Source organism: Bradyrhizobium sp. B039 (genome assembly GCF_038965675.1).
In the GTDB taxonomy this organism is placed as follows: Bacteria; Pseudomonadota; Alphaproteobacteria; order Rhizobiales; family Xanthobacteraceae; genus Bradyrhizobium; species Bradyrhizobium diazoefficiens.
In genome coordinates this window covers 1,813,192-1,868,380 of sequence record NZ_CP152416.1, presented here as the reverse complement: position 1 = coordinate 1,868,380, position 55,189 = coordinate 1,813,192, and the positions used below count along the sequence as shown (strand labels likewise).

Below are 55,189 nucleotides of genomic sequence, written 5' to 3'. Positions count from 1 at the left end.
CCGTCCCGGGCCGCCGAGGATGCGGTCGTGATCCCCGCCCCGACCATGGACGCGGCGCCGGCGAGCGGCATCCAGACCGCCGTGATCGCCGGCGGCTGCTTCTGGGGCGTGCAGGGCGTGTTCCAGCACACTGCGGGCGTCGTCAACGCGGTCTCCGGCTATGCCGGCGGCACCAAGGCGACCGCCGACTACCAGACCGTCTCGAGCGGCCGGACCGGCCACGCGGAATCGGTCGAGATCAAGTACGACCCGAAGAAGATCAGTTACGGAAAGATCCTCCAGATCTACTTCTCGGTGGCGCACGACCCGACCCAGCTCAACCGCCAGGGACCGGACACCGGCACGCAATATCGCTCGGCGATCTTCACCACCTCCGACGAGCAGAAGAAGGTGGCCGAGGCCTATATCGCCCAGCTCAACGGCGCCAAGGTGTTCAGCAAGCCGATCGTGACCAAGGTCGGCGCGCTGGAGGCGTTCTATCCGGCGGAAGCCTATCATCAGGACTATCTGACGCTGCATCCGAACCAGCCCTACATCGCCTATAACGACCTGCCCAAGGTCGAGAACCTGAAAAAGCTGTTCGCGGATAACTACATTGAGAAGCCGACGCTGGTGAATGCCAGCAAGGCCACCAACTGATCGCGAGACCACCAAGAAACGGGAGACCCATGCCCGACGCCAAGACGAAGACCACGGACGACAAAGTCATCAAGAGCGAAGAGCAGTGGCGGCGCGAACTGTCGCCGATGCAGTACGCGGTGCTGCGCGAGAAGGCGACCGAGCGTCCCTTCTCCGGCGAATATGAGCACGACCACCGTGCCGGCACCTATGTCTGCGCCGGCTGCGGCAACGTGCTGTTCGAGTCCGACGCCAAGTTCGATTCCGGCTGCGGCTGGCCGAGCTTCACCCAGCCCGCCGTCGAGAGCCATGTCGACGAGGAAAGGGACGTGAGCCACGGCATGATCCGCACCGAAGTGCTCTGCGCCAAGTGCAGCGGCCATCTCGGCCATGTCTTCCCCGACGGCCCCGGGCCGACGGGCCTGCGCTACTGCATCAACTCGGCGGCGCTGAAGCTCGAGCCGAAATAAACGTTGCGCGCCGTTGGGTTCCGTCATGGAACCCGGCGGCGCGATGTGCTTTTCTTCTCTGGCGGTGCGGCCGATCATCGCGATTTGGCGGCCGCCAGGGAGGATGCCATGTCGCTCGGGACCATCCTGATCATCCTGGTGATCATCTACCTGCTCGGCGGCCTGTCCGGCCGCGTCGGCGGTTACGGCTACGGCATGGGCCATTCCGGCATGGGGATCGGTGGCGTCGTGCTCGTGGTGCTGGTCGTGCTGTTGCTTCTTGGCAAACTATAAACCATCCAACTAATTGAAATTACTTGATTTATAGCCCTTGCGGGGCTGCCATGCGCGGATTCATCATCTCCCATCGCAGGGGTCGCAATTTTGTCAAAACGGCCTATATTAGAGGGCGAAAATGACATGTGCGGCGGGCCCACGCGATTGGCCTCCGCCCTCCCAAACCCCACGCGCTTAAAGCCCCAGAGAAGATCACGAGGTCTTTGACCATGCGTCCACTGCGTCCGTTCAACTTCAACACCTCCGCCGAGCTCTTCCCCGCCGCGATCCGCAAGAAGAAGCGTGCCGGCTTCACCTATCGCCGGTTCGGCACCGCGGCCGAAGCCGTGCAGTTCGCGATGGAGCAGTTGCCGACGGATTCGCTGAACGGCGCCTATCTCCAGGTCGAGGAAGCGCGCTTCGACCAGAATGGCATCCGCTCGCTCTATGAGAGCGAAGCCTTCCCGCTGCCCCGTCGCCGCAAGCCCGAACCGGCTGCCGAGGCCGACGCCGACGCGGCGTAAGTTTTTTCGCCAAGCCCGATCTGCGCAGAAGGCGCGATGGCCGAAAGGCTATCGCGCTTTTTGCGTTTTGGAAGCGCAGAGCGTGGATTCAGATCCGCGGCTGCTTGTCGAGCCAGCGGCGGAGCAGGCGCATGTTGCGCATGTTGGCGCGGAACATGACGTCGAAGGCGTCGCCCGCAAGCGGCACCATGCCGACCACGCCGTCGACCGCGACATTGCCGAGCATGCGCGCCGTGAGGTACCAGGGCGCGCCCAGCGCGCGCGCCTCGCGCACCAGCCACAGCGAGATCGCGGTGGTGATGATGTCGCCGACGACGGGGATCAGTCCGATCAGGCCGTCGATGCCGTAGCGGATGTTGGTGCCGGGCAGGATGAAGGCGACGTCGAGCAGCCTGGCGATCGCCTCGAGCCGCGCGATGCGCTGCTCGCGCGTCAGGTTGCCGAACGGATTGCCTCCCAAGGGATTGTTTTGGCCGAACTCAAAACGAAACTCGCGAAATCCCTGCTCCAGCGTCTCGGGCCGGATCTCGCGGCCGTCCTGGTCGATGATCGGCCCGCGTGGTTCCGTGCCTGAGAAGGTGGCGCGCGAACGGCTCCCGGAACGGGATTTGCGCGGAGCAAGAATATCGTCGTCGGACATGGTCATGGCCCAGGGGAAACTCGCGAGCGCGGCCGAGGTTGCTGCACCGCGCCCGAACGTCGCGCGGGTTAGGTCGGCGCCGCCGCCGCTTGCGGCTCCTCGACATATCTATGCACGAGCCAGGAGGAAAGCACCGACGGCACGAAGCCGACCAAGCCGTACAGGATGAACTGAACCGCGCCCGAATCCGGCCCGCGCGAGCTGTAGGTCAGCGAGGCCAGGACGAAGGCGAACAGGCCGACCAGCAGCATCCGCAGCACCGGGCCGACCCGGCGGATGTGGAGCAGGATGTCATCGACCGCGCCGATCATCAGCGACGGCAGGAAACCGAACAGATAGCTGTATTGCAGGGTCTTGAAGAATACTGCGAACAGCTTGCCGACCTCGCCAAGATTGGTCTGGGTCCAGTAACCGGACTGGTAGGTCGTCGTCAGCAGCAGCAGGAACCCGCCGACAAACGGCCCGACCAGCGCAAACACCAGATAGCGTTTCATCAAAGACCCTCACACTTTGGCCCTGTTATAGCAGCGCCTCGGGAACCTTGAATAGCGGGCGCCGACTCCTCCCCGGGGGAACAAGTGGCAAGGCGACGAGTTCAGACAGGACCTGAATGACCCCTCTCGGACCGGAGCCGCCGATGTCCCGCAAATTTCTTCTGGCGACGATCACGCTTGCAACCCTCGGTGGCCTGTCGAGCGCGCCGGCTCTCGCGCAAGGCCACATGGGCACACCGCAGGAGCAGAACGCCTGCTCGCGCGATGCCTCGCGGCTGTGCCGCAAGGACCTCGGCAATGACGGCGCGGTGCAGAGCTGCCTGCAGGCCAACCGGGCCAAGCTGTCGAAATCGTGCAGCAAGGTGTTCGCCAGTCACGGCATGTGAAGATCGGAAACAGTCCCTTTGAACGGAGAGGTGAAGCCATGCTGCGCGACGAACAGCTCTCGATCCTCAGGGACATCAGTCAATCCATTGCCTTTGCCGACGACCGGCAAGGCAAGATGGGACAGTTGATCGCCGACGGCTACGTGATGAAGGACGGCGATCTGTTCGAGCTCACGGCGAAGGGCGTCACCGCCGTCGAGGAACACGCCGCCGCACTTGGCGAGAGCGACGCCACAAGCACGCCATCCTATCGCCTCATCTGACGCAACGCGTCGCTTTCTGCGTGACGTGCGCGCAACAATTGCGAATTCGTTCGCGCGGACCATTGCGGCCATACGACAATGGCGCATACTTGGCTCGGGCGGCGCAGCACTTTTCGATTCGAACATCACGAGAGATCGAGCAACCACATGCGGGATGAGGTTCCCGGCGTGATGGCTGAGACATGCGGCAGGTCAAGCCGCGTGAGGCGCCCCAAAACCAAGCGGCTCAAGCCCACGGAACTCGGGGACACATTCAGCATGACACGCAACCGGACCATCGCAACTCTCTTCGCCCTCGCCACCACCGCCGTCGCATTCCAGACATCGCCCGGCTTCGCCTTCTCGTCCGAAGCGCAGCAGATGTGCTCGGGCGATGCGATGCGGCTGTGCTCCAGTGAAATTCCCGACATCCCGCGGATCACCGCGTGCATGGTGCGGAACAAGGCGCAGGTCAGTCCCGGCTGCCGCGCCGTGATGGACCGCGAGCACGCCGCCGCCGCGGCATCGCGCAAGCGGGAAGCGGCCGCGCAGTAGTCATCCATCCAGGATGTCATTCCGGTTCGGTGCGCAGCACCAGTGGTCTAATCGCCCCACTGCGCGAACGCGTCGTTGAAGGCGCGCTCGCCGGGGGCGCCCTTCTCGATCGCGATGATGGCGCGGCGCTGGTTGGCGTAGACCAGGGGCACGTCGAACCAGGAACGCTCCTTCAGGAGCTGGACGTTGCGGGCGCGGTCGGCGTCGACGTTGGACAGGCCGACCAGGAAGAAGCCGTCGGTGACCTTGACCGCGAGCCCTGCGAGCGGCGTGCCGCGCGCCTGCTCGTTCGACTTCATCAGAATGCCCGGCACGTTGGAGACGCTGCCGCCCGGGAAATCCTGCGGCAGGATGAAGGTCAATTCCGCGGTGTGGCTCGCCGGCAGCGAGGAGTCAGTGTTGCGGCGGAACGACATCGTCATCTTGAACTTGCGGTCGGGAATCTCAATGTCGGCGCGCACGGCGACGTCGGCCTTCTGGTTGCCCGACGCCTTGATCGGCTCGAGCCGCCACACCACCGAGCCGACATATTGCTTGCCCTTCGGATCGGACGGATCCTCGTCATAGAGCACGACCTTCTGCGCCACCGGCGCGACCGGCTGGTCGCTGGCCGAGGGCTGGCCGACGCGATCGGGGATCTTCGGCTTGCTCTGCGGCTGGGACGCATCCTTCGGCGCCTCCACCACCTGGGTCGGCGAGGACTTGAACAGGCCGCTCACGGTCTGGAGCAGCGGCTTGCCCCAGAGAATGCCGGCGCCGACCAGGATCAACACGATGCCGATGGCGATCGCACTCTTGAACGGGAAGACTGAGCGCGCGCGCTTGGGCTTCTTGGCGTCGCGGTCGAGGACGGGGATGTGCGGGCGCCCCGACGGCTGCCGCGGCGCATAGCGCTCGGCCTCCTCGACCGACTCGTCATAGGAATAGGGCGCATCGCCCTCGCCTGCGCGGTTCTCCAGGCTCGGCTCCAGCCGGTCGAATTCCGGCGAGGGCGAGGGCACGTTGGCGTAGGTGCGGCGCGCGGCGCGATTGGCCTGCGCGGCGGCGCCGCCGAGATCGTTGACGTCGGCGGTGATGTCGCGGAAGCCGCGCACGCCAGGTGCGGGCGGCAGCGGCGGCGGAGGTCCGATGTCCGGCGGACGGCGCCCACCCGCGCGCTCGCGTCCGGCAGGCGGCGGGACCGGCGGCTCGGGCGGCGGCGGCGCCGGCGGACCGGGCTGGCGCGGCGCATCGAAACGGGGCGCGCGCGGCGGACGCTGGGCCTCGCCCTGGTCATCGACGTTGAAGGACGGGCGGTCGGCGCGCGGCGGCGGCGGTGCCGGACGGGCGCGCGGCGGAGCAGCCGGTGGGGCTGCGGCCGGGTTGCCTTCGGTGGCACGGGTGCTGGCGCGGCGGAAGGCATCGCCGCTGCCGCTGCTGCGGGTGCCGCCACCACCGGGGCGCGAGGCCTCGCGGGCACGCTGGGCGGCCTCCGATTCGACCTTGCGGACAGCCTCTTCCAGCGACAGCCGTTCGCGGGTGATCTCGGATTCGGAGAGCGGCGGCTGCACGCTGCGCAGCTGTGCGATCAGCGCCGTGCGCGCCCGCTCATAGAGCGCGCGACGGCTTTCGCCGGGAGCGTTGGGATCCAGGGCGGCAATAGCGCGGGCGATCAGCGGATAGTAATCAGCCATTTCTACTCAACTATACGCGCGTCCCGGTAAGAGATCGTTAAGCCTCAAACGGATTTTGCACCAGGATAGTATCTTCGCGTTCGGGGCTGGTGGAAAGCAGCGCGACCGGGCACCCCACCAATTCCTCGATCCGGCGGACATATTTGATGGCCTGGGCCGGCAGATCGGCCCAGGACCGTGCACTGGCGGTCGGCTCCTTCCAGCCCTCGATGGTCTCGTAGATCGGCTCGACCCGGGCCTGGGCGCCCTCGCCGGCCGGGAAGTGGTCGATCTCCTTGCCGTCAAGCTTGTAGCCGGTGCAGACCTCGATCGAGTCGAAGCCGTCGAGGATGTCGAGCTTGGTCAGCGCGAGGCCATTGATGCCGCAGGTGCGGACCGCCTGGCGGACCAGCACGGCGTCGAACCAGCCGCAGCGGCGGGGCCGCCCGGTATTGGTTCCGAACTCACGGCCGCGCTCGCCGATCTTGCGGCCGATCTCGTTGTCCTGCTCGGTCGGGAACGGGCCCTGGCCGACGCGGGTCGTATAGGCCTTGCACAGGCCGAGCACGTAGCCGACCGCGCCGGGGCCGAGGCCCGAGCCGGTCGCAGCCTGCGCCGCCACCGTGTTGGACGAGGTGACGTAGGGGTAGGTGCCGTGGTCGACGTCGAGCAGCGCGCCTTGCGCACCCTCGAACAGCATGCGCTTGCCTTCGCGGCGCTTGATGTCGAGCAGCCGCCACACCGTCTCGGCATATGGCAGCAGCTGCGGCGCCAGCGCGGTCAATTCCTTCAGGATATCCTTGCCGTCGAACTCCGGCAGATTGAGGCCGCGGCGCAAGGCGTTGTGGTGAGCCAGCAGCCGGTCGATCTTGTGCGGCAGCGTGTCGAGGTCGGCGAGGTCCATCAGGCGGATGGCGCGGCGGCCGACCTTGTCTTCATAGGCCGGTCCAATGCCGCGGCGCGTGGTGCCGATCGCGGTCGCCGCATTGGCGGATTCGCGGTGCGCGTCGAGCTCGCGGTGCAGCGGCAGGATCAGGGTGACGTTCTCGGCCACGCGCAGATTTTCCGGAGAGACGGCGACGCCCTGCGAGCGCAGCTTGGTGACCTCGTCGAGGAACGCGGTGGGGTCGAACACCACGCCGTTGCCGATCACCGACAGCTTGTGTTCGCGCAGCACGCCCGAGGGCAGCAGCGCGAGCTTGTAGGTCTTGCCGTTGATCACCAGCGTGTGGCCGGCGTTATGGCCGCCCTGGAAACGGACGACGATGTCCGCCTGCTCCGACAACCAGTCGACGATCTTGCCCTTCCCTTCGTCGCCCCACTGGGCGCCGACGACGACAACATTGGCCATTCGCGGGTAATCCCTATTCAATCTGTCTCTAGGAGGCATGATCCTCGCGGAAAACCGGTGCCCACTTTTCCGGGATCATGCCTGCGCCAAGCCCTCTCCGCGGCCCAAGGCCGCTCGCACGCAAGGCAGCCAACCGGATAAAGGAAGCGGCCCCTCTAGGCAAGCAAGAACGGGGCTTTTTCGAGGTCGGAAAGGCACCCCAAGCCTTTGATATAACCTTAAAATCCTGAAAGATTCGCGGCCCCGCGACATCGGAATTGACACGCATCAACCGTTCCGGCCCGCGATTGCGCCAAGGGATGGCTGTCACCTCCACCGCTTACCCTTCCCGGGCCTAGAAGCCTCCATGCCGGATATGCCGTGACCAAGCCACCGAACAGCCAGGCGAGCCAGTTCTGGCGCCTCCCGACGGATGCGCTCTGCACCCAGCTCGGCTGCTCCTTGCAGGGCCTGACCGCGACCGAGGCCGCCAAGCGCCTCGGCCGGTTCGGGCCGAACAGCGACGCACCGCCGCGCATCGAGGGCGCGATGCGCGCGATCCTGCGCCGGCTGCTGGAGCCGCTGTCGCTGATACTGCTGGTCGCCGGCATCGTCTCGATGCTGACCGGTGACGACATCGGCGGGCTCATCATCGTGCTGATTCTCGCCGGCTCGATCGGGCTCGACACCATCCAGGAGGGCCACGCAGTCCGCGCCGCCGAGATCCTCCGCCGTTCGGTGGCGCTCAAGGCCGAGGTCAGGCGCGACGGCGCCTTCCGCGAGATCGACGTCGACCACGTCGTTCCGGGCGACCTCCTGCGCGTCCGCGCCGGCGACATCATCCCGGCGGATGCGCTGATCCTGGAGAGCACCGCCTTCACGGCCGGGGAGGCCGCGCTCACCGGCGAGCCCTATCCAGTGCAGAAGCGCCCAGGCGCTGCCACCGATCCCGACGACACGTCGAACGCACTGTTCCGCGGCGCCGTGGCGCAAACGGGCGAGGCGATCGCGCTCGTCGTCAGGACCGGCCGCGACACCGTGTTCGGCGCGGCCGCATCCGCGCTCGCCGAGGCGCAGGCTCCCTCCCCGTTCGAGCGCGATTTGCGCGAGTTCGGCCTCGTGATCGCGCGGGCCACGCTCGCGCTGGTGCTGGTCGTGCTCACCGTCCGCGTCGTGTTCGGCCGGCCTGTGCTCGATTCGCTGCTGTTCGCGGTCGCGCTCGCGGTCGGGCTGACGCCGGAGCTGCTGCCGATGATCACCACGGTGACGCTGTCGCGCGGCGCGCTGCGCATGGCCGGCCGCAAGGTGATCGTGAAGCGGCTGGCCGCGATCCACGATCTCGGCGCCATGACCGTCCTGTGTACCGACAAGACGGGCACGCTGACCTCGGCCGAGATCACGCTCGCCGGAAGTCTCGACGGCGAGGGCAAGGACAACGCCCGTGCTGCGCAGCTCGGCGCCATCGCAGCATCGCTCGGCGGCGATCGCGGCTCGCTCGATGCCGCGCTCGTCGCCGGCCGGCCCGACGCCGCGCAGGGCTGGACGCTGGCCGGGCGGCAGGCCTTCGACTTCTCGCGCCGGCTGGGATCGGTGCTCGCGACCGGCCCCGAAGGCACGCTACTCATCGTCAAGGGCGCGCCGGAAGCCGTGCTCACATTGTGCACGATGGACGAGAGCGCGCGCATTGCTGCGCTGGCGCGCGTGCGTGAGCTCGCGAGCGAGGGCCTGCGCACCGTGGCGATCGCCTCGCGGGCGTGGAGCGGCGTGCTGCGCGAGGTCGAGACGGAGGACGAGACCGATCTCGCCTTCGAGGGCTTTTGCGCCTTCGCCGATCCGCCGAAGCCGACGGCCGCGGCCGCAATCGCGCAGCTCGCGGCGCGCGGCGTGGGCCTGAAGATCCTCTCGGGCGACGACCCCGTGGTGGTGAAGCGGCTCGCGAGCCTGGTCGGACTGAACCCCGAGCGCGTACTGTCGGGGACCGACGTTGCGGCGCTCAGCGACGCGGCGCTCGCCGTGCAGGTGCGCTCCACGGACGCGTTCGGCCGCCTCGCGCCGGACCAGAAGTCGCGCATCGTGAGGGCGCTTCAGGCGGGCGGCGAAGTGGTCGGCTTCCTCGGCGACGGCATCAACGACGCACCGGCCCTGAAGGTCGCCGACGTCGGATTGTCGGTCGACGGCGCGACCGGCGTGGCGCAGGCCGCCGCCGACATGATCCTCCTCGCTTCGGATCTCGAGGTCGTCGCCGACGGCGTCGAGGAAGGCAGGCGCACCTTCGCCAACATCCTCAAATATGTCCGCATGGGCGCAAGCTCGAATTTCGGCAACATGCTGTCGATGGCCGCCGCCTCGATCGCGCTGCCGTTCCTGCCGATGCTGCCGACGCAGATCCTGCTCAACAATCTGCTCTACGATCTCTCCGAGCTCGGCATTCCCTTCGACCGGGTCTCGGCGCAGGCAACGGCGCAGCCGCAGGTGTGGAGCATGTCGAACCTGGCGCGCTTCGCCGCGATCATGGGACCGCTGTCGTCGGTGTTCGACTTCCTGACCTTCGGCGCCCTCATCATGCTGTTTCACGCATCGCCCGGCGAGTTCCGCACCGCCTGGTTCATCGAATCCATGGCGACGCAGATCCTGGTGATCTTCGTCATCCGCACCAACGGCCGACCGTGGCGCAATTGGCCCGATCCAGTGCTGTCGGCCTCGTCGCTGATCGCCTTGCTGGTCGCGATGGTCGTGCCGTTCACCCCGGTCGGCACCTGGTTCGGCTTTGTCGCGCCGCCGCCGTTGATGATGGCCGGCATCGCGCTGCTCGTCGTCGTCTATCTCGCCTGCGCCGAGCTGCTGAAGCCCTTCGCGATCCGCAGCAAACGCAAGCGATAGAGATTTGTGACCGCGATATTTCAGATCATTTCGGACCCGCACAAATTTCCACCGACAGCGATTGACGCAGGTCAATCGCGCCCCCTGCTGCGCGCTCCTAGTATGGAACCGGGAGCCATGGAGGCGGACCAGGCGTCTGCCTCAATGTTGCAGCGAGGTCACCCGAGATGTCACGCAGCTTTGACGCCATCACCATCGGATCGGGGCTCGGCGGCCTGACCGCGGCGGCCCTGCTCGCCCGCGCAGGCCACGAGGTTCTGGTACTCGAGCGCAACCAGAATTTCGGGGGAGCGGCCACGGTCTATCGTCACGGCCAGCTCGCGATCGAGGCCTCGCTGCACGAGATCGACGGCCTGGACGCCTCCGATCCCAAGCTTCCGATCCTGCGCGCGCTCGGCATCGATCGCGATCTGCCCTTCGTGGATGTCGGCGCGCTGCACGAGGTGCGGAGCCCTCTGTTCGAGCGCCCCTTCGTGATGCCGCACGGCCTCGAAGCCGCCTCGGCCGCGGCGAAGGCGCAGTTTCCGGCGCACGCCAAGGGCATCGCCCAATATTTCGAGCGCATCGACGCCGTCCGGCAGGCGGTGGCGCTGATGAGCGAGCATCAGGACGACCGCGACTGGTGGCTCTGGAACGCGCCGACATTGCCGTGGCGCCTGTGGCCGCTGATCCGCGACCGGCACGCGACCTTGAGCGAAGTGCTCACCCGCCTGTTCGGTGACAGCGAGGCGATCAAGCTCGCGCTTGCCTCCAACCTCAGCTACTACACCGACGATCCCGACACGATGCCTTTCATCCAGTTTGCGATTCCGCAGGCCTCCTATCTCGTCGGCGGCGGACACTATGTCCGCGGCGGGTCGCAGGCGCTCAGCGATCGCCTGATCGCGATCATTCGCGACGCGGGCGGTGCGGTAGAGGCGGGACGCGAGGTCGAGACCATTCTGGTCGACGGCGCCCGCGCCCGCGGCGTGCGTCATCGCGCGACGAGGGCCGATGATGTGCGCGAGGAGCTGGCGCCGATTCTGCTCGGCAACGCGGCGCCCTCCGTGCTGGCCTCGATGCTGCCGCAGGACAAGCGCGCCGCGTTCCTGTCGCGCTACGAAGACCGGCAACCATCGATCTCACTTTGGAGCATAGCGATCGGTCTCAGCCGGCCGTCCGGCGATTTCGGCGTCAGGCACTATTCGACCAGCGTGCTGCCGGGGTGGTTGACGAAACTCTCCGGTTTCCGCGAGGCCGGCGCACTGCTGGGCGAGGATCCACCGGCACGTCTCCCCCCCTACGGCTTCGTCGCCTACGATCAGATCGATACGGGCCTGAACGAGAGACCGCCTTATCTCGGCGCGCTCGTCGGCGTCGACCGGCTCGCGAACTGGACCGGTCTGTCCGCCGAAGCAAAGCGCTCCCGCAAGGAGCGCTGGATGGATCTCGTCATTGCCGATCTCGACCGGAATTATCCCGGAATCGCCGGCGCGATCACGCAGCGCGAGATGTCGACGTCCGAAACCTTCGCGCATTACCTCAACACGCCCGGCGGCGCGATCTACGGCTTCGCACCGCAAACGCGCGGATTCAAGCCAATGCCGGCGACCGCCATCAACGGCATTTATCTCGCCTCGGCGTTCACGGGCGGCGGCGGCTTTACCGGCGCGATTCTCGGCGGAGGTTGGGCCGCACGGGCAGCGATGCACCCGAATGCGGGGCCAAGCGGCGCACAGGCGGCTTCCTGAAGTTTCGCCGTTCCGCGCGGCGCATGATGGCGATGCATCTGCGCCATTGATATCAGGCATATTTCCGTGTCTTTGGACGGTGCCGGGCTATGAGCCGGCCCGGACATCGCCGGGCCGGGGCTTCGGCGCATGACGCGGGGCCATAACAATCACAATGTCCGCCACCAGCCAGACCACGAGCACCGAAACATCCGGTCACAACTGGGTCGCGAACCAGCCTTACCTGCTGCTCAGCATCACCGCGCTGTGCTGGGCCGGCAACGCCATCGTCGGGCGGCTTGCCGCCGGCCACATCCCGCCGGTGACGCTGTCGTTCCTGCGCTGGTTCTTCGCCTTCCTCCTCGTGCTGCCGTTCGCCTGGAAACATCTCGCACAGGACTGGCCCGCGATCCGCGGCAAGCTCGGCCTGATGGTGACGCTCTCGATCACCGGCATCGGCGCCTTCAACACCCTGCAATACTGGGCGCTGGAGCACACCCAGGCGCTCAATACGCTGCTGCTCCAGTCGGCCGCGCCGCTGCTCGTGGCGCTGTGGTCGCTGGCGATCCTCGGCATCAGGCTCACCGCGGCGCAGGCCTTCGGCGTGCTGCTGTCGATGTGCGGCGTGCTGACCATCCTGCTGCATGGCGATTTCACCACGCTGTCGAACATCGAGTTCAACAAGGGCGACCTCATCTTCCTCCTCGCGCTGCTGATCTTCGCGCTCTATTCGGTGCTGAGCCTGAAGCGGCCGGCGATGCACGGCCTGTCGTTCCTCGCCTTCACCTTCGGTGCCGGCGCCGCATGCCTGATCCCGCTGGAGATCTGGGAATTGTCCGCGCGGCCCGTGATGAAGTTCGACGCGCCGAACCTGCTGACCCTGTTCTATGTCGCGGTCTTCCCCTCCACCCTCGCCTATCTCTGCTTCAATCGCGGGGTGCGCCTGATCGGCGCCAACCGCGCCGCGCCGTTCTTCCACGTCGTGCCGGTGTTCGGTTCGATCATGGCGATGGTTTTCCTGGGCGAACGCCCGCAGGCGTTCCACTTTATCGGTTTCGCGCTGGTGCTGTCCGGCGTGTTCGCGGCGTCAAGGAAGCAGGCGAGCTAGCCCGCCTTGTCAGCTCGCCGCGCAGCGTTCTGCGGTCAGGTGCTCGCTGATGGGTTCATCCATACGATTTCCCAAACATAGCCGTCCGGATCTTCAATGTGGCGGTTATACATGAAGCCGAGATCCTGTGCCGGGTTGGGATCGGCGCGACCACCCGCCGCCACCGCGCGAGTCAGCGTTGCATCGACGGCGTCGCGGTCATCGACCGTGAGGGCGATCAAGACCTGACTGTCGCGGCGCGGGTCACCAATCGGGCGTTTGGTGAATTGGCGATAGTGGTCGTGGGTCAGCAGCATCACGCCAATCGCGTCCGTGATCATGAGCGAGGTCGAACTCTCGCCCGAGAACTGAGGGTTCACCGTACCGCCGAGCGCCACATAGAACGCCGTCGATGCGGCGAGATCGCGCACGGGCAGGTTCAGCAGAATCATCCTGGACATTGCTTTTCCTTCTTCAGCGGCGGGATGCCGCGCTATTGCAAAGTTCTGCTTGCGAGAGTGCCTGCCGGCCTCGGGGCCGTTGTGGCGCCTCGCCGTCGGCTGTTACCTTGGATGAACGAGCCCCTAGATGTAGCGCGCCGCGCCCATGCAGAGGGCGGTGATGGCGAGCAGAGCGGCGGCCACGCGCTGGGCGGTCGCGATGCGCGAACGCACATTGGTCGCCTCGCTCGTGCCACGACGCAAGCTCAGCAGCGCACGAGGACCGGTTGCGGCCTGAACGCCGGCTGCGATCAGCGCGCAAACCGCACCAAGCGCGAGCACTTGCTCGGCCGCGCCAAAACTGCCGGAATGAACGAGATGCCCGAGATAGCCGCCGGTGAGGATCGCAATCATCGCCGCGCCGAGTTGCGGACCGACGAGCTGCTCGCCCCCGGCTGCTCCGGTTCGCGCCAGCGCAAAGCTTGATCCGGCCCAGAACACGGACGACAACACATGAAGCGACAGTGCGATTACGAGGGCAGTCTGCATGGCAAGCTCCAAACCGGCTCCTAAATTGGATATACATTATGTATAATCAATACGTCAAGACAATGGCAGGGCGATGCCGAAGCGCAGCTATGTGAGCTCGGTCCGCGCCTCCGCGGCCGCGGAGACGCGCGAACGCATCATCGCGGCCGGCGCGCGCCTGCTGCGCAAGGATGCGAGCATCGCGAACTTCTCGCTCGACGTGGTGGCGAAGGCGGCCGGCGTCACGCGGCTGACCGTCTACAACCAGTTCGGATCCCGGCGCGGACTGCTGGAGGCCGTGTTCGACGACATCGCACGGCAGGGCGGGCTGTTCGAACTGGCCGACGTGATGGCGCTGCCGGATCCACGCGCCGCGCTCGATCGCGTCGTCGCGATCTTCTGCACCTTCTGGGCGCACGACCCCGCGATCGGCGGCCTCAACCAGGCGATCGCAACCGATCCCGAATTCGGCAATGCGCTGGTCGCGCGCAACGAACGGCGGCGTGAGCTTGTGACGGGACTGGTGACACGCATCACCGAGAGCCGTGCCGCAAAGCGGGCCATGCAGGATGCCGTCGACCTGATCTTCGTACTGACGAGCTATCCGACCTTCGCAGCGCTGAGCCCGCAGCGGTCGACGGAGGAGGTCTGCCGCCTGTTGCAGACGGCGTGCCACGCCGCTGTGGATGCGTCGATGCCGGATGCGCGCGCGGAGCGGAAGAAATAGGCCGCGGCGGCTCTGCCGGCGCGAGAGGCTCACACGCAAGAGCGCGCGCTATTTCATCTTGAACTTGCTGTACGCCTCGCTCGTCGCGATGATGACGTGCTCGGCGCAGCCGTTGACGCGGTGGGGGTCGGCTTCACGCTCGTAGGCCTCCGACGTCATCATGTCGAGAAAGGCTGCGACGGTGGGGTAGTGGACCAGCGCGACGAAATCCCAGTCATTGCCCGGTTGCGGGCCGAGCGCGACCGCCTTGGCCTCGCCGGTCCAGAGCAGTGTGCCGCCGCGTACCTTGATCATGGGAACGGTGATCGCGCTGTAGCGCAAATAGGCGTCCCACCCCGAACCGTCACCGTCGCGCGAGCGCGCGTGGAAGCGCATCAGATTCAGCATCACCACCGGCGCATGCCGGTCGAGCCCTTCCAGGCCCTTGATGTTCAACATATTGACCGCCAACGGCACCTCCTCAGGTCATGCGTGCATTGTAGCATTGCGGCGGCGTGACTTGTGTCGCGACGGCAATCCGGCGCAAGGTTGTATCCGACCCCAATGACGACCGCTTCGCCCGCGCCACCAGCCTCGAATCCGGCCAGTTGGCTCAACAACCAGCCCTATCTGCTGCTCAGCCTGAGCTCGTTGTTCTGGGCCGGCAACATCGTGCTCGCGCGCCATGTCGGCGCGCATGTGCCGCCGCTGACGGTGACCACGATCCGCTGGTTCGGCGTGTTCCTCATCCTGCTGCCGTTCGCCTGGCCGCATCTGAAGCGCGACTGGCGGGCTCTGCGCAAGAGCCTGCCCCTGATGCTGTTCCTGTCGCTGGTGGGTTTTGCCTTCAACAACGCGATCTCGTACTGGGCGCTGCAATACACCGAAGCGCTGAACGCGCTGCTGATCCAGTCGGCCGGACCGCTGTTCGTCGCGCTGTGGTCGCTGGCGCTGTTCGGCGTGCGGCTGACGGCTGCGCAGCTCGCCGGCATCGCGATCTCGCTTCTCGGCGTGCTGACCATCATCCTGCGCGGCGATCTCTCCGCCCTTGCCAGCATCAGCTTCAACAGGGGCGACATCATGTTCGCGTCCTCGCTGGTGGCATTCGGACTCTACTCCGCCTTCATCCCGCGCCGGCCGAAGGTCCATCAGCTCTCCTTCCTGTCCTTCACGACCTGCTGTGGCGCGATCATGCTGCTGCCCACCGCCGTCTGGGAGGCCTGGAGCGGCAACGTCATGCAATTCGATGGGGTGACGCTGGCAACGTTCGGCTACATCCTGATCTTCCCCTCGACGCTCGCCTATCTCTTCTTCAACCGCGGCGTGGCGCTGATCGGGCCGAACCGGGCCGCGCCGTTCTTCCATCTCGTGCCGGTGTTCGGCTCGGCGATGGCGATCCTGCTGCTCGGCGAAAAGCTCCAGCCGTTTCACCTGATCGGCTACGCGCTGGTGCTCGCCGGCGTCGTGATCGCCTCGCGCCAGGGCGCGGCGGTGAAATAATTCCGCGACGCGGAGACAAGGCAACAAACTCGAGCCTTCCGATTCCAACAAAGAGAAGCTAGGTTCCCCGCCAACGAAAAAGAGGGAACGACCAGACATGCTTTCAGCGTTGATTCGAAACCTGCGCACCATCGGCACGGCCGCGCTCTGCCTCGCCGCCTCGACCGCCGCACAGGCCGACAATTACCCCAGCCGCAACATCACGCTGGTGCTGCCCTTCGCGGCCGGCAGCGGCACCGACACCACGACGCGGCTGATCTCGCAGCATCTGTCGCAGGCGCTCGGCGTTGGCATCGTGATCGAGAACAAGGCGGGCGCCAACGGCATGATCGCGGCAACTTTTGTCGCGCGCGCCGCCCCCGACGGCTACACGCTGCTGGTGACGACCAACACGACGCATTCGGCCAATCCCTACCTGCTCAAGAGCCTCACTTACGATCCGGTCAAGGATTTCACCCCGATCGCGCGCACCGGCGATTTGCCCTTCATGTTGGTCATTCACCCCGAGGTGCCGGCCAAGACCGTCGGCGAGCTGGTCGCCTACGGCAAGGCCAATCCGGGCAAGCTGAGCTACGCCTCGGGCTCGTCGTCGGCGATCGTGTCGGGTGCGACCTTCGCGCACAATGCCGGGCTCGACCTGCTGCACGTGCCCTACAAGAGCTCGCCGCCGGCGCTCAACGACGTCATGGGCGGCCGCGTCTCGATGATGTTCGTGGACATCCTGACCGGCCTGCCGCACGTCAACGGCAACGCGCTGCGCGCGCTCGCCGTCACCACCAAGGACCGCTCTCCGCTGGTGCCGAACCTGCCCTCGATGCAGGAGGCCGGCGTGCCGGACTTCGACATCTCCTCGTGGCAGGGCTATTTCGGTCCGGCCGGCATGCCGAAGGAGATCGTGACGCGGCTCAACGCCGAGATCAGGAAGATCGTCGAGAAGCCGGAGATCAAGGCGCAACTCGCCACCCTCGGCATGGATGCCTTCTCGGGCACGCCGGAACAGCTCGGCACCTTCGTGAACGAGCAGCTGGTGCTGTGGGAGAGGCTGATCACCAACGCGAAGATCGAGAAGCAGTAAGACGGTCTCGTAGGGTGGGCAAAGTGTAACGTGCCCACCGAGACGTCACAGCGAACTCAAAAAGAAAGGTGGGCACGACGCTTACGCGTCTTTGCCCACCCTACGAATTCCGTGCGCTTGAGCTTACGCCGCGCGCACCTTGGCGAGGAAGCCGTCCACCGCGCTGCGTAGCGCGCCGGACTGGCTGTCCAGCTCGCGGGCGTTGGTGAGCACGTCGGTGGCGGCGGTGCCGGTCGCTTCCGCGGCCGAGGTGACGCTGCCAATATTGGCATTGATCTCGTTCGATCCGGCGGCGACCGACTGGATGTTGCGGGCGATCTCGCGCGTCGCCTCGCCCTGCTGCTCGATCGAGGCGGAAATGCCCGCCGTGATCTCGCTCATCTCGGCAATCGTCTGGGTGATGCCGCCGATCGCCGCGACCGCATCGCTGGTCGAGGTCTGCATCGCCGCGACCTGGGCGGAGATTTCCTCGGTGGCCTTCGCGGTCTGGTTGGCGAGCGCCTTGACCTCGGAGGCGACGACGGCGAAGCCGCGGCCGGACTCGCCGGCGCGCGCCGCCTCGATGGTGGCGTTGAGCGCGAGCAGGTTGGTCTGCGCCGCGATCGAATGAATGAGCTTGACCACCTCGCCGATCTTCTCCGCGCCGGTGGAGAGCTCCTGCACCGTGGCGTTGGTGCGCTCGGCGTCGTTGACCGCCCGGCTCGCCACTTCGGTCGAACGCGTCACCTGGCGGGAGATTTCCGCAACCGAGCTCGACAGCTCTTCGGCGGCGGCGGCAACCGTGCCGACATTGCCGGAGGCCTTCTGCGAAGCCGCGCCGACTGTCGCCGCGCGCGAGGAGGCGTCGCTCGCGGTCGCCGTCATCGACTGCGCCGTGCTCTGCATGCCGGCCGCGGCCGAGGAGACCGAGCGAACGATGCCGTTGACGCTGCGTTCGAAGTCGTTGGCGATCTCTTCCATCGCGCTGCGACGATCCGCCGCGGCGCGTTCCTTGGCGTCCGCCTCGGTCTTCTCGAGGTCACGAATACGGACCGCATTGTCCTTGAAGATCTGAACGGTCGAGGCCATTGCGCCGACCTCGTCGCCGCGGCCGACGCCGGGAATGTCACCCTCGAGCTTGCCGTCGGCGAGATCCTTCATGCGGGCGCCGAGCAGCGCCAGCGGACGGCTGATGCTGCGTCCGATCATCCAGGCGACGCTGCCGGCGACGATGACGATGCCGAGCATGGCGAGGCCGAGCAGCCAGTAGACCGGCCCCATCTTGGCGTCGATATCCTCGAGATAGGCGCCGGTGCCGAGATACATGTCGAAGCCGGGAACGGCGACCGCGTAGCCGAGCTTGCGGATCGGCTTCTCCTGGCCGGGCTTCATGTATTCATAATACAGCAGGATCGAACCATTGGCCTTGACGCCATCCATCAGCTCGACCGACAGCCTGCGGCCGTTGGTCACCACATCCATGCGGTTGGCGCCGATCTGCTTCGGATCGGGGGCAAGCTGCGTGATGCCGTCATAGGACGTGCCGAACAGGTAGCCCGCACCGTTGTCGTAGGTCATCGCATTGCCGTAGCGGCGAAGCTCGGCCATGGCCGCGTCCTTCGTCATCTCGCCGGCATCGACGCGCTTCTTCAGCGCAGCGGCGTAGTTGCGCCCCAACTCGACGATCGCCTTGGCCTGGTCGATGCGCGCATTCACCATCTCCTGCTTCATCAGGTAGCCGGCGAGAACTCCGGAGATGCAAAGGCCGAACAGGGTAACACCGACAAGGATGCCAAGCTTGGGGGCGATCTTCAGATTGCTCAACTTCACGATGGGCTCCTCGGGTGACGCGGGCTCGCGCAGACCTTTTTATTTGAATCAACTTTTAGTGTGTGACCCCTTAGCAAGTTACTTACGTGCCTCCGTAGAAGCCCTGACGATGCCGCGAAAACCGGCAAATAATGGTCAAGCCGGCAACCGGCGATTGTACGCACGCACCCCGATTTCGCGTAAAAGACGCAAAGGCCCGCCGAGAAGGCCGGGCCGCAACAAGAACCGACAAACCAAATCGGGAGCAGGAAATGCCGAAATACAGGGTGGTGACGCCGAAGGGCGCGAGCTTCACGGTCGCGGGCAGCGATTATTCCTACGAGCGCGAGGCGCTTGATCCGATCGACGCCGAGATCATCGAAGCTCCGGCCAACGAAGCCGAGTTCATTGCCGCCGCGAAAAACGCCGACGCCATCTATGCCAAGGGCATCCCGATCACCAAGTCGATCATCGACGCACTGGAGAACTGCAAGGTCATCACGCTCGGCTCGGTCGGCGTGGACAGCGTCGACGTGAAGGCCGCCACCGCGCGCGGCATTCCCGTCACCAACATCCCCGACACCTTCATCGAGGAGGTCGCGGACCACGCCATGATGCTGCTGCTCGCCGGCTTCCGCCGCCTGGTCGAGCAGGACAGGATGGTGCGCAGCGGCCGCTGGGCCGAGGGCCGGCCGGCGCTGCTGAAGATCCCGCGGCTGATGGGCCAGACGCTCGGCTTCATCTCGTTCGGACGCGTCGCGCGCGCGGTTGCGAAGCGCGCCGCGCCGTTCGGCCTGCGCATGATGGCCTACGACCCCTTCATCCAGGAAACGCTGATGTACGACCACGGCGTCATCCCCGCGACGCTGAACGAGGTGCTGTCGCAATCCGACTTCGTCTCGATGCACGCGCCCGCGCGGCCCGAAGTGCACCACATGCTGACCGAGAAGCACTTCCGGCAGATGAAGAAGGGCTCGATCTTCATCAACACCGGTCGCGGCGCCACGGTGGACGAGGAGAGCCTGATCAAGGCGCTGCAGGAGGGCTGGATCGCGCACGCCGCCCTCGACGTGCTGGAGAAGGAGCCGCCCTCGCACAACAATCCCATCCTCAGCATGGAGAACGTGACCCTGACCGCCCATGTCGCCTCGGCCTCGGCACGGTTCGACGAGGCACGCAAGCGCCGCGTGGGCTACGAATTGTCACTGGTGCTTCAGGGCATGTGGCCGGTAAGCTGCGTCAATCCGTCGGTGCTGCAAAGCACCGCGCTCCGCCGTTGGCAGCCCGTCAGCATGGATCGCGGACCGAACAGCTAGGCGGCCGGCCGCACGACGCGCCGGAAACCGGAAGACCCTTCACCGGCGATCAACGCCGGGAAGGGAGACAACAGGGAGGAACTGATGAGGAACGACCTGACACGTCGTGACGCCTTGGCGCTGGGCCTGTCCGCTGCGACGTTCGCGGCAACCGGTGCTGCGGCGCAAACACCGCCATCACAGATCAAGGCCGCCGATGTGCCGGCCCCCAAGCTCGCGATCGAGAAGGGCGCGAGCCTGCGCATGCTGCGGCCGGTGCGGTTCGTGCAGGCCGACGAGGACGTGTTTCGCGCCAACGCGGCCAAATTCACCAAGGAGACCGGGGTCGAGGTCAAGGTCGATTTCGTCGGCTGGGAGGACATCAACCAGCAGACCGCGGTGACGGCCAATTCCGGTGCCGGCCCCGACATCATCATCGGCTTCTCCGATGCTCCGCACATCTACATCGACAAGCTGATCGAGCTGACCGACGTCGCCGACTATGTCGGCAAGCGTTACGGCGGCTGGCTGCCGCTGGCGCAGCGCTACGGCAAGAGGAACAAGAGCGACGCCTGGATCGGACTGCCGTTCGGCGCCACCGCGGGTCCGCTGATCTACCGCAAGTCGATCCTGCAATCGGTCGGCTTCGACAAGGTGCCGGAGGACCACGCCGGCATCGTCGACCTCTGCCAGAAGCTGCAGAAGGCCGGCAAGCCGGCCGGCTTCGCGCTCGGCAACGCCAAGGGCGACGGCAACGGTTTTGCGAACTGGGCACTGTGGTCACACAACGCCGCCCTGCTCGACGAAGAGGGTAACGTCACCATCAACAGCAAGGAGACGATTGCCGCGCTGAACTGGGTCAAGCAGCTCTACCCGACCTTCATCGCCGGCACGACCTCGTGGAACGACGTCAGCAACAACCGCGCCTACTCCTCGCAGGAGATCGCGCTGACCGCCAACGGCGTCTCGCTGTACTTCTCGCTGAAGAACGATCCGGCGACCAAGGCGATCGCCGACGACAGCGAGCATCAGTTGCTGCCGAAGGGCGTCGCCAAGATCTCGCCGATGGCCGGCCTGACGTTGAACGCCATGGTGTTCAAGCACAGCCAGTATCCCAACGCCGCAAAGGCCTTCCTGCAATACATGCTGGAAAAGGACCAGTACGAGCCGTGGCTCAATGCCAACTCCGGCTACTGGGCCCAGCCGCTGGCCGCCTATGCCGATGCCGCCGTGTGGTCGCAGGACCCCAAGGTGAAGCTGTTCAAGGACACCATGAACAGCACCTATTATGACGGCTACAGGGGCCCGATCTCGACGGCGACCGGTGCCGTCAGCGCCGACTACGTTCTGATTCAGATGTGCGCGTCGGTCGCGACCGGCGCTGCCACGCCGGAAGCCGCAGCCGCGGAAGCCGAACAGCGCTGCAAGCGATACTTCCGGCGGCAGAAGTAACGGCCGCCGACAAAGCAACCGTTATTGCGAGGAGCAAAGCGACGAAGCAATCCAGACTGCATCCGCGGAAACACACTGGATTGCTTCCGCCTTCGCCAAGGCCTCGGCGGACAAGTCGCTTCGCTCGCAATGACGGTGTGGTGATAGCCCTGAACAGGACAACGACACGATGTCCGTGACCACACTTCCCCCTCTCGCCCTGGCCCAGCGGCAGCCGTCCTGGCTGGTGCGCCTGTTCGACTACAAGCCGTTCCTGATCGTGATGTGCCTTGCGCCCGCGATCGGGCTGCTGGCGGTGTTCCTGACCTATCCGCTCGGCCTCGGCATCTGGCTCGCCTTCACCGACACCACGATCGGCCGCAAGGGCGACTATGTCGGCCTGGAAAACTTCCAGTATCTGCTCACCGATCCCCTGTGGTGGAACGCGGTGTTCTACAGCGTGGTCTACACGGGCATAGCGACGTTCGGGAAGTTCGCGCTCGGCTTCTGGCTGGCGCTCCTGCTCAACAACCATTTTCCGTTCAAGAGCCTGCTGCGGGCGATCATTCTCCTGCCCTGGATCGTGCCGACGGTGCTCTCGGCGCTGGCGTTCTGGTGGATCTACGATCCGCAATTCTCGATCATCTCCTATCTCCTGGTCGACGTGCTGCACTGGCGGTCGAGCAACATCGACTTCCTCGGCTCGCCCTGGCCGGCGCGCTTCTCGCTGATCGTCGCCAATATCTGGCGCGGCATTCCCTTCGTCGCGATCTCGCTGCTGGCGGGCCTGCAGACCATCTCGCCCTCGCTCTACGAGGCTGCGATGCTCGACGGCGCCAGCGCCTGGCAGCGCTTCCGCTACATCACCTTCCCGATGATGATGCCGATCCTCGCCATCGTGATGACGTTCTCGATCATCTTCACCTTCACCGACTTCCAGCTCGTCTACGCCATCACCCGCGGCGGCCCCGGCAACTCCACCCATTTGCTGGCAACGCTGGCCTTCCAGCGCGGCATTGCCGGCGGCGAGCTCGGCGAAGGCGCCGCCATCGCGGTGTCGATGATCCCGTTCCTGGTGTTCGCGACGCTGTTCTCCTATTTCGGCCTGGCGCGCCGCAAATGGCAGCAGGGAGAGAGCAATGACTGACACCGTCGCGCAAGCCACACCCGACACTAAGGCGGCGCCCGACACCATGGCCTGGGATTCCGGGCTGCGGCGGCTGATGATGATCTACCTGCCGCTCGGCTGCTTCGTGCTGATCCTGCTGTTTCCGTTCTACTGGATGGCGATCACCTCGTTCAAGCCGAACGCCGAGCTGATGAACTACAAGGCGCACAATCCGTTCTGGATCTCCTCGCCGACGCTGGCGCACATCAAGCACCTCCTGTTCGACACCGCCTATCCCCGCTGGCTGTGGACGACGATGCTGGTTGCGATCGGCTCGACCACGCTGTCGCTGATCGCGAGCACGCTTGCCGCCTATGCGATCGAACGCCTGCGCTTCCGCTGCAGCCCCTATGTCGGCCTCGGCATCTATCTCGCCTACCTCGTGCCGCCGTCGATCCTGTTCATTCCGCTCGCCACCGTCGTGGTGCAGTTCGGCCTGTTCGACTCACCGATGGCGCTGATCCTGGTCTACCCGACCTTCCTGGTGCCATTCTGCACCTGGCTCCTGATCGGCTATTTCAAGTCGATCCCCTACGAGCTCGAGGAATGCGCGCTGGTCGACGGCGCGACGCGGCTCCAGATCCTGCGCCGGATCACGCTGCCGCTGGCCGTGCCCGGCCTGATCTCGGCCGGCATCTTCTCCTTCACGCTGTCCTGGAACGAGTTCATCTATGCGCTCGCCTTCATCCAGAGCGGCGCCAACAAGACCGTGCCGGTCGCGATCCTGACCGAGCTCGTCACCGGCGACGTCTACCAGTGGGGCGCGCTGATGGCGGGCTCGCTGCTCGGCTCGCTGCCGGTTGCGATCTTCTACTCGCTGTTCGTGGATTACTACGTGTCCTCGCTGACCGGCGCGGTAAAGGAGTAATCGGCGGTTGCACGCGACGATCGTGCAATCGCGATAGACTGCTCACTTCTTCCGTCCCATCATGTCACGGTGATGGCGGGTCGATCGCTGGCGCCGTCAATTTATCGCTCGAGAAAGCGAGAATTGCATGGGATCGCCAAATTCGTTATCGCGGCGCGGCTTTTGCCTGTGTTGCGTCGGCGGCGCCACGTTCGCCGCCTCCGCCGGATGGCTCACACCGCGCGAGGCCTACGCCGAGGCGCGCGGCCTCGTCAGCCTGATCAAGGACAGTGCGGCAATTTCTCCGATCACGGCCTCCAGGCTGCGCAACAATATCAGCGTGCTCGAAGGCTCCGGCGGCAACATCGCCGTCCTGACCGGGTCCGACGGCAAGCTCCTGGTCGATGCCGGCATCCGCGTGTCGCGCGCCCAGCTCACCAATGCGCTGGCCGGTCTCGGCACCGATCCCGTCACCCATCTCGTCAACACCCACTGGCATTTCGACCATGCCGACGGCAATGAGTGGCTGCATTCGGCCGGCGCGAAGATCATCGCACACGAGAACACCCGGAAGCACCTCCTCGGCGTTCAGCGCGTCGAAGACTGGGACTACAATTTCCTTCCGCTCGGACCCGGCGGGATTCCCAGCGAAGTGTTTGCCGGCAGCCACAAGCTCGGTCTCAACGGCGCCTCGATCAGCCTGAAATATTTCGGGCCCGCACACACCGACAGCGACGTCTCCGTCACCTTCGTGGAAGCCAACATCGTCCACGTCGGCGACACATTCTGGAACGGCATCTATCCGTTAATCGACTATTCGACCGGCGGCAGCATCGACGGGATGATCGCGGCATGCGACGCCAATCTCGCGGCGACCGACAAGGATACGATCATCATTCCCGGTCATGGCAAGCCGGTCAGCAACAAGGCCGAGCTTCAGGCGTTCCGCGACATGCTGGTCGCGATCCGCGACAACGTCGCCCGGCTGAAGGCGCAGGGACGCACCCGGGACGAAACCGTCGCGGCGAAGCCAACCGCGGCCTTCGACGCGCAATGGGGGCAGTTCGTGATCGACCCCGGCTTCTTCACCAGGCTGGTCTACCAAGGCGTTTGAGGAGCGGACGACTGACGTCCGACCACCGAGTTTAACGGGGAGACCGACATGAGCATCGCAGAATTCACACCGGCGCCAGCCCGGCTCGATCGGCGGCGCCTGATTCTCGGATTGTCCGGGATGGCTGTTGCCGCGGCTCCGCAGGCTGCATCGGCCAAGTCGCAAGCCGGCGCGCAAGGCGGCGGCTATCCGGTCGTCCATCATCGAACCACGACCGTCGACGGCATCAGGATCTTCTATCGCGAGGCGGGTCCGAAGGACGCACCTGCGGTACTGCTGCTGCACGGCTTCCCGACCTCCTCGCACATGTTCCGCAACCTGATCCCGGCTCTGGCCGACCGCTACCACGTGATCGCTCCCGACTACCCCGGCTACGGCCAGAGCGACATGCCGCCGCGCGCGTCGTTCAAGTACACGTTCGACCGTTTCGGTGAGCTCGTCGACGGCCTGCTCGATCAGCTCGGTGTCACCCGCTATGCGATGTATGTCATGGATTACGGCGCTCCCGTGGGCTGGCGGCTGGCGCTCAAGCATCCCGAGCGCGTCAGCGGCCTGATCGTGCAGAACGGCAACGCCTATGACGAAGGGCTGAAGAAGTTCTGGGATCCGATCAAGCAATACTGGGCCGACGGATCCGATGCGAGCCGGCAGGCGTTGATGAAGCTCGTCACGCTGGAGACCACGAAATTCCAGTACACCGACGGCATGTCCGACGTCAGCCGGATTTCACCGGACAACTGGGTGCACGATCAGGCGCTGCTCGACCGTCCCGGCAACAGCGAAATCCAGATGGACCTGTTCTACGACTACCGGACCAACCTGCCGCTGTATCCCGCGGTGCAGGCCTACTTCCGCAAGCACAAGCCGCCGACACTGATCGTCTGGGGCAAGAACGATTTCATCTTTCCCGCCGACGGCGCCCATCCCTACAAACGCGACCTGCCCCAGGTGGAATTTCACCTCATCAACACCGGCCATTTCGCGCTCGAGGACAAGTTCGACGAAATGGTCCCGCTGATCCGCGACTTCCTCGCCCGCAAGATCGCCTGATCCCTTCGGAAGGAACGGCCATGTACGCCCCCCTCGACTGCATGGCCGTTCTGGCGGCCTCCACATTGTTTGCAGCGACCGCCGTCGCCCAGACCGCCAGAGACGTGCGTGGCCCCTCCCCGCTGGTTGCGATCGAAAACGAGGCGCCCGCCCGGCTGATCGTCGATCCGCCGCTCGCCGAGCAGTTGGCGCGAGGCCTCGTCTTCATCCAGTATGCGACGGAAAACCTGCGCGTGGTGCCGGTGTTCGGTAAGGGCGCGCTCGACGTATCGCCACGCATCGGCCACGTCCACGTTACGGTCGACGACGCGCCGTGGCATTTTGTCGATGCCAGTGGCGAGACCGTGATCGTGGTCGGACTGAAGCCGGGCCCGCACAAGGTGCTGTTCGAGCTGGCCGATCCCACACACCGCGTGATCGACAGCAAGACGGTCAGCTTCGAGATTCCGCCACAGCCAAAGCCAGTGCCCTCGCCGGCGCGGTAAAGGAGTAGGACGAACTCAAGCCTGTGAGGCGCACGAAACGCGCCCGGATCGCGCTCTCGGGCGCTTTACAGACGACGATCTGCTGCATAGGCTCCAGAACATTATTTTTTTGATTTTTTGGAGCATTTGACATGAAGACATTGGTGTTGACCGTCATCGCTGTTCTGTTTCTCGTCCCCGTTGCGTCGAGCGCGCAGGCCCAAACCGGAACGTCGACTGCAACCAAGAAGAGCAGCAAGCAACCACAGACCAAAAATCTGCCGCGGTGCAGCCGCGCAAATCAGATGGCCGGCAAACCGTGTTACGGCGGGTAGCGCCGAGCAAGGAGTGACAAAACCCCGGCAACGTGCCGGGGCTTTGGCTGCGGCCTTTGGCCCGCTTTCACAAAACTGAAACAAGGGATCCGCATAAGGCATGCGTCCGCCAACAGGAGACGCACATGCGCGCGAGTTTTCTTGCCACCGTCGCAACGATCATTCTCACCGCGAGCACGGCGCTCGCCCAGAGCGAAGGTGAATTCCCGGCGAAGCTCGCCGGCCACGTGGTGATGCCGGCCGAATCGTTCATCGACGCGCCGGCGGATGCGCCCGCCGATCTCAAGACCTCCGGAAAGTACACCACCGGCAAGCGCGTCGACGCGCTCGGCACCGTGATGGGCAAATCCTATGAGCGGGCGACCGGCGTATCGCTGCCGTTCAAGGGCCAGCCGCTCCAGGGCCATTCCGGCATCAAGACCATGCCCGACGGCAGCTTCTGGGTCATCACCGACAACGGCATGGGCGCCCGCGCCAACTCGCCGGATTCGATGCTGTATCTCAACCGCTACAAGATGGATTGGGCGAGCGGCAAGATCGAGCGGCAGGAGACGATCTTCCTGCACGATCCCGACAGACGCGTGCCGTTCCGCATCGTCCATGAGGACACGCAGAAGCGCTACCTCACCGGCTCCGACTTCGACACCGAAGGTTTCCAGATCATCGGCGATACTTTCTGGATCGGCGACGAGTTCGGCCCCTACATCCTCAAGGCCGACAAGACCGGCAAGATCCTCGGTGTGTTCGAGACGGTTGCCGACGGCAAGCCGGTGCGCTCGCCCGATCACTGGGCGGTGGCGACGCCGGGCGCACCGGGCGCGACCTACACCAACGTCAACCTGCGCCGCTCCAAGGGGTTTGAGGGCTTTGCCTCGTCCAAGGACGGCAAGTTCCTCTACGGCCTGCTCGAGGGGCCGCTGTGGGATGCCGACAAGAAGGACTGGGAGAAGGTCGACGGCAAGGAAGCTTCCCGCATCCTCGAATTCGACGTCGCCGCGGAAAAGTTCACCGGCCGCTACTGGCAATACGTGTTCGAGCAGAACGGCAACGCCATCGGCGACTTCAACATGATCGATCAGGCCTCCGGCCTCATCATCGAGCGCGACAATGGTGAAGGCACGCCCGACAAGGCCTGCCCGCAGGGCACTCGCGGCGACAACTGCTTTCCTGATCTCGCCAAATTCAAGCGCGTCTACAAGATCGAGCTCACCGAGGCCAATGTCGGCAAGCCCGTGCGCAAGATCGGCTATGTCGACCTCATGAAGATCAAGGATCCCGACAAGAAGGCGCGCAAGCCGCTCAACGACGGCGTCTACACTTTCCCGTTCTTCACCATCGAGAACGTCGATCGCGTCGACGACTCCCACATCATCGTCGGCAACGACAACAACCTGCCGTTCTCGTCCAGCCGCGATCCCAACAAGGCCGACGACGACGAGTTCATGTTGCTCGAGGTCGCGGATTTTCTGAAGGCGAAGTAAGGCAACGGTCTCTCTTCAGCCGCCACAAACTCCGCCGTCGTCCCGGACAAGCGCAAGCGCAGATCCGGGACCCATAACCCCAGGCCGGAGTTGTGGCACGAGATGGTGGTGACGAATCTTCGCCAAACGCGACCCTGTGGTTATGGGTCCCGGATTTGCGCGCGCTTAGGGCGCGCTTGTCCGGGACGACGGCGGAGTTTGTGGAGACCGCGACCTACCTCACCGTAAACTCCACCGGGATCGAAAAGCTCATCGCGCCGTTCTTGATCTCGTCGGGAAACGGAGGGAACGGTGAGGCCTGGCGGATCATCGACATGGCCTGGGCGTCGAAGGCGGCAACGCCGGAGGAGCCGCCGAGACGGCTCGACGTGACCTGCCCGCTGCGGCCTAGGGTGAAGCTCAGCCTGGCCACGCCGCGCTGACCGCCGCCACCGGACGGATATTGGTGGAAACGCATCAGATGCGCGCGGACGCGTTGATTGTAGGACGCGATCGCCGAGGCCACCGCGCCCGCGCTCATCGCGGACGCCATGGGCGCCTCGCGCTCGGCGCGCGGCGGCGCGCTGGTGCGCGGCGCGGGCATCGCCTCCGAGGGCTTTTTTGACTCGCGGCGAACGATCTTCGGCTTCTCCGGCACAGGCTTTTCAACCGGCACGATCTTCGCGGGCTCGGGCCTGGCTGGTGTCGGCTCCAGCTTCTGCTCAGGCGGCGCCACCACGTCAGGCTTGTCCTGCGGCGGTGTCGGCGCGATGGTCTCTTCGACGGCTTGCCGCTGCGCGGGCTCCGGCGGCGAAGCGTCGGCCTCCTGCATCACGGGCCCGGGCGCGACGTCGTCCGGCATTGACTGCGGTGCCGATGTCACCGGCGCCATGTCGACCATGATCGCGGGAAGGCTGACGCCCTGTTCCGGCTGCGATTTCAGCCAGCTCATCGCAAGCAGCGCGACGGCAACATGCAACGCCACGATCACTGCTCCCGAGACGCCCCAGCGTGCGCCCTCGCGCTCGCCGAGCGGCTCGTGCAGGACAAAGGCGTGGGCGGCCATCAGCTGCGTCCGTCGAGGCCGACCAGGGCGACCTTCAAGTAGCCGGCATTGCGCAAGCTGTTCATCACCTCCATCAGATCGCCATAGGAGACGGCCTTGTCGGCGCGGAGATAGATGCGCTCGTCCTTGCGGCCCCTGGTGGCGACGTCGAGCGAGGAACTGAGCGCCTCGCGAGCCACGACGTCTTCGCCGACGGCAATCGAGAGGTCCGGCTTCACGGTGACGAACACCGGCTTGTCCGGCCGCGGCGCCGGCTCGGCGGCGGTTGCCGGCAGCTCGACGCCGATGTCCACGGTGGCGAGCGGTGCGGCCACCATGAAGATGATCAGCAGCACCAGCATCACGTCGATGAACGGCGTGACGTTGATCTCATGGGTGACGTCGAGATCATCGGGGTCGCCGCGCCTAAGCGGCGATCCTGCCCCTGCGCCGAGCTTCGCGGCCATGGCCTACTCCGCCGCCCGCGACAGGCGAAAATCGCGGTGGTCGCGCTGGCGGCTCACCAGCAGCATCAATTGTGCCGAGGCATCGCCAAGCAGCGCGCGGTAATTGGCGATGCCGCGGACGAGATGATTGTAGATCACGACCGCCGGGATCGCGGCGACGAGGCCGAGCGCGGTGGCGAGCAGCGCCTCCGCAATGCCGGGCGCAACCACCGCAAGGCTGGTGGTGTGGCTCTCGGAGATGCCGATGAAGGCGTTCATGATGCCCCACACCGTGCCGAACAGGCCGACAAACGGCGCGGTGGCGCCGATGGTCGCGAGCACCCCGGTGCCGCGCGCGATCTGCCGCGACATCGCCGCCTCGACCCGCTCCAGCCGCAGCGCCACGCGCTCCTGAAGACCGTCGTCGACAATGCCGCCGGAGAGCTCGGCCTCCTTCGCGCAGGACTGGATGAGCTGGGCAACCGCGTCATGCGCGTCCCCGGTCCGCGCCGCCGCCTCCGCCAGCTTCATCCGGCCCTCGAGCGCGCGCGTCCGCTGCACGGCGAGCGCACTCTTGCGGCGCAGCTCGACGGTCTTGGCGAGCCACACCGTCCACGTCACCACCGAGGCGACGGCCAGCCCGATCATCACCGCCTTCACGATGATGTCGGCACCGAGGAACATGCCCCAGGGCGACAGATTACGCGGCAACAGCGCTTCGTCGATCGCGAAGGCCGGAGCCGGCGCGAGCGCCAGCGCGATGGTTAGGATCACGTGCCGAAGCCTGGAATTGCCTTGCATCCTGATCACCCGACAGACAGAAGGAAGCTATGCCGCGATCCGGCCCGAAAGCTGGCGAAACCGCACGAGCTGATCCGCACGCAGCGCCCGGGTCTCGTCGCGGCCGACGAAGACCTTGAACATGATGCCGCCGTCGGCATTGACGAAGGCGATGAAGGCCGAATTCTTGCCCATGAAGGGACGCTCGACGAAGGCGATGCCTGCGCAACGCTCATGGCGCAGATGGCCATGCAGGCCCTTCGGCTGCATCAGGTTGAAATAGCCGCGGCCGATCTCGCCCGCGGGAATTGATCCGGTGAATTCGAAGATCGCGTCATCCGTGTGCACGATCAGCGTGACCTCGCCCCATTGTGCGACGTCCTGCATCGCGGCGGCAAAATGCTCGCCGCCTCCCATGCGCACCATCGACGAGGGCAGTGCCTCGATCACGGCACGTGGCGTGACATTGCGCCCCCGCGCGACGTCCTCGATCACCGCGCCGGGATTGTCGGCCATGTACGCCTTGAGATCGGCGAGATCGGTGCTCAACATGTCCAGCTCCTCTCCTGCGTCGCGGCCTCAGGCGGCCGCGGCCTTGCGTTCACTCTGGATCACCTCGAAGCCCTCGAACTTGGGATGGCCCAGATAGAGGCTCTCGCCGGTCCGATTGTCGGCGCGGGCATGGGCGCGGCGGAATTCCTCGGAGCGCGTCCAGGCCTCGAACGCCGCCTTGTCGACCCAGGTGGTGTGCGACGAGTAGAGCGTGTGGTCCTCGGCCTCGGGGCCCCTCAGGAGATGAAACTCGACGAAGCCCGACATGCTGCCGAGATAGGATTCGCGCGTGGCCCAGACCGTTTCGAACGCGGTCTCCGCGCCCTTCTTCACCTGGAAACGATTCATGGCGATGAACATAAAAGTCTCTCCTTCTGATCAAGATGAAAACGCGCCGAAACCGCGCTGGAGCATCAGCGCGGCCCGGCGGAGATTGCTGGCGTTGCAACGCCTGTCGGCTCACGCACCTCCAAAGTGGATCTTCATGCCGGCCTTGTAGACCCTGCCCGGTCCCGGGCTCGACCACAGCACGTCGTTCTGCGTGGTGCCGTCGGTCGAGCTGCCGGGAATGGCGTAAGGCCGGTAGTACTGGTTCAAGAGGTTGTCGATCGAGGCCGACAACACGATGTCCCTGGTCGCGTTGTAGGTCAGGTACAGGTTGACCAGCTCGTAGCCGGTCGCGGGCAGATAGCCGGCGGGCACGTCGTTGTTGGGACCGTACGAGGCCCACTGCGCCGTCAGGATCAGCGTACGATCGAGCAGGCGGACGCCGCCGGTCGTGACGACCTTGCGCGGGGTGATGGTCGCAAGCCCGATATTGGTCGCGACGTTCTTGCCCTGGATGTAGTGACCGGCAACACCGATGAACCAGTCGCCGGCATCGTACATCGTCTCCGCCTCGAAGCCCTGGATGCGAGCATTGGCGATGTTCTGGTACTGATAGAACTGGCTGAACGAGCCGAATGGCGGCACCGCGACCGGCGCCGAAGCAACGAGGTCGATGTAATCGCCGACATCGTTGCGGAACAAATTGATCTTGCCGCGGAACGAATCGTTGGCACTGAAGATGTTGTCGTATTTCAGGTTGATGCCGACTTCCTTGTTCTTGCCGACCTCGGGGCGAAGGTTCGGGTTGGGCAGGAAGCAGAACAGGCCGGCCGTGCCGTCCGGACAGACGAAGAAGGCCGGTCCGCCACCGGTCGCATGTGCGCCCGAGATCACGGTCTCGGTGATCGATGGGGCGCGATAGCCCTCGGCATAGCTGACATAAGGCTGGAAGCCCGGAACCGGCGTCACACCCAGGGTGATCTTCGGCGAGAAGCGGTCGCCACCGGTGCTGGTCTTGCCGGAATCCAGGTCATAGCGGTCGTAGCGGATCGCGCTCACCGCCTCGAACCAGGTGCTGTAATTCTGCTTCAGCTGGAGGAAGCCACCCGACACTGTGCGGATACCGCTTGGCGTGGTGATGTTGGAATTGCCGCGGCTGTCGGTCGTGATCACGTCGTCCTGGAACGCGTCGACGCCCCAGGTGAGCGCATTGCGCCAGTCGCCGACGTTGAAGCGCGTGGTGTTGTTGGCGTCGACGCCATACGTATTGAGGACGTAGCCGCGCTTGTCGCCGACGCAGCCCGAGACGTTGTTGCCGAAGCCGCCGTTGCAATAGGTCGAGGTGGTCGTGCCGTAGTGATAAGTCTTGGTCTGGTCGTTGTCGGTGCGATTGCCGTAGACCGACATATGCCAATCGAACAGATTGTCGCTCGGAAGCGAGTAGTTCCAGGTGATGGTCCCGGTGTAATTCTTGGCATCGGACGCGTAGACCGACGACCCGCGATTCAATGCAATCAATGCCTGGGTAGTCGTCGGACCGCGATTGAACTGGCCAATGTCGTATTGATAATCCTGGAACACGGCGCCGAACTTGACCTCGTGACCGAGGGCCGGCCGCACCGTGAGCTTCATCAGTCCGCTCTCGACCTGGTTGCCGGTGTTGCCGATCTCGGTGCCGTTACCATCCTTGTAGTTGCCCTGGGTGCGGTAGACCGCGCCGCCGAAGATATCGACGTCGGGCGTGGCGCGCACGCCGCCGAACACCGAGCCGAGGCCGCGATTGTTGTTGGAGCCGTAGGATCCCGAGAGATCGACACCCCAACGCTCGCCGGGACGCAGCACGTCGTTGATGTCCTTGGTGCGGAACGAGACCAGGCCGCCGATCGCGCCGGAGCCGTAGATGTTGGCGGTCGGTCCCCGCACGACGTCGACGCCGCCGATCAATTCAGGATCGAGAAAGAAGGAGCCGTTGGCATTGTGGCCGGTGCGTTGATAGTTCTGCCGCGCGCCGTCGACCACGACCGCGACGCGGCCGAAATCCTGCAAGCCGCGAATGTTGATGACGGTCGCGGGATCGTCGCCGCGCTCCTGGAACGAAACACCGGGAACCGCATAGAAGATGTCCGACAGCCGGTTCGGCTGAAGACCCTGGATCTGGTCGAGCGAAATCGAGCTGACGGGCGCGAGCGCGTCGATCGCTCGCTCCCTGGTCTTGGTTGCGGCGACCGTGATGGTGTCGAGCGTCTGCACCGGCGCGGCGCTGCCCGCCTGCGCTCGGGCGTTCAAGGCGTCGGGCGTTGCCTGCTGTGCAGCCAGCGGCTTGGCCGGCTTGCGCTTGGCCTGCTTCGGCCGTTCCAGCGACCCATGTTCGGCCTGCGGCGATGCGGTCTGCGCGAGACCGCTCTCCGTCGCCAATGCCGCGATTGAAACCACCGACGCACCCAAAATCAAGGCGCGCGAATACTTAGCCCCGTCAGCCATATCAGCCCCAGCCTGCACTTCACTTTAGTTTTTGGAGTCGTTTGGCTGGCGTGCGTTCGCAAGGCGAACGACTGGCTGGCTGATCTTCTTAAGACGCGGGCATGTTGCCCGCTGTCATGATTGGTAACGTGGCAACACTCTGACGGTCAATGACGTCTGGTTGCAGTTTATATCGATTGTAAATTTCCACCGTTGGAATGCGCCAGATGCCGCCTATACAAACAGGCAGCATCTGAAATTTCGAAGGCGCATCACACGGGCAATGTCAGCAACATCCGGAGACAGCGGCAGCGGGCCGGCGGAAAGTCCTTCCGCGACAACGAGAACCCTCACCATGCGCGGGAGCCGGATCGACAGCCGCGAGCTCTTTGCGCACGAGCGCGAGATCATCATCGCGCATGGCGAGGACGCCTATCGCCTGCGTTTGACCTCGCAGAACAAGCTGATCCTGACGAAGTAACCTGCAATGACATTTTGCCGCACCCTCACACAGATCCTCCTGACCGGTACGATCGCATTCGCTTCCGCCGCGCACGCCACTGGCATCACGGTGCATGACGCGCGCAATCGCGACGTCACTGTTGCCGACGTCGCACGCACGGTCTCGATCGGCGGCGCCATCACCGAGATCCTCTATGCGCTCGGGCTCGAGAGCCGGCTGGTCGGTGTGGACACCACAAGCCTTTATCCGGCGGCGGCGCTGCACGACAAACCCAATGTCGGCTACATGCGCCAGATCTCGGCCGAGGGCGTGCTCGGCCTCAATCCCACGGTGATCCTGGCGATCCAGGGATCGGGCCCGCGCGAGACCATGGACATCCTGGAGACGGCGAAGGTGCCGCTGGTGCTGGTGCCCGAAACCTTCTCCGAGGACGGCCTGATCGAGAAGATCAGGCTGGTCGGTCACGCCATGGGCGTGGATGCACGCGCCGAATGCCTCAGCGCCGCAGTCGGCGACGATCTCGCCCAGCTCCGCGCGCTGCGCGCCAAGGTGAAAAAGCCGGTGCGCGTGATGTTCGTGATGTCGCTGCAGAACGGGCGTGCCATGGTCGCCGGCCACAAGACCGCAGCCGACGAGATCATCCAGCTCGCCGGCGCGGCGAACGCCGTCGACGATTACGACGGCTACAAGATCATCGGCGACGAGGCGATCGTGGCGGCCAGGCCCGAATTCGTGCTGTCGATCGAGCGCGGCAAGGAGTCGCTCCAGGCCGACGCGGTCTATGCCCATCCCGGCTTCGCGCTGACGCCGGTCGCGGCCAACAGGAGCTTCATCACCATGGACGGGCTTTATCTGCTCGGCTTCGGGCCGCGCACGGCGGCGGCGGCGCGCGATCTCTCCGTCAAGCTCTATCCGGCATTGGCCGACCAGGGCGGCGCGTTCACGTCGGCTCTGTCGGCGGCGAACTGCCGGCAATGAGCGTGGCGGTCGGGACCGAGGCACGGAGCCTGCGACGAAGCGCGGGACGGCGGTCAGCATCGTTCGCGATTCCGCTTCTGCTCGCGGTGCTCGCGGCCACCGCGGTCGTCGCACTGACCGTGGGCGCGGCCGGCATTCCCCTTTCCGGTCTACCTGCTGCGCTCGGCGTCATGAGCAGCACGACCGCCGATGCGATGACGGCGCGCGACCAGCTCGTGCTGTGGTCGATCCGCATTCCCCGGATCGCGGCAACCGCGATGGTCGGCGGACTTCTCGCCGCGGCCGGTGCGATCATGCAGGGCCTGTTCCGCAATCCGCTCGCCGATCCCGCGCTGGTCGGCGTCTCCAGCGGCGGGGCGCTTGCGGCCGCGAGCGCGATCGTCTTCACCGACTCGCGCTTCGGCGAGACGCTGCGCTTGCTCCAGACCGAGCTGCTGCCGCTCGCCGCCTTCGCGGGCTCGCTGGCGACCACCGCGATCCTCTACGGGATCAGCAGCCGCGCGGGGCGGACCTCGATTGCGATCTTCCTGCTCGCCGGCGTCGCCATCACCGCCATCACCAATGCCGGCATTGGCTTGCTGGTGTTCATCGCCGACGACCGCCAGCTTCGCGACATCACGTTCTGGCTGCTGGGCTCGATGAGCGGCGCGACCTGGACCAAGGCCGCCGTGCTGGCGCCTATCCTCGTCATCGGGCTTGCCGCCTGCGCCTTCATCGGACGCGGCCTCGATCTGCTGGTGCTTGGCGAGGCTGACGCCTTTCACGGCGGCGTCGACGTCGAGCGCCTCAAGCGGATCTCGATCGTCATGGTTTCCGCCATGACCGGGGTTGCGGTGTCGGTCAGCGGCGTCATCGGCTTCGTCGGCATCGTCGTGCCGCATCTCCTTCGCCTCGTCATTGGACCGGCGCATCGCCTGCTGCTGCCGGCTTCGGTGCTGCTCGGCGCCATCCTGATGGTCGGCGCCGACACGCTGGCGCGCACCATCGTGGCGCCGGCGGAGATGCCGATCGGCATTCTGACCGCGGCGGTCGGCGCCCCGGTCTTCTTGGGGATCCTGCTGCGGCAACGCGGGCTCGCCTCGCTATGAGCGCGGTGATCGAGGCGCGACACTTAAGCAAGCGCGCCGGCCGCGCGAAGCTGCTGGATGGCGTCGGCCTCACGGTTGCGGCCGGCGAGATGGTCGCCATCATCGGCCCGAACGGCGCCGGCAAGTCGACCCTGCTGCGGCTGCTCTCCGGCGACCTCCGTCCGAGCCAGGGCGAGGTATGGCTGAAGCAGCGCGACATCGGCAGCTACACGCCGCGCGAGCTTGCCGCGCGACGCGCGATGCTGTCCCAGCACATCAACGTCACCTTCCCCTTCACCGTCGAGGAGATCGTGCTGATGGGCGCAGGCGACCGCAGCGCGCGCGAGGCAGGCCGGCTCGTCGATGCCGCGCTGGACGAGGTGGGGCTGGCGCATTTCCGCGAACGGCAATTGCCGACGCTGTCGGGCGGCGAGCAGCAGCGCGCCCATTTCGCCCGCGTGCTGGTGCAGCTCGCCTGCGGCGAGGCCGAGCATGGACCGGGGCTTCTGCTGCTGGACGAGCCAACCTCGAGCCTTGATCTGCGCCACCAGATCGACCTCGTCGAGGCCGCGCGCCGCCGCGCTGGCACCGGCACCGCCGTGATCGCGATCCTGCACGATCTCAACCTGGCGATCCGCTTCGCCGACCGGCTGGTCGTGCTGAGCGGCGGCAAGCTCGCCGCCGACGGCCCGCGCACCGAGGTCGTCACGCGCGAGACCATCCGCGACATCTTCGAGATCGACGCCGTCGTCCACCAGGCCGACGGCGTTCCTTACGTGCTGCCGCAATCGATGCGGGCGGCTGCGTCTGCGGCGAGGATTTAACCCGCCGGCACGATCACCATGCCCTTGTCCTTCGGCCAGCGGATGCGCCAGGCGAAGTTGACGTCCCTGACCTCGCCGGGCTTGGCGTCGAACGACCATTCCAGCACGCCGCGCTTGTCGCGAATGTTGCTCGCGGTCGGCGGCGTGGTCGAGGGCAGCATCTCGACGACGATGTCCTCGTTCTCGCTGACCGGCAGCTGATCCTCGATCGCGACACGAATCGGAAAGTCGTGACCGTTGCGAACGGTGGTCTTGAACGAACGCTCGTCGGTCTTCGACGTCGTGACGAGCAAGCCGGCCGAGCCTTCGTTGCGCTTCAGCACAGCGCGCTCGATCTTGACCTTGTCGTCGGCGCCGAAGCCCAGCCGCACGATGTCGTCCTTGGCCGAGGCCGAGATCTTGCCGCGGCCGACGAAGACGCCGTCGCGATAGATCGCGACCTTGCCCGGCAGCAATGTCGCCTCATCGGTCTGCTTGAAGCTGGCTTCGAGGAACGCGGTCGGGTCCATCACAGGTGCCGCGCGCACGGCGAGGTCGGCCGGCACACTCATGGACGCGATACGCAGGCTCTTCGCGCCCTCGGCAGCGCCGAGGCTGACGCGGCCGGGAATCCTGAACGTGGCCTGGAAGTCGCCGATCTCGGCGACCGCCTGCTGCTCGTCGGCACGCTCACGCGGTTCAGGCGCTTCGGCGAGCTTGGACATGGGCTCGAACTGCGCCGAGCGCTGGCGGACAGTTGGCGCGGGCCGCGCCAGATCGGAGGCCGCACCGAGCGCCATTGGTTTCGGCGGTTGCGGATATTGCGCGACCAGCGAGCCCAGCTCCGGCGCACTGCCGCCGCGGCTGACGCGGACCGTGGAGACGCCAAGCGTGACGTTCGACCAGTCCTCGCCGGTCGACTGCGTGATTTCGGCACGGCGGACCAGCTCCAGCTGCGGCTTGCGGTCCTTGGCGCCGGTGTCGAGCCGGGCGTCGTAAAGCGGCAGCCAGCGCGCGTTACGCACATTGTAAGTGACCCGCAACGTCGCCTTGGCCGCGGCCGGCGCGGCGATGTCCATACGGACTTCGAGCTTGCTCGGCGGTTTGGCCTTGCGCTCGACTTCGAGCTGGGCGATCTGCCGATCGATCTCGCGCATCTTGCGCGTGGCGTCGCGAACAGCGGTATCGGCGCTCGCAATTTCCTCGCCGACCGCGGCGAAGGCCGTGCGCCATTCGGCGATCGGCCGCGCCTCGCCCTTGTCGCCGATGCCCGCGGGGGACGCTTCCGCAAAGTGCTCCGCAAATTTGCGCCGGGCATTGGCTGAGTCGATCGCGCCTTGCAGGTCGGCGCGCTGGTCGTTCAGGGCCTCGATGCGCTTGTCCAGCTCGGGCAGGTTGACCGGCGCCGCACGCGGCGTTCGCGCATCGATCGTGCCGATGGTGAGCTTTGCACCGCCCTCACCCTCCACCCGGATGGAGGAGGTATCGAGACCAAGCGGGAAGTCCTTGGCAACGAGCGTCGAGTCACCGGACGGCAGGTCGACCGTGATGATGCGAGTGACGGTGGCACCATCCGGGTAAACCGTGACGGTATCGATGGCCGATGTGGCGTCCACATCGGCAGCCCATGACGGCAACGCGAATGCCGTGGTCACCAGAACCAGGCTCGTCGTCGCCAAACATTTCGCGGTGATGCGCATGAAGTCCCTCCTGCCGGTATCGCCGCGCCGCCAGCCGGACGCGCGATCAAATGCCTCGCCATCGTGGTGAGACGCGGCAGGGAAGGAACTGGTTCGATTGGGGTTTCCGTGGGGCGCCGCTGCGGCGGCGCCATGGCCGCGGAACGCGTCGCGCGCCGAGCTTCACATTTGGGTCGGCGAACCCTGGCCGAAGATGCGGCGGAGCAGATCGGTCACGTTGCGGGCACCGGCCTTCTTCAAAATGCTGGCACGGTAGCCTTCCACCGTCCGAGCGCTCAGATGCATGCGCCGGGCGATCTCCTTGTTGGTGAGGCCGACCGCAAGGTGCTCGAGCACGTCGCCTTCGCGCGCCGTCAGGGGCTCGCAGCCGGGCAACCAGCGCTGGCGGTTTGAGTTGGGCTGCCCGAACTCGTCGATGGCGGCATCGATCCGGTTGACGACGTCGCGGGTGCGGAACGGCTTTTCGATGAAGTCGGCCGCGCCGCTCTTGATCGCGTCGACTGCCATGGCGATGCTGCCGTTCGCCGAAGTCACCAGGACCGGCGCCATGCAATTCTCCTCGCGCAGCCGCCTGAGCACGTCGAGGGCGGAGCGATCCGGCGGCATCTCGAGCAGCACGCAGGCCGGCATCCGCGCCCTCGCTTCCGAGAGCAGGGACGCGCCGTCGGCGAAGCAGATCACGTCATAGGCGCTCTGTTGGAGCGCGGCGGAAAGTTGTTCGCGGGAGGCGGCGTCGGTGTCGATGACGAATACCTCGCCCTTGGAAAGCATGTTCCCCGGCATAATCCCGATCCAGCAATGTCTTGGTCAAATGATCCGAGACGGCCGGGGCCTCATCGCGCCCGGCGTCATGAGCACGGCATTCACGCCCGTGCTTCGGTTTCCCTTATGTATGTTCCGTCATGTTCCCGGATTTGACGGAACGGGACAGAAACTTTACATTTCGGGACATCTGCGGGAATGGCTGGCAGGAACGGTTTGCATGACCGACCTCATTCGCAGCGCAGGCTTGAGCTATTACCCGGAGGTCGCCCGGTCGGTCGGGCTCGACCCCAAACAGATGATGCGCAAGGTCAGGCTGCCGCTGACCTGCCTCGACAAGCCGGATACCCCCATTGCCGTGACCGGCCTGCGCCGCCTGCTCGAACTATCGGCACAGATGTCCGGCGCCGAAGATTTCGGCTTGCGCCTCGCCGAACGCGGCGGCCTGACCAACTTCGGCGCGGTCGGCCTGATCGTGCGCGAACAGGCGACCGTCGGCGAAGCGATCGAGGCGTTTTCGCGTTTCATCCATATCCATCATGACGGCATGCGGCTTGACGTTGCACGCAACAAGCAGACCGTGACCGTCGCACTGCATCTGCGCGGACGGCAGCCGAGCGCGCCGCGCCAGTCGATCGACATGGCGCTCGGCAGCGTCCACCGCATCATCCAGTCGCTGTTCGGTCATGACTGGCGGCCGCAGGAGGTGCATCTGCATTATCCGCCGCCGCACGACCGCAAGCGCTACCGCGACTTCTTCGGCTGCCGCGTGACGTTCAACGCCGAGGACGACGCGATCCTGCTGTCGGTGCACGACATGGAGCGCCGGATCCCGAGCGCGCATCCGCTGATCGCGAGCTATCTGCGCAAGCGGATCGAGGCGATCGAGACGCGTCCGGCAAGCTGGGAGGAGAAGGTCGACGAGGTCGTGCGCCTGCTGCTCGCCGGCGGCGACTGCACGGTCGAGCGCGTGGCCGAGCATCTCGCCTGCACCCGCCGCACTATCCACCGCCACCTCGCCGCGTCAGGCACCAGCTTCTCGGCCATCCTCGACACGCAGCGCGCCGATCTCGTCGTCAAATTGATCGACGACCCCGGCCGGCCGCTGGCCGATATCGCCGCGCAGCTCGGCTTCTCCGCGCAAAGCGCGATGGCCCGCTGGTTCCGCGGCCGCTTCGGCTGCACCATCACCGCATGGCGCAAGGGCGTGCGCCCGTTGGCCAAGCCGGCCGACGTGCCTTCGGCATCCGCGGCTTAGCTCTATCGTGCCGGAGCGGGCAGGCCCATGATGGCCAGTGCGCGCCGGCTGCTGCCGGCGAGCAGCGGGCCGAACGCAATCGCAAAGCCGAGGAAGGCGACGACCCAGCCGCAGGCGGCAATGTGCAGCAGTGCATCGGCATGCGCAGGCCACACCACGGCAGCAACCCGCGCCAGCGCCGCGGCGATGATCGCGACGTAGATACCTTGCGTCGCCGGCGAGGCCGTCAGGGTCTGTCCGGTGTGGCCGAGGCTCGCACGCGTCATCACCGCGAGCGTCATCGTTCCGGCGGCGCCCGCCATCCAGGCGTGAATCCCCGCGCTCGGCGGCAACGCACCGAACACGGCCAACGCATGCAGGAGGAAACCGAGCGGCACGAAGACATAGCCGACATGCAGGATCAGGAGCAGCCGCTCGCGCGAGGTGCGATCGCCGGCCCAGCGCGCAAGCCGCACCAGATGCAGCACGCCGACGAGCGCCATCGCGGCACCGGTCACCACATTCAACGGCGCCACGATCCACGAGATCAGCGCCAACGCGCTCAATGCGATCACCGCGCCATCGAAGCGGCCGAACGGGACCGGCAGGCGGCCGGGATTGAACTTGACCAGCCAGTTGCGGGTGAAGCTCGGAATGATGCGGCCTCCGATCAGCGCGATCAGCAGCACGACCACGCCGATGCCGACGCGGATGCTGACATCGGCCGCGCCCGCGTAGTGCGCTTCGAGATGAAAGCCGACATTGCCGGTGAGCAGCACGAGCACCAGGATCACCACGGGAAGGTTGCGCCAATTGCCGCCCGCGATGATCTCGCGCGTCGCGGCGGCGACGACCAGCGCCAGGAACGCGGCATCGACGACAAGCGCGAACGCCCAGCCGACCTCGGCGGACAGCGTCACCGCGAGGCGGCCGGCCAGCCACGCCGCCAGCAACGCGCCCAGCGACGTGCCCTGGATCGGCAGCCGCCCGGTCCAGTTCGGGATCGCCGTAAACAGGAACCCGGTGATGACCGCCGGCAGGAAGCCATAGAGCATCTCGTGGACGTGCCAGTCGCGCGGCGCGAAGGCCGACGTCACCGACAATTCGCCGTAGAACATAGGCAGCCAGGCCAGGATCGAGAGCCCTGCCTGGATGGCGGCGAGCAGGAAAAAGGGCCGAAAGCTGTTCGCGAACAGCGGCCAGCCCGCAAAGTTGCGGGATCGGGCGCCAGCCATGGGGGCAACTCCTGTAAATTCAGACCGTTGCTTGGAAAAATACTGCCGCCCCGGCCGGCGGGTTTTGCGCTATCGCAAACTACCGGACGATTGCAGGTGCCATCACACTCCAGAGCGCCAAGGAGGCAGAATGGCCAAGGTCGACACATCGCTGGTTGCGCATTTGCCGCTGTTTGCCGGGGTCACGCCGGAAGCCCTGGACGAGATCCTGCGCGAGGCCCGCTCGGCGCGCTATCCCAAGAACAGCGCCATCTTCGAGCAGGGCGCAGACGCGCAGTCCTTCTTCCTGCTGCTGCACGGCCACGTCCGCGCGGCCAAGACCACGCCGACCGGCGAGCAGATCGTGGTGCGCTACGTCGCGCCCGGTGAGACGTTCGGGCTCGCGATGGCGATCGGAGCCGGGCGCTACCCCGCGACTGCGATGGCTGTCGACGACAGCGTGGTGCTGATCTGGCCGACCTCGGCCTGGCCGCGGCTGGTCGAGCGGTTTCCGGCGCTCGCCGCCAACACGCTCCAGACCGTCGGCACGCGGCTCCAGGAGAGCCACACCCGCATCCTGGAAATGTCGACCCAGCAAGTCGAACAACGCATCGCGCATGCGCTGCTGCGCCTCGCCAAGCAATCCGGCAAGAAGCTCGACCACGGCATCGAGATCGACTTCCCGATCAGCCGCCAGGACATCGCGCAGATGACCGGCACCACGCTGCACACCGTGAGCCGCATCCTGAGCGGCTGGGAACAGCAGGGCCTCGTCGAGAGCGGCCGCCAGCGCATCATTCTGCGCGAACCGCACAGGATCGTCGTGCTGGCGGAGCGGAGCCCCGACAGCGGCGCGCCATGAGGGCTGCGCCGGCAGGTTCACCCTGCTCCCGAAGATTGGGGTGAGAGCCGCTTTCGCTTACGGCGAAAGCGCTCCCTCACCCGGGAATCCGCACGCGGCCCGCGCGAATTCCAGACCGTCTCACGCCGGCACGCAGTCGCAGAGCGCGGCGAGGAATTTGTCGCGGTCGATGCCGTGCTCGCGGCAGGCGTCTTCCACCGTGTGGAAGGTTGCGATCGGGCAGCCGACGCAGGCCAGCCTGAAAGCAAGAAACACGCGGATCGTGTGCGGCGCCGTGCGCATGATGTCATCGACCAGATCGTCGGATCCAAAAGGCATGGACAACTCCGTTCCGAAACGACGATAGCGGAGCGGGCTGTGGTTTCTTTGTTGGAGCGCAAGCTGTTGCCAGTTCCTCGGCTCGTCATTCCGGGGCGCGCCACCGAACCCGGGTTTACCCGAGTTCGGAAGACTCTAAGATCAAAGTCGGCAACAGCCGACTTGGATGGCGCGAACCCGGAATCCATCGGGCAGCAAGCTGTGCGGTGAAATGAATTCCGGGTTCGCGCCAAGCGGCGCTCCCCGGAATGACGCAGCTACACCGCCCGGCTGTGCAGCTGCTTGCCGGGATCCAGATGCGCGTCGAACGCGGCGGCGACGCTGCGGACCAGGAAGCGCGAGTCGTTCGCGACCGCGAGCCGGTCGCCGTCCAGCCTCACGACGCCGTCAGAAATCAGCGGTTTCAGACGCGACGCCGATTTGAGCATCGCCTCGGGCTCTGCGCCGTGGCGCGCGCAGATATCACCGAGATCGGCGCTGAACTCGCACATGATGCGCTCGATGATGTCGGCGCGCAGCCGGTCGTCGTCGGTGAGCCCATAGCCCTTCGCTGTGGCGAGGCGGCCGGCGCCGATGCTCTGCGCATAGGCGCCGATCTGCACCTCGTTCTGGACGTAACCCTGCGGCAGATGTCCGATGGCGCTCGCGCCGAAGCCGAGCAGGACCTCGCCTTGGTCGGTGGTATAGCCTTGGAAATTGCGCCGCAGCGTCCGCTCCTCGAAGGCCACGGCCATGGAATCGTCGGGTCGCGCGAAATGATCGAGCCCGATCTGCACGTAACCGGCCTCCTTCAGGGCATTCGCGATCGCACAGGCCTGGTCGTGACGCGCTGGGCCGTCGGGCAGCGCGCCCTGGTTGATCATGCGCTGGTGCTTCTTGAAATCGGGCACGTGAGCGTAGCCGAACACCGAGAAGCGATCGGGCGCGAGCAAGAGGCTGCGCCGCACCGTGTCCAGGCACGAGGCGACGGTCTGATGCGGCAGCCCGTAGATCAGGTCGAAATTGATTCCCGCGATGCCGGCATGCCGGAGCATGTCGACGACGGCCGCCGTCTGCTCGAAGCTCTGGATGCGGTTGATCGCACGCTGCACGATGGGGTCGAAACTCTGCACCCCCAGGCTGGCGCGATTGACGCCGGACAGCCGCATGGCCTCGACCATGTCGGCGGTCAGCGTGCGGGGATCGATCTCGACGGCAATCTCGGCCGAAGGCAGTACGAAGAACGCCTGGCGCATCGCCGCCATCAACTCGGCAAAAGCCTCGGGCGCCATGATCGTCGGCGTGCCGCCGCCGAAATGGATATGCTCGACCTTGATGCGGCGGCCGATGGTCTCGGCGACCAGCGCGATCTCACTGCGCAGCGTCCGCTGGTAGGCCGCAATCAGATCGTCGCGCCGGACGATCTGGGTATGGCAGCCGCAATACCAGCACATCTCGCGGCAGAACGGCACGTGCAGATAGAGTGACGCGCTGGCACCGGCCGGGAGCTCGGACAGCCAGCGGGCGTAGGTACCGGCGTCGATGACCGGCGAGAAGTGCGGCGCGGTCGGATAGCTCGTGTAGCGAGGCAGTCTTTCTTCGCCGTAGCTCACTGCGAGATCAGCTCTCATATCTTACCCATTCGTAAATTTCGGCCGCTTGCGGAGCCGCGGCAAATCACGGAATGCATTCAGCTAACCCGGATTTGCGGAAGCGACCTTGCGCTCGCGCAAAGTCGGACCGGGGCACCGCAAACATTGCGCTCGCGCAAAGCGCAGCGGACGGTTCCGCGCAATGATCACGGGCAATTCGCACGGCATCCGGAGCGTTTGCCATGAGGCTTCTCGCACTCGAACTGATTTTCTCCCTGCTCGACGTCCGCGGCCATATCCCGCGTTTCGACGACTTCCGGCCGGTTCCGGCCTCGCCGGCCCCGGCCGGTATCGTGCACACTCTGGCCGCCGTAATCGCCGTCCTCGCCGTCCTGTCGCTGGCGATCTGGGCCGCGGTCTGGGTTGCCATTCATTTGCTTTAGCCGCGTCTTCGCGAAGGCTTCGATCATGATCTCATCCAAGCGCGCATTTGCTGGCGCGGTCGCCCTGACATGCCTTGTCTGGCCGCCCGCCTTCGCCGCCGACACGACCAGCGGCGATCTCGTCATCACCAGGGCCTGGAGTCGGGCGACGCCCGGGGGAGCCAAGGTCGCCGGCGGCTATCTGACGATCGAGAACAGGGGCCACGCGCCGGAGCGGTTGCAGACCGCATCGGCCGCCCATGCGCTTCGAACCGAAATCCACGAAATGGCCGTCAACAACGGCGTCATGACCATGCGCCCGCTCATCGACGGCCTCGTCATCGCCCCCGGACAAATCGTTGAACTTGCCCCCGGCGGCGGACACCTGATGTTCATCGGCCTCGATGCTCCACTTCGTGTCGGCGACCAGGTACCGGTGACGCTGTCGTTCGAGCATGCCGGCGAAGTGAAAGTGACGCTCGACGTACAGGCTATCGGCGCGCAGGCGCCGGAGAAAACAGAGCGCACGGAGATCGCGCAGCCCGCGCACCACCCCGAGCCGGCGGCGGCCGCTCCGCCCACGATGGTTTCCGAAGCCGACGAAAGTTTCTTCACCCATCTTCATGCCGAGAAGGCCATGGCGAACGTCACGGTCTCGCCCGGTCGTGCCGGTCCGGTCGAGATCGCAATCCAGCTCGAAGATGCGAACGAGTTGCCGCTGAGCGCCGACGCCGTTGCGGTCACGCTCGGCAACCCCGAGCACGGCGTGGCGCCGATGACGGCAAACGCCGAACGCGTCGGCAACGATCAGTGGAGAGTCAGGATGTCGGCGCCGCTGTCTGGCCGATGGTCGCTGGGCCTCGACATCCGCATCACGCCGTCGGACGCGGTCAACGTGGTGTCGCCGATCCTGCTCCGTTGAAGGATCTAAGTACTGTTGCGGAGGCGAATCCGGCGAAAGCTTGTTGCAGCGCAAACACTCTTGCCGTAACAGGCGCACACTGCATCCCGTCATCAAAACCATTTCAGATGAAGGATGCTTCCGATGTTCACCCGCAGAGCCGCATTGATCAGCGCCGCCGCGACCGCCCTGATGCTGGCGACACCCGCGCTGGCCGCCGACGATCTCAAACTGCCGCGCCAGAAAGTGGAGCTGGTGGCCCCGCCGTTCGTGCATGCGCACGAGCAGGCGACCAAGCAGGGCCCCAAGATCGTGGAGTTCAAGCTCACGATCGAGGAGAAGAAGGTAGTCATCGACGAGAAGGGTACCACTTTCCAGGCGATGACCTTCAACGGCTCGATGCCGGGCCCGCTGATGGTGGTGCATGAAGGCGACTACGTCGAAACGACGCTGGTCAATCCCGCGACCAACACCATGCCGCACAACATCGACTTTCACTCCGCGACCGGCGCGCTCGGCGGCGGCGCGCTCACCCTGATCAATCCCGGCGAGCAGGTCGTGCTGCGCTGGAAGGCGACCAAGACCGGCGTGTTCGTCTATCACTGCGCGCCGGGCGGCCCGATGATCCCCTGGCACGTCGTCTCCGGCATGAACGGCGCCGTGATGGTGCTGCCGCGCGACGGACTGAACGACGGCAAGGGCCACGCGCTGAAATACGACAAGGTCTACTATGTCGGCGAGCAGGACATGTACGTGCCGCGCGACGAGAAGGGCAATTTCAAGTCCTATGACTCGCCGGGCGAAGCCTTCACCGACACCGAAGAGGTGATGAAGAAGCTGATCCCATCCCATGTCGTGTTCAACGGCAAGGTCGGCGCGCTTACCGGCAAGAATGCGCTCACCGCCAATGTCGGCGAGAACGTGCTCATCGTGCACTCGCAGGCCAATCGCGACAGCCGCCCGCATCTGATCGGCGGCCATGGCGACTATGTCTGGGAGACCGGCAAATTCGGCAATGCACCCGAGGTCGGGCTGGAGACCTGGTTCATCCGCGGCGGCTCGGCAGGGGCTGCGATGTACAAGTTCATGCAGCCCGGCATCTACGCCTATGTCACACACAACCTGATCGAGGCCGCCGACCTCGGCGCCACTGCGCACTTCAAGGTCGAAGGCAAGTGGAACGACGATCTGATGACCCAGGTGAAGGCGCCTGCGGAAATCCCGGCCAACACCAACTAGACGCGACAAGGGGCCGGTGGATCACCGGCCCCTTCTTCCTTTCGGGGGACAACATGCTGATCGCATTCAAGCTGAAACTGGTCCTGGCTTGCGCGGCCGGACTCGCAGGACCGATCGCGGTGGCGCCGCTGGTCTCGGACATGGCGGTCCGCGGCACGGCGACGGAGCCCGCGATCGTCAAGATCGCGCCGGGCAATCTGTCCTATCGCGAGGCGGGCGATTTCACGCGGGGCGGGCAGCAGGCGGAAGCGCCGCTGCGCGCGATGCGGTTCACGAGGCCGCTGCACGTCATGCGGCATCAGGTTTCGTCATCCGACTACCAGCTTTGCGTGCAGGACGGCGCTTGCCGCGCTCTCGATCGTGACGTGGCGATCGCCACAGATCGCCCCGCGGTGCAGGTGAGCTGGCACGACGCACAGGCCTATGCGGGCTGGCTCTCGCACCGGACCGGCAAGACGTGGCGCCTGCCGAGCGATGCGGAATGGGCGTTCGCGGCGGGCTCGCGCTTCAAGGACGATGGCGCGCCGGTGGACGCGGACAATCCTTCGAAGCGCTGGATCAGCCGCTATGAGCGGGAATCCGAACGGGACCTTTCCGACACGACGGCCTATGCGTTCGGCAAATTCGGCGCGAACGAGCACGGCATCGAAGATCTCGCCGGCAACGTCTGGGAGTGGACCTCGACCTGCTTCGTGCGCTCGCGGACCGACGCGGCCGGCAATGCCGGCCGGGCGACCGTGAATTGCGGCGTGCGCATCGCGGAAGGCGCCCACCGCGCCTATGTCACCGATTTCATCCGCGACGCCCGCGCTGGCGGCTGCGCGCAGGGCGTGCCGCCCGCCAATCTCGGCTTCCGCCTGGTGCGCGAGGAGCCGTCGTGGGTCGCGAGCGTGTCGGCGCGGTGGAGCAAGACGTGGGCGGCGAGGTCGTAGCCGCCCTCCTGGCGTCATTGCCCGCGAAGGCGGGCAATCCGGTATTCCAGGCCTTCGCGGGGCATGACAGTGTCGAATGCGGAGACCGAGCGCGCTTAAATCGCGCGCGCAAACATGCGAAATCCCGGTGCGCCGATGATCGCCTCGAAAGCGGGATCACGCTTCTCCTCCGCAAGGACAAAGCCGGCCTTGGCGTAGGCGCGTTCAGCGGGCACGTTGCCGATCAGGAACGAGATCGTCGCCCGTCGAAACCCAGCCGCGCGCCCCTGATCCAGCGCGTGCGCGATGAGTGCCTGCACGAGGCCGCGGCCGCCATATGCAGGATCGGTTGCGGCATGTTCGATCATCCAATCGCCCTCGCCGCCTTGAACCCAGCAGCCGCGCGCATAGCCACCGCGCTGGCGGATCGCTTCCAGCTCCGACGCGGTGAGCCCGATCGCGGCTGCGACTTCCTCGATCGCGCGCCAGGCCGCAGGACCGGTGCCGGCCGCTGGCACGGCGCATAGCGCCGCGCCCGGCGCACCATCAATCTCGGCAATCCAATACTGCGAGACATGCCACATCGACACCGCGCGCGTGGCCGCGACGCGCGCGATGAAATCGAGGCATTCCGCTTCCGGCCAGCCGAGCGCGACGTCGAACCCGCCGCGCGGCCGGTAGCCACGCATCGATCGCAGGATGGTTTGTGCGATGAAACCGGCGTCTTCGGGACGCGCAGACCGTATCGTCATGCGCGCCCCCTCTGCGACGACCTTATGTGTTCTTCAGCGCGACGCGGAATTCGGCCTCGGTCTTGGCCTTGACCTCGTCGAGCGAGACGCCGTCGGCGAGCTCGATCAGCGCCATGCCGCCGTCGCCGTGCTTGTCGATGGTGAAGACGGCGAGATCAGTGACGACCATGTCGACCACGCGCTCGCCGGTCAGCGGCAAATTGCACTTCTTCAGGAGCTTCGAGCCGTCCTTGGCGGAATGCTCCATCACAACGACGACGCGCTTGACGCCGGCGACGAGATCCATCGCGCCGCCCATGCCCTTGACCATCTTGCCGGGGATCATCCAGTTGGCGAGATCGCCGTTCTGGGCCACCTGCATGGCGCCGAGGATCGACAGATCCATGTGGCCGCCGCGGATCATGCCGAAGGAATCCGCGCTCGAGAAATACGAGGTCGAGGGCAGCTCGCTCACGGTCTGCTTGCCGGCATTGATGAGGTCGGCATCCACCTCGTCCTCATAGGGGAACGGGCCCATGCCGAGCATGCCGTTCTCGCTCTGGAGGCTGACGTCGACACCATCGGGGATGAAGTTCGAGACCAGCGTCGGGATGCCGATGCCGAGATTGACGTAGTAGCCGTCACGCAGTTCCTTGGCGGCGCGCGCAGCCATCTGTTCACGGGTCCAGGCCATGTGAGTCTCCTGACGCTTAAGCGGCGGTGCGCGGGCGGGTGTTGCGGAATTCGATGCGCTTCTTGGCCGTGCCGACCTCGACGATGCGCTTCACGAAAATGCCGGGCGTGTGGATGTGGTCGGGATTGAGTTCACCGGCCGGAACCAGATGCTCGACCTCGGCCACCGTTATCTTGGCGGCGGTCGCCATCATCGGGTTAAAGTTGCGCGCGGTCTTGCGGTAAATGAGGTTGCCGGCGGTATCGCCCTTCCAGGCGTGCACGATGGCGAGGTCGGCGAACAGGCCGCGCTCCATCAGGTACTTCTCGCCGTCGAACTCCTTCACTTCCTTGCCTTCGGCGATCAGCGTGCCGACGCCGGTCTTGGTGTAGAAGGCCGGGATTCCGGCGCCGCCGGCGCGGATGCGCTCGGCCAGCGTGCCCTGCGGGTTGAATTCGAGTTCCAGCTCACCGGCCAGGAACTGCTGGGCGAACAGCTTGTTCTCGCCGACATAGGACGAGATCATCTTCTTGATCTGCCGGGTTTCCAGGAGGCGGCTGAGCCCGATGCCGTCGACGCCGGCATTGTTGGAGACGACCGTCAGCCCCTTGACGCCGGACTCCCGGATCGCGTCCGACAGCTCCTCGGCGATGCCGCAGAGGCCGAAGCCGCCCGACATGATCATCATGTTGTCTTTCAAAATGCCGTCGAGAGCCGACTTGGCGTCGGGATAGACCTTGTTCATGCAAAAACCTCGACTGAACCTTCGGCTTGCGGGCGTCGCGCCTTATTGGCGGCGATTATTAGGCGAAATCGTCCGAAGCCGTCAATGATACGGGGTTCTCCGCTCCGCGGGGCGGTGGTAGAAGCTGCCCACGCCGTGGGCAGGATCGCCCGCGGCCTTGAAAGCGACAAGAAAACCCATCAAGTTGCGGCACTTAACATAACAGGACTTGTGACGTAACAAGGCTTGGGCGTGGGGCGCGCGGGTTTCCCGGCCCGCCCCTTTGGCTCCAACGACCAACCCGATCAGGACACGCCATTGACCATGGCCCAAGGAATGAAGCGCCTCGGGACGCCGATCGCGGCGCTGCTCGGCGTCGCGCTGATCGCCCTGATCGCGACCTCCTGGCTCATCAACCGCGACGCGCTGCGCAAGGCCGTGGAAGCGCAGATCCGCGACGTCACCGGGCTCGAGCTCAGTGTCGCAGGCCCCATCGACATCTCGGTGCTGCCGGCGAGCTACATCTCCTTCCATGACGTCGGCCTGAAGGGCGGCGGCACCAGCGACCCCGCGCTCCGTGTCGACGTGCTCACCGCCAATCTGCGGCTGCTGCCGCTGCTGCTGCAACGGTTCGAGATCGCCGACCTGACGCTGCTGCGGCCGCGCATCCATGTCAGCCTGAAGCCGGACGGCGAGAGCAACTGGACGCCCTTCATCCAGACCATTGCGCGCACCATGAAGCCCGGCGCCGAAAATCAGGTCTCGTTCTCCGAGATCCGGATCCAGGACGGCGTGCTCAATTACGAGGACGCCGCCACGCACGCCACCGAGCAGTTCGACGACATCGACCTGTCGCTGGCCTGGCCCTCGATCTCGCGCTCCTTCGCCGCGACCGGCCAGTTCGACTGGCGCGGCGAACGCGTCGACGGCTCGATCAGCTTCGCCGACTTCGTCGCCGCCCTCTCCGGCGACCGTTCCGGCGTGAAGGCGCGGATCGCCAGCGCCCCGCTCAAGCTCGCCTTCGACGGCAGCGTCGCCAACCGCACCAGTCCGATGATGGAAGGCACGCTCACGATCGACAGCCCGTCCTTGCGCAACGCGCTGCGCTGGACCGGCCAGCCGCAGCCCGGCAGCGGCGGCTTCGGCCGTTTCGCGCTGAAGGCACGCGCCAATGTCGTCGGCGCCTCGATCGCGCTTACCAACGTCAATGTCGAGCTCGACGGCAACGCCGCCGAGGGCGTCATGACCTACGCCAACAACGGCCGGCAGACGCTCCAGGCGACGCTCGCCGCCGACGCGCTCGACTTCACGCCTTATATCTCGACCTTCCGCCTGCTCGCGAGCGGCGCGCGCGACTGGAACAGGCAGCTGTTCGATCTCAACGGGCTCTCGACCACCGACCTCGACATGCGCCTGTCGGCGGCGCGGCTGACGGTCGGGCCGTCGAAGCTCGGCCGCACCGCGATCGGCGCCAATTTGCGCAACGGCACGCTGGCGCTCTCGGTGGGCGAGGCCCAGGTCTATGGCGGTATCGCCAAGGGCTCGTTCGGCATCGCGCGCGCCGACACCGTCGCCGACATCAAGGCGCAATTCCAGTTCACCGACGTCGACCTCCAGGCCTGCGCCTCCGAACTGTTCGGCCTCAACAAGCTGTCCGGCCGCGGCAACATCAACGTCTCCCTCGTTGCCTCCGGCTCGAGCCCGTTCGGCCTCGTGCAGTCGCTCGACGGCAGCGCCACCGTCACCGGGCATGACGGCGCGATCTCGGGCTTCAATGCCGAACAGCTCCTGAAGCGGCTGGAGCGCCGGCCGCTGTCCGGTGGCGGCAATTTCCGCAACGGCTCGACGCCTTACGACAATCTCACCATCGCGGTGAAATTCTCCGACGGGGTCGCTACCGCCGAGGACATCCGCGTCGAAGGACCGGCGGCGAAGATCACGATGACCGGCACCGCCTCGGTGCCGACGCGCGAATACGACATGAAGGGCGTGGCGAGCCTCAACAGCGCCTCGGGCTTCGAATTGCCCTTCGTGGTGCAGGGCCCCTGGGATGATCCCCTGATCTTTCCCGATCCGGAAAGCCTGATCCGCCGCTCGCCCGCGTCCGCGCCCCTGCTCGACATGCTCAAGGACCGCAAGGCGGGCGACGCCGTGCGCTCCGCGATCGAGCGCATCACCGGCACCGCCAAGCGTCCCGCCCCGGCAGACTCGCCGACGGCGGAGAACGCCAAGGAAAACGCCAAGTCCAACTAGAGTGATCGGCGTCGCTCTCTTCGGGTTCAAGCGGCCGATTGCGTCGTCGAAATCCAGCTCTCGTTCTCCTGCACCACGGTTGCTCCGCCGATCGCCGTCCCCGCCCCGACCTCGCGCGTGACGCTCTGCCCCAGTTCACGGGCCAATACTTCGCGATCACAGGCATCCTCCCACAGCGAAATGGTGATGGCCGCGACACAGTTGCTGATCATGCTGGTCAGCGCCCGCGCTTCCGACATGAAGCGGTCGATGCCGACGAGCAGCGCCACGCCGGTCACGGGCAGATCCGGCATGACGGAGAGGGTCGCGACAAGCGCAACGAAGCCGCTGCCGGTGACACCTGCCGCCCCTTTGGACGTCAGCAGCATCAGGCCGAGCATCGCCGCGATCTGCCCCCACGACAGATGAATGTCGCAGGCTTGCGCGATGAAGATGGACGCCAGGGTGAGGTAAATGGCGCTGCCGTCCAGATTGAAGGAATAGCCCAACGGCAACACGAGCCCTGACACGCCTTTCCGGCATCCGAGCTGCTCCAGCTTGCGCAGCGCGCCCGGCAGCGCCGGCTCCGACGACGACGTGCCGAGCACGATCAGCAGCTCTTCTTTGAAGTAGCGGATCGTCTTCCACAGGCTGAAGCCGTTCAGCCGCGCCAGCGTCCCAAGCACGACGACCACGAAGACAGAGCAGGCGATATAGAAGGTCAGAATCAGCAGTCCGAGCGAGCCGATCGATCGGATGCCGTAGCGCCCCACGGTGAACGCCATGGCCCCAAAGGCACCGAGCGGAGCGAGCTTCATGATGAAGCCGAAGGACACAAACAGCACTTGTGAGAACGACTCGACCGCTTTCGTCACCACAACGCCGCCATCGCCGGCACGGCTCAGGCCAAAGGCGATCAGGATGGAGACGAGCAACACCGGCAGCACTTCGCCATCGGCGAACGCTCCAAAGAAGGAGTGCGGGATGATGTGCAGCATGAAGTCCGCAAATCCGGTCGCACCTGCCTGCTTGGTAAATTTCGCGGCCACCGACGGATCCAGCGTATTGACGGACACATGCATGCCAACGCCCGGCTGGATCTGTGACATGGCGATCAGCCCGGCCAGCAACGCGAGCACGGTCAGCAGGTAGAACAGCGCCATGGATTTCACCAGCGCGCGGCCGACCTCGCGGGAATCGCTGATGCTGTTGATGCCACTCACGATGGTGCAGAATACGATCGGCGCGATCATCATCTTGACCAGCTTGACGAAGCCGTCGCCAAAGGGCTTCAGCGCGGCGCCGAATTCGGGCCAGAAATGGCCCGTGAAGACACCCAGCATGAGACCGATCAGCACCTGGACGTAGAGAATCCGGTAGAACGGCTTTCGCGGCTCGCTGCTCGCGGACCCAGCCGGCGCTCGCATCTGCATTCTCGTTTCTCCCTTGTGTTATTCTTGAGGTTTAAAAGCAGCCCGGCTTCAGGCCGCCAGCACCAAATGAGGCACGTGCGATCGACGGGCGAAGACGTGGCCCTCGAAGATTCGCCGGGCCGTCCGCAGCACCCGGGCAACCGGGCCGGGCTCCAGCCGAACCACGAGCTGGCCGGAGGGATGGGCGAGGGTGATCGGCACCGGCGGCGCCAATGGTCCGACCATCTCTGCCGCGATCGTCCCGGGCGTGACGCATGCCGTCGCGATCGCGACAGCGCCGGTCACCGCCAGCGCGTTATGGCAGTCATGCGGCATGAAATACCTGGTGCTCAACGTCGCCTCGCCTCCGCGCGCAATCAGAACCGGCTTCGGAATCACCATTGTCGCGGAATTTGGAAAGCCCATCCGGCATCCGGCCTCGATGCGCAAAGTTTCGAGGCGCGCGCGAAAGCCTCCGTCGGCGAAGTCCGAGGGAGCCTCACGGCCGGTCCACCCCAGATCCGCCGCGCGGACCAGCATAACGGGCATCGCCGCGTCGATGCAGGTCACATCGATCCCTTCGATGCGATCGACCGGTCGTCCGGTGGGCAGGAGACGACCAGTGCTTGCGCCGGCCGCGTCGGGGAACGACAGCTCGATCGGCGCGGCCGTTCCCGGTACGCCGTCGATCCGCGCCTCGCCGTCGTAAGTCACTCGCCCTGCGGGGGTCGGAACGGTCGCGTCAATCAGCTTGCCGGTGTTAACATTGTGGATCCGCACATGGGTGCGATCCGCGGCGGCGGCGACCAGGCCGGCTTCGATTGCGAATGGCCCCACCCCCGCGAGCATGTTTCCGCAGTTCGGGGAGGTATCGACGATGCCTTCACGAACACGCACCTGGGCGAACAGGTAGTCGACATCGGCGCCTGGCACCGATGCCGGTCCAACGATCGCGACCTTGTTGATAACGGCATTGCCGCCGCCGATCCCGTCGATTCCAAGATCGTGCCCCCCTCCCATCACAGATAGCAGGATCGCGTCGCGCAGTTTGGGGTCGGCCGGAAGATCGCGGGCCAGGAAGAACGGCCCGCGCGAGGTGCCCCCGCGCATGACCACACAGGGAATGGCAATCTGATCGTTCATGGAGCTGTTCCGTTCGCGACAACTTCGCTCGATCCGGAGCATCCCTCGACAGAACTCTTTTGTGAAATGCAAATATCTGATGTATTATTCCGATTATCGATACAATGGAGCTTGCCATGAACGCAGAACTTCTCGACCTCAAGGCGTTCATCACCGTGGCGGAGACGGGAAGC

Annotated in this window: 57 protein-coding genes and 1 pseudogene (2 of these 58 running past the window's edge); 34 read left to right on the top strand and 24 right to left on the bottom strand. The window is 65.6% G+C overall.

The annotated features are described in order from the left end of the window. From msrA to AAFG50_RS08830, 4 genes are all read left to right on the top strand, one after another. A protein-coding gene (gene msrA, locus AAFG50_RS08845; RefSeq protein WP_028173079.1) for a peptide-methionine (S)-S-oxide reductase MsrA crosses the window boundary here: on the top strand, positions 1-639 show its 3' portion. The gene continues 66 nt to the left of window position 1, outside the view; 639 of the gene's 705 nt are visible here — the last part of the coding sequence; the start codon falls outside the window, past its left edge; the stop codon is at positions 637-639. 29 nt (positions 640-668) lie between these two features. Then, entirely contained in the window at positions 669-1,088 is a 420-nt protein-coding gene (gene msrB, locus AAFG50_RS08840) for a peptide-methionine (R)-S-oxide reductase MsrB (protein WP_028173078.1), read from the top strand. A gap of 108 nt (positions 1,089-1,196) precedes the next feature. Continuing rightward, positions 1,197-1,361, top strand: a complete 165-nt coding sequence (locus tag AAFG50_RS08835) for a DUF3309 family protein (protein WP_053815155.1) — start codon at positions 1,197-1,199, stop codon at positions 1,359-1,361. A gap of 212 nt (positions 1,362-1,573) precedes the next feature. Continuing rightward, positions 1,574-1,867: a hypothetical protein gene (locus AAFG50_RS08830; protein ID WP_028173077.1), complete on the top strand. Its 294-nt coding sequence runs from the start codon at positions 1,574-1,576 to the stop codon at positions 1,865-1,867. An 88-nt stretch (positions 1,868-1,955) separates the two neighbouring features. Here AAFG50_RS08830 and AAFG50_RS08825 read toward each other — a convergent pair whose 3' ends face one another. After that, complete coding sequence (locus AAFG50_RS08825) at positions 1,956-2,513, bottom strand: DUF4112 domain-containing protein (protein WP_028173076.1); 558 nt, start codon at positions 2,511-2,513, stop codon at positions 1,956-1,958. 62 nt (positions 2,514-2,575) lie between these two features. After that, complete coding sequence (locus AAFG50_RS08820) at positions 2,576-3,001, bottom strand: DUF5413 family protein (RefSeq protein ID WP_011089784.1); 426 nt, start codon at positions 2,999-3,001, stop codon at positions 2,576-2,578. Positions 3,002-3,144: 143 nt separating this feature from the next. Between AAFG50_RS08820 and AAFG50_RS08815 the strand changes: the two genes are divergently transcribed. The 3 genes from AAFG50_RS08815 (at position 3,145) to AAFG50_RS08805 (ending at position 4,184) form a co-directional block, all read left to right on the top strand. Next, positions 3,145-3,387 (top strand): hypothetical protein, encoded by a 243-nt coding sequence (locus AAFG50_RS08815; protein WP_028173075.1) that lies wholly within the window; start codon positions 3,145-3,147, stop codon positions 3,385-3,387. 38 nt (positions 3,388-3,425) lie between these two features. Beyond that, positions 3,426-3,650 carry a hypothetical protein gene (locus AAFG50_RS08810; protein ID WP_028173074.1) on the top strand — a complete coding sequence of 75 codons (225 nt, stop codon included), beginning with the start codon at positions 3,426-3,428 and terminating at the stop codon, positions 3,648-3,650. Between the two features lie 171 nt (positions 3,651-3,821). Continuing rightward, entirely contained in the window at positions 3,822-4,184 is a 363-nt protein-coding gene (locus tag AAFG50_RS08805; RefSeq protein ID WP_028173073.1) for a hypothetical protein, read from the top strand. A 47-nt stretch (positions 4,185-4,231) separates the two neighbouring features. Here the strand turns inward: AAFG50_RS08805 and AAFG50_RS08800 are convergent, their stop codons facing one another. Both AAFG50_RS08800 and AAFG50_RS08795 read right to left on the bottom strand, forming a co-directional pair. Then, complete coding sequence (locus AAFG50_RS08800) at positions 4,232-5,857, bottom strand: hypothetical protein (RefSeq protein ID WP_028173072.1); 1,626 nt, start codon at positions 5,855-5,857, stop codon at positions 4,232-4,234. Positions 5,858-5,894: 37 nt separating this feature from the next. Then, complete coding sequence (locus AAFG50_RS08795) at positions 5,895-7,187, bottom strand: adenylosuccinate synthase (protein WP_028173071.1); 1,293 nt, start codon at positions 7,185-7,187, stop codon at positions 5,895-5,897. 360 nt (positions 7,188-7,547) lie between these two features. On the opposite strand from AAFG50_RS08795, the gene mgtA reads away from it, so the two are divergent. The 3 genes from mgtA (at position 7,548) to AAFG50_RS08780 (ending at position 12,863) form a co-directional block, all read left to right on the top strand. Continuing rightward, complete coding sequence (gene mgtA, locus AAFG50_RS08790) at positions 7,548-10,046, top strand: magnesium-translocating P-type ATPase (RefSeq protein WP_028173070.1); 2,499 nt, start codon at positions 7,548-7,550, stop codon at positions 10,044-10,046. Between the two features lie 167 nt (positions 10,047-10,213). After that, entirely contained in the window at positions 10,214-11,776 is a 1,563-nt protein-coding gene (locus AAFG50_RS08785; RefSeq protein WP_049832450.1) for an FAD-dependent oxidoreductase, read from the top strand. 154 nt (positions 11,777-11,930) lie between these two features. Beyond that, positions 11,931-12,863: a DMT family transporter gene (locus AAFG50_RS08780; RefSeq protein WP_028173069.1), complete on the top strand. Its 933-nt coding sequence runs from the start codon at positions 11,931-11,933 to the stop codon at positions 12,861-12,863. 35 nt (positions 12,864-12,898) lie between these two features. On the opposite strand, the gene AAFG50_RS08775 is transcribed toward AAFG50_RS08780, so the two are convergent. Together AAFG50_RS08775 and AAFG50_RS08770 are read right to left on the bottom strand one after the other, a co-directional pair. Beyond that, positions 12,899-13,303 carry a VOC family protein gene (locus AAFG50_RS08775; RefSeq protein WP_028173068.1) on the bottom strand — a complete coding sequence of 135 codons (405 nt, stop codon included), beginning with the start codon at positions 13,301-13,303 and terminating at the stop codon, positions 12,899-12,901. Positions 13,304-13,426: 123 nt separating this feature from the next. Next, positions 13,427-13,831 carry a hypothetical protein gene (locus tag AAFG50_RS08770; RefSeq protein ID WP_011089794.1) on the bottom strand — a complete coding sequence of 135 codons (405 nt, stop codon included), beginning with the start codon at positions 13,829-13,831 and terminating at the stop codon, positions 13,427-13,429. A gap of 73 nt (positions 13,832-13,904) precedes the next feature. Between AAFG50_RS08770 and AAFG50_RS08765 the strand changes: the two genes are divergently transcribed. Further along, positions 13,905-14,537, top strand: a complete 633-nt coding sequence (locus AAFG50_RS08765) for a TetR/AcrR family transcriptional regulator (RefSeq protein ID WP_028173067.1) — start codon at positions 13,905-13,907, stop codon at positions 14,535-14,537. A gap of 48 nt (positions 14,538-14,585) precedes the next feature. On the opposite strand, the gene AAFG50_RS08760 is transcribed toward AAFG50_RS08765, so the two are convergent. After that, entirely contained in the window at positions 14,586-14,987 is a 402-nt protein-coding gene (locus tag AAFG50_RS08760; protein WP_028173066.1) for a DUF1330 domain-containing protein, read from the bottom strand. 93 nt (positions 14,988-15,080) lie between these two features. Between AAFG50_RS08760 and AAFG50_RS08755 the strand changes: the two genes are divergently transcribed. Together AAFG50_RS08755 and AAFG50_RS08750 are read left to right on the top strand one after the other, a co-directional pair. Further along, the gene (locus tag AAFG50_RS08755) at positions 15,081-16,016 is read left to right on the top strand and encodes a DMT family transporter (RefSeq protein WP_028173065.1); all 936 of its coding nucleotides are present in this window, start codon (positions 15,081-15,083) and stop codon (positions 16,014-16,016) included. Between the two features lie 97 nt (positions 16,017-16,113). Then, positions 16,114-17,091 carry a tripartite tricarboxylate transporter substrate binding protein gene (locus AAFG50_RS08750; protein WP_028173064.1) on the top strand — a complete coding sequence of 326 codons (978 nt, stop codon included), beginning with the start codon at positions 16,114-16,116 and terminating at the stop codon, positions 17,089-17,091. Between the two features lie 123 nt (positions 17,092-17,214). Here the strand turns inward: AAFG50_RS08750 and AAFG50_RS08745 are convergent, their stop codons facing one another. Next, the gene (locus AAFG50_RS08745) at positions 17,215-18,900 is read right to left on the bottom strand and encodes a methyl-accepting chemotaxis protein (protein ID WP_028173063.1); all 1,686 of its coding nucleotides are present in this window, start codon (positions 18,898-18,900) and stop codon (positions 17,215-17,217) included. Between the two features lie 251 nt (positions 18,901-19,151). Between AAFG50_RS08745 and AAFG50_RS08740 the strand changes: the two genes are divergently transcribed. The 9 genes from AAFG50_RS08740 to AAFG50_RS08700 all read left to right on the top strand — a co-directional run bounded on the left by AAFG50_RS08740 (position 19,152) and on the right by AAFG50_RS08700 (position 28,064). Next, positions 19,152-20,195 carry a C-terminal binding protein gene (locus tag AAFG50_RS08740; RefSeq protein ID WP_028173062.1) on the top strand — a complete coding sequence of 348 codons (1,044 nt, stop codon included), beginning with the start codon at positions 19,152-19,154 and terminating at the stop codon, positions 20,193-20,195. Between the two features lie 84 nt (positions 20,196-20,279). After that, on the top strand, positions 20,280-21,626 hold the full coding sequence (locus AAFG50_RS08735; RefSeq protein ID WP_011089801.1) for an extracellular solute-binding protein: 1,347 nt from the start codon (positions 20,280-20,282) through the stop codon (positions 21,624-21,626). Positions 21,627-21,795: 169 nt separating this feature from the next. Further along, complete coding sequence (locus tag AAFG50_RS08730) at positions 21,796-22,752, top strand: sugar ABC transporter permease (protein ID WP_011089802.1); 957 nt, start codon at positions 21,796-21,798, stop codon at positions 22,750-22,752. 46 nt (positions 22,753-22,798) lie between these two features. Further along, entirely contained in the window at positions 22,799-23,641 is an 843-nt protein-coding gene (locus tag AAFG50_RS08725; protein ID WP_231166712.1) for a carbohydrate ABC transporter permease, read from the top strand. A 127-nt stretch (positions 23,642-23,768) separates the two neighbouring features. Next, positions 23,769-24,734: an MBL fold metallo-hydrolase gene (locus tag AAFG50_RS08720; RefSeq protein WP_028173060.1), complete on the top strand. Its 966-nt coding sequence runs from the start codon at positions 23,769-23,771 to the stop codon at positions 24,732-24,734. Positions 24,735-24,782: 48 nt separating this feature from the next. Beyond that, the gene (locus tag AAFG50_RS08715) at positions 24,783-25,784 is read left to right on the top strand and encodes an alpha/beta hydrolase (protein WP_011089805.1); all 1,002 of its coding nucleotides are present in this window, start codon (positions 24,783-24,785) and stop codon (positions 25,782-25,784) included. Positions 25,785-25,804: 20 nt separating this feature from the next. Then, complete coding sequence (locus tag AAFG50_RS08710) at positions 25,805-26,269, top strand: DUF6130 family protein (RefSeq protein WP_028173059.1); 465 nt, start codon at positions 25,805-25,807, stop codon at positions 26,267-26,269. A gap of 131 nt (positions 26,270-26,400) precedes the next feature. Beyond that, positions 26,401-26,583, top strand: a complete 183-nt coding sequence (locus AAFG50_RS08705; RefSeq protein WP_028173058.1) for a hypothetical protein — start codon at positions 26,401-26,403, stop codon at positions 26,581-26,583. Between the two features lie 125 nt (positions 26,584-26,708). Further along, positions 26,709-28,064 (top strand): esterase-like activity of phytase family protein, encoded by a 1,356-nt coding sequence (locus AAFG50_RS08700; protein ID WP_028173057.1) that lies wholly within the window; start codon positions 26,709-26,711, stop codon positions 28,062-28,064. 214 nt (positions 28,065-28,278) lie between these two features. Here the strand turns inward: AAFG50_RS08700 and AAFG50_RS08695 are convergent, their stop codons facing one another. From AAFG50_RS08695 to AAFG50_RS08670, 6 genes are all read right to left on the bottom strand, one after another. Further along, positions 28,279-29,109, bottom strand: coding sequence for a TonB family protein (locus tag AAFG50_RS08695; RefSeq protein WP_028173056.1), 831 nt, complete (start codon positions 29,107-29,109; stop codon positions 28,279-28,281). Further along, on the bottom strand, positions 29,109-29,555 hold the full coding sequence (exbD, locus tag AAFG50_RS08690) for a TonB system transport protein ExbD (protein WP_028173055.1): 447 nt from the start codon (positions 29,553-29,555) through the stop codon (positions 29,109-29,111). The genes AAFG50_RS08695 and exbD overlap by 1 nt, the downstream gene beginning before the upstream one ends. A gap of 3 nt (positions 29,556-29,558) precedes the next feature. Next, positions 29,559-30,335 carry a tonB-system energizer ExbB gene (gene exbB, locus AAFG50_RS08685; RefSeq protein WP_028173054.1) on the bottom strand — a complete coding sequence of 259 codons (777 nt, stop codon included), beginning with the start codon at positions 30,333-30,335 and terminating at the stop codon, positions 29,559-29,561. Between the two features lie 27 nt (positions 30,336-30,362). Continuing rightward, positions 30,363-30,866, bottom strand: a complete 504-nt coding sequence (hutX, locus tag AAFG50_RS08680; RefSeq protein WP_028173053.1) for a heme utilization cystosolic carrier protein HutX — start codon at positions 30,864-30,866, stop codon at positions 30,363-30,365. Positions 30,867-30,893: 27 nt separating this feature from the next. Next, a complete protein-coding gene (locus tag AAFG50_RS08675) occupies positions 30,894-31,226 on the bottom strand; it encodes an antibiotic biosynthesis monooxygenase (RefSeq protein ID WP_028173052.1) in 333 nt (110 codons plus the stop codon). Between the two features lie 99 nt (positions 31,227-31,325). Beyond that, on the bottom strand, positions 31,326-33,674 hold the full coding sequence (locus tag AAFG50_RS08670) for a TonB-dependent hemoglobin/transferrin/lactoferrin family receptor (RefSeq protein WP_028173051.1): 2,349 nt from the start codon (positions 33,672-33,674) through the stop codon (positions 31,326-31,328). Positions 33,675-33,936: 262 nt separating this feature from the next. Between AAFG50_RS08670 and AAFG50_RS08665 the strand changes: the two genes are divergently transcribed. Genes AAFG50_RS08665 through AAFG50_RS08650 form a run of 4 tightly spaced genes read left to right on the top strand, consistent with a single transcriptional unit; the run spans position 33,937 to position 36,985 of the window. Continuing rightward, entirely contained in the window at positions 33,937-34,134 is a 198-nt protein-coding gene (locus AAFG50_RS08665; protein WP_028173050.1) for a hemin uptake protein HemP, read from the top strand. Positions 34,135-34,140: 6 nt separating this feature from the next. Next, on the top strand, positions 34,141-35,094 hold the full coding sequence (locus AAFG50_RS08660; RefSeq protein WP_028173049.1) for a hemin ABC transporter substrate-binding protein: 954 nt from the start codon (positions 34,141-34,143) through the stop codon (positions 35,092-35,094). Beyond that, positions 35,091-36,182 (top strand): iron ABC transporter permease, encoded by a 1,092-nt coding sequence (locus tag AAFG50_RS08655; RefSeq protein ID WP_028173048.1) that lies wholly within the window; start codon positions 35,091-35,093, stop codon positions 36,180-36,182. The genes AAFG50_RS08660 and AAFG50_RS08655 overlap by 4 nt, the downstream gene beginning before the upstream one ends. Beyond that, positions 36,179-36,985, top strand: a complete 807-nt coding sequence (locus AAFG50_RS08650; protein WP_011089816.1) for a heme ABC transporter ATP-binding protein — start codon at positions 36,179-36,181, stop codon at positions 36,983-36,985. Before AAFG50_RS08655 ends, AAFG50_RS08650 begins: the two co-directional genes overlap by 4 nt. Here the strand turns inward: AAFG50_RS08650 and AAFG50_RS08645 are convergent. Together AAFG50_RS08645 and AAFG50_RS08640 are read right to left on the bottom strand one after the other, a co-directional pair. Then, positions 36,982-38,664: a mucoidy inhibitor MuiA family protein gene (locus AAFG50_RS08645; RefSeq protein WP_028173047.1), complete on the bottom strand. Its 1,683-nt coding sequence runs from the start codon at positions 38,662-38,664 to the stop codon at positions 36,982-36,984. The genes AAFG50_RS08650 and AAFG50_RS08645 overlap by 4 nt on opposite strands. Before the next feature lie 162 nt (positions 38,665-38,826). Further along, on the bottom strand, positions 38,827-39,447 hold the full coding sequence (locus AAFG50_RS08640) for a response regulator (protein ID WP_011089818.1): 621 nt from the start codon (positions 39,445-39,447) through the stop codon (positions 38,827-38,829). A 199-nt stretch (positions 39,448-39,646) separates the two neighbouring features. Here AAFG50_RS08640 and AAFG50_RS08635 point away from each other — a divergent pair, with 199 nt between their 5' ends. Further along, on the top strand, positions 39,647-40,684 hold the full coding sequence (locus tag AAFG50_RS08635) for an AraC family transcriptional regulator (RefSeq protein WP_028173046.1): 1,038 nt from the start codon (positions 39,647-39,649) through the stop codon (positions 40,682-40,684). 2 nt (positions 40,685-40,686) lie between these two features. Here AAFG50_RS08635 and AAFG50_RS08630 read toward each other — a convergent pair whose 3' ends face one another. Next, the gene (locus AAFG50_RS08630; RefSeq protein WP_028173045.1) at positions 40,687-41,898 is read right to left on the bottom strand and encodes an NnrS family protein; all 1,212 of its coding nucleotides are present in this window, start codon (positions 41,896-41,898) and stop codon (positions 40,687-40,689) included. Between the two features lie 130 nt (positions 41,899-42,028). Here AAFG50_RS08630 and AAFG50_RS08625 point away from each other — a divergent pair, with 130 nt between their 5' ends. Beyond that, a complete protein-coding gene (locus AAFG50_RS08625; RefSeq protein WP_011089821.1) occupies positions 42,029-42,739 on the top strand; it encodes a Crp/Fnr family transcriptional regulator in 711 nt (236 codons plus the stop codon). Between the two features lie 120 nt (positions 42,740-42,859). Here AAFG50_RS08625 and AAFG50_RS08620 read toward each other — a convergent pair whose 3' ends face one another. Both AAFG50_RS08620 and hemN read right to left on the bottom strand, forming a co-directional pair. Continuing rightward, entirely contained in the window at positions 42,860-43,057 is a 198-nt protein-coding gene (locus AAFG50_RS08620) for a DUF1858 domain-containing protein (RefSeq protein WP_011089822.1), read from the bottom strand. Positions 43,058-43,314: 257 nt separating this feature from the next. Next, entirely contained in the window at positions 43,315-44,667 is a 1,353-nt protein-coding gene (gene hemN / locus AAFG50_RS08615) for an oxygen-independent coproporphyrinogen III oxidase (protein ID WP_028173044.1), read from the bottom strand. 203 nt (positions 44,668-44,870) lie between these two features. Between hemN and AAFG50_RS08610 the strand changes: the two genes are divergently transcribed. The 4 genes and pseudogenes from AAFG50_RS08610 (at position 44,871) to AAFG50_RS08595 (ending at position 48,122) form a co-directional block, all read left to right on the top strand. Further along, positions 44,871-45,071, top strand: a complete 201-nt coding sequence (locus AAFG50_RS08610; protein WP_028173043.1) for a hypothetical protein — start codon at positions 44,871-44,873, stop codon at positions 45,069-45,071. 25 nt (positions 45,072-45,096) lie between these two features. Beyond that, a pseudogene (locus AAFG50_RS08605) lies at positions 45,097-45,561 on the top strand (copper chaperone PCu(A)C); the annotation flags it as partial. A gap of 534 nt (positions 45,562-46,095) precedes the next feature. Then, the gene (gene nirK / locus AAFG50_RS08600) at positions 46,096-47,190 is read left to right on the top strand and encodes a copper-containing nitrite reductase (RefSeq protein WP_028173042.1); all 1,095 of its coding nucleotides are present in this window, start codon (positions 46,096-46,098) and stop codon (positions 47,188-47,190) included. A 53-nt stretch (positions 47,191-47,243) separates the two neighbouring features. Beyond that, entirely contained in the window at positions 47,244-48,122 is an 879-nt protein-coding gene (locus AAFG50_RS08595; protein WP_028173041.1) for an SUMF1/EgtB/PvdO family nonheme iron enzyme, read from the top strand. A 95-nt stretch (positions 48,123-48,217) separates the two neighbouring features. Here AAFG50_RS08595 and AAFG50_RS08590 read toward each other — a convergent pair whose 3' ends face one another. From AAFG50_RS08590 to AAFG50_RS08580, 3 genes are read right to left on the bottom strand one after another with little or no spacing between them, the layout of a single operon-like run. Beyond that, positions 48,218-48,853: a GNAT family N-acetyltransferase gene (locus tag AAFG50_RS08590; RefSeq protein WP_028173040.1), complete on the bottom strand. Its 636-nt coding sequence runs from the start codon at positions 48,851-48,853 to the stop codon at positions 48,218-48,220. A gap of 22 nt (positions 48,854-48,875) precedes the next feature. Beyond that, a complete protein-coding gene (locus tag AAFG50_RS08585; RefSeq protein WP_011089829.1) occupies positions 48,876-49,526 on the bottom strand; it encodes a 3-oxoacid CoA-transferase subunit B in 651 nt (216 codons plus the stop codon). Between the two features lie 16 nt (positions 49,527-49,542). Beyond that, on the bottom strand, positions 49,543-50,250 hold the full coding sequence (locus tag AAFG50_RS08580; RefSeq protein WP_011089830.1) for a CoA transferase subunit A: 708 nt from the start codon (positions 50,248-50,250) through the stop codon (positions 49,543-49,545). A gap of 303 nt (positions 50,251-50,553) precedes the next feature. On the opposite strand from AAFG50_RS08580, the gene AAFG50_RS08575 reads away from it, so the two are divergent. Next, positions 50,554-52,482, top strand: a complete 1,929-nt coding sequence (locus AAFG50_RS08575; protein WP_028173039.1) for an AsmA family protein — start codon at positions 50,554-50,556, stop codon at positions 52,480-52,482. Between the two features lie 26 nt (positions 52,483-52,508). On the opposite strand, the gene dctA is transcribed toward AAFG50_RS08575, so the two are convergent. Together dctA and AAFG50_RS08565 are read right to left on the bottom strand one after the other, a co-directional pair. Beyond that, the gene (gene dctA / locus AAFG50_RS08570) at positions 52,509-53,888 is read right to left on the bottom strand and encodes a C4-dicarboxylate transporter DctA (RefSeq protein ID WP_122975527.1); all 1,380 of its coding nucleotides are present in this window, start codon (positions 53,886-53,888) and stop codon (positions 52,509-52,511) included. A gap of 54 nt (positions 53,889-53,942) precedes the next feature. Next, positions 53,943-55,016: a 4-oxalomesaconate tautomerase gene (locus AAFG50_RS08565; protein ID WP_028173037.1), complete on the bottom strand. Its 1,074-nt coding sequence runs from the start codon at positions 55,014-55,016 to the stop codon at positions 53,943-53,945. A 104-nt stretch (positions 55,017-55,120) separates the two neighbouring features. Here AAFG50_RS08565 and AAFG50_RS08560 point away from each other — a divergent pair, with 104 nt between their 5' ends. Beyond that, a protein-coding gene (locus AAFG50_RS08560) for a LysR family transcriptional regulator (RefSeq protein WP_028173036.1) crosses the window boundary here: on the top strand, positions 55,121-55,189 show its 5' end (the start). The gene runs 903 nt beyond the window's last position; 69 of the gene's 972 nt are visible here — the first part of the coding sequence; the start codon lies at positions 55,121-55,123; its stop codon lies off the right edge, out of view.

Coding starts and splice junctions, on each gene's coding strand:
- AAFG50_RS08820 (WP_011089784.1), bottom strand. CDS start 3,001: ATGAAACGCTATCTGGTGTTTGCGCTGGTCGGGCCGTTTGTCGGCGGG.
- AAFG50_RS08625 (WP_011089821.1), top strand. CDS start 42,029: ATGGCCAAGGTCGACACATCGCTGGTTGCGCATTTGCCGCTGTTTGCC.
- msrB (WP_028173078.1), top strand. CDS start 669: ATGCCCGACGCCAAGACGAAGACCACGGACGACAAAGTCATCAAGAGC.
- AAFG50_RS08805 (WP_028173073.1), top strand. CDS start 3,822: ATGGCTGAGACATGCGGCAGGTCAAGCCGCGTGAGGCGCCCCAAAACC.
- AAFG50_RS08665 (WP_028173050.1), top strand. CDS start 33,937: ATGTCAGCAACATCCGGAGACAGCGGCAGCGGGCCGGCGGAAAGTCCT.
- dctA (WP_122975527.1), bottom strand. CDS start 53,888: ATGCGAGCGCCGGCTGGGTCCGCGAGCAGCGAGCCGCGAAAGCCGTTC.
- AAFG50_RS08715 (WP_011089805.1), top strand. CDS start 24,783: ATGAGCATCGCAGAATTCACACCGGCGCCAGCCCGGCTCGATCGGCGG.
- AAFG50_RS08795 (WP_028173071.1), bottom strand. CDS start 7,187: ATGGCCAATGTTGTCGTCGTCGGCGCCCAGTGGGGCGACGAAGGGAAG.
- AAFG50_RS08575 (WP_028173039.1), top strand. CDS start 50,554: ATGGCCCAAGGAATGAAGCGCCTCGGGACGCCGATCGCGGCGCTGCTC.
- AAFG50_RS08595 (WP_028173041.1), top strand. CDS start 47,244: ATGCTGATCGCATTCAAGCTGAAACTGGTCCTGGCTTGCGCGGCCGGA.
- AAFG50_RS08770 (WP_011089794.1), bottom strand. CDS start 13,831: ATGCAGACTGCCCTCGTAATCGCACTGTCGCTTCATGTGTTGTCGTCC.
- AAFG50_RS08835 (WP_053815155.1), top strand. CDS start 1,197: ATGTCGCTCGGGACCATCCTGATCATCCTGGTGATCATCTACCTGCTC.
- AAFG50_RS08695 (WP_028173056.1), bottom strand. CDS start 29,109: ATGGCCGCCCACGCCTTTGTCCTGCACGAGCCGCTCGGCGAGCGCGAG.
- AAFG50_RS08670 (WP_028173051.1), bottom strand. CDS start 33,674: ATGGCTGACGGGGCTAAGTATTCGCGCGCCTTGATTTTGGGTGCGTCG.
- AAFG50_RS08810 (WP_028173074.1), top strand. CDS start 3,426: ATGCTGCGCGACGAACAGCTCTCGATCCTCAGGGACATCAGTCAATCC.
- AAFG50_RS08815 (WP_028173075.1), top strand. CDS start 3,145: ATGTCCCGCAAATTTCTTCTGGCGACGATCACGCTTGCAACCCTCGGT.
- AAFG50_RS08765 (WP_028173067.1), top strand. CDS start 13,905: ATGCCGAAGCGCAGCTATGTGAGCTCGGTCCGCGCCTCCGCGGCCGCG.
- AAFG50_RS08780 (WP_028173069.1), top strand. CDS start 11,931: ATGTCCGCCACCAGCCAGACCACGAGCACCGAAACATCCGGTCACAAC.
- AAFG50_RS08700 (WP_028173057.1), top strand. CDS start 26,709: ATGCGCGCGAGTTTTCTTGCCACCGTCGCAACGATCATTCTCACCGCG.
- AAFG50_RS08720 (WP_028173060.1), top strand. CDS start 23,769: ATGGGATCGCCAAATTCGTTATCGCGGCGCGGCTTTTGCCTGTGTTGC.
- AAFG50_RS08620 (WP_011089822.1), bottom strand. CDS start 43,057: ATGCCTTTTGGATCCGACGATCTGGTCGATGACATCATGCGCACGGCG.
- AAFG50_RS08675 (WP_028173052.1), bottom strand. CDS start 31,226: ATGTTCATCGCCATGAATCGTTTCCAGGTGAAGAAGGGCGCGGAGACC.
- AAFG50_RS08800 (WP_028173072.1), bottom strand. CDS start 5,857: ATGGCTGATTACTATCCGCTGATCGCCCGCGCTATTGCCGCCCTGGAT.
- AAFG50_RS08830 (WP_028173077.1), top strand. CDS start 1,574: ATGCGTCCACTGCGTCCGTTCAACTTCAACACCTCCGCCGAGCTCTTC.
- exbD (WP_028173055.1), bottom strand. CDS start 29,555: ATGGCCGCGAAGCTCGGCGCAGGGGCAGGATCGCCGCTTAGGCGCGGC.
- AAFG50_RS08725 (WP_231166712.1), top strand. CDS start 22,799: ATGGCCTGGGATTCCGGGCTGCGGCGGCTGATGATGATCTACCTGCCG.
- AAFG50_RS08630 (WP_028173045.1), bottom strand. CDS start 41,898: ATGGCTGGCGCCCGATCCCGCAACTTTGCGGGCTGGCCGCTGTTCGCG.
- AAFG50_RS08735 (WP_011089801.1), top strand. CDS start 20,280: ATGAGGAACGACCTGACACGTCGTGACGCCTTGGCGCTGGGCCTGTCC.
- AAFG50_RS08585 (WP_011089829.1), bottom strand. CDS start 49,526: ATGGCCTGGACCCGTGAACAGATGGCTGCGCGCGCCGCCAAGGAACTG.
- AAFG50_RS08775 (WP_028173068.1), bottom strand. CDS start 13,303: ATGTCCAGGATGATTCTGCTGAACCTGCCCGTGCGCGATCTCGCCGCA.
- AAFG50_RS08825 (WP_028173076.1), bottom strand. CDS start 2,513: ATGACCATGTCCGACGACGATATTCTTGCTCCGCGCAAATCCCGTTCC.
- nirK (WP_028173042.1), top strand. CDS start 46,096: ATGTTCACCCGCAGAGCCGCATTGATCAGCGCCGCCGCGACCGCCCTG.
- AAFG50_RS08565 (WP_028173037.1), bottom strand. CDS start 55,016: ATGAACGATCAGATTGCCATTCCCTGTGTGGTCATGCGCGGGGGCACC.
- AAFG50_RS08580 (WP_011089830.1), bottom strand. CDS start 50,250: ATGAACAAGGTCTATCCCGACGCCAAGTCGGCTCTCGACGGCATTTTG.
- AAFG50_RS08610 (WP_028173043.1), top strand. CDS start 44,871: ATGAGGCTTCTCGCACTCGAACTGATTTTCTCCCTGCTCGACGTCCGC.
- AAFG50_RS08750 (WP_028173064.1), top strand. CDS start 16,114: ATGCTTTCAGCGTTGATTCGAAACCTGCGCACCATCGGCACGGCCGCG.
- AAFG50_RS08660 (WP_028173049.1), top strand. CDS start 34,141: ATGACATTTTGCCGCACCCTCACACAGATCCTCCTGACCGGTACGATC.
- AAFG50_RS08590 (WP_028173040.1), bottom strand. CDS start 48,853: ATGACGATACGGTCTGCGCGTCCCGAAGACGCCGGTTTCATCGCACAA.
- AAFG50_RS08740 (WP_028173062.1), top strand. CDS start 19,152: ATGCCGAAATACAGGGTGGTGACGCCGAAGGGCGCGAGCTTCACGGTC.
- AAFG50_RS08645 (WP_028173047.1), bottom strand. CDS start 38,664: ATGCGCATCACCGCGAAATGTTTGGCGACGACGAGCCTGGTTCTGGTG.
- AAFG50_RS08730 (WP_011089802.1), top strand. CDS start 21,796: ATGTCCGTGACCACACTTCCCCCTCTCGCCCTGGCCCAGCGGCAGCCG.
- exbB (WP_028173054.1), bottom strand. CDS start 30,335: ATGCAAGGCAATTCCAGGCTTCGGCACGTGATCCTAACCATCGCGCTG.
- AAFG50_RS08635 (WP_028173046.1), top strand. CDS start 39,647: ATGACCGACCTCATTCGCAGCGCAGGCTTGAGCTATTACCCGGAGGTC.
- AAFG50_RS08705 (WP_028173058.1), top strand. CDS start 26,401: ATGAAGACATTGGTGTTGACCGTCATCGCTGTTCTGTTTCTCGTCCCC.
- hutX (WP_028173053.1), bottom strand. CDS start 30,866: ATGTTGAGCACCGATCTCGCCGATCTCAAGGCGTACATGGCCGACAAT.
- AAFG50_RS08640 (WP_011089818.1), bottom strand. CDS start 39,447: ATGCCGGGGAACATGCTTTCCAAGGGCGAGGTATTCGTCATCGACACC.
- AAFG50_RS08650 (WP_011089816.1), top strand. CDS start 36,179: ATGAGCGCGGTGATCGAGGCGCGACACTTAAGCAAGCGCGCCGGCCGC.
- AAFG50_RS08710 (WP_028173059.1), top strand. CDS start 25,805: ATGTACGCCCCCCTCGACTGCATGGCCGTTCTGGCGGCCTCCACATTG.
- AAFG50_RS08785 (WP_049832450.1), top strand. CDS start 10,214: ATGTCACGCAGCTTTGACGCCATCACCATCGGATCGGGGCTCGGCGGC.
- AAFG50_RS08755 (WP_028173065.1), top strand. CDS start 15,081: ATGACGACCGCTTCGCCCGCGCCACCAGCCTCGAATCCGGCCAGTTGG.
- AAFG50_RS08655 (WP_028173048.1), top strand. CDS start 35,091: ATGAGCGTGGCGGTCGGGACCGAGGCACGGAGCCTGCGACGAAGCGCG.
- hemN (WP_028173044.1), bottom strand. CDS start 44,667: ATGAGAGCTGATCTCGCAGTGAGCTACGGCGAAGAAAGACTGCCTCGC.